We start from the raw sequence: 53,351 nt of genomic DNA, 5'->3' as shown, positions 1-53,351 counted from the left end.
CGCGCCGCCCCCCCCCCCCCCCCGCCCCCCCCCCCCCGCCCGCCCCCCCCCCCCCCCCCCCCCCCCCCCCCCCCCCCCCCCCCCCCCCCCCCCCCCCCCCCCCCCCCCCCCCCCCCCGACTCATTGAATGACCCGGTCCGGTGGACGGAGGGGTCATGAGCAAGGAGAGAGAACGGGATGGGACTTCGCGCACAGGTACGGACGCGGGACGGCTGGGCCGTGCAGCACGCGGTCGTGACGGTCACCGACATGACCGGCACCCAGGTGCTGCGCGCCGCCGCCGACGAGTCCGGGGCGGTACGGGCCGACACCCCGCTGTCCGCGGGCGCGTACACGGTGATCGTGACGGCGGTCGGGTACGCCCCCGCCGCCTCCACCGCCCTCGTCACGGCGAGCGGCACGGTCGAGGCGGGCACGGTGGTGCTCAACCGCCAGGGCGGCGTGGAGCTGCCGCCGCCGGGCGCCTGGTCGCTGGACCCGGCGCACTCCTCGGTGGGCGCGGTCGCGCAGCACCTGGGGATCTCCAGCGTGCACGGCCGGTTCACCGAGTTCGGCGGGCGCATCGAGATCTCCGAGGACCTCCAGAGCTCCCGCGTGGAGGCGGTCATCGACGCGGCGAGCATCGACACCGGCAACGGCATGCGCGACAAGCACCTGCGCTCCCCCGACTTCCTGGACACCGACCGGTTCCCCGAGATCACCTACCGCTCCAGCGGGCTGACCCCGGCCGGGCCCGACCGCTGGACCGTGCACGGCGAGCTGGCGATGCGCGGCGTGCGGCGGCCCGTCGACCTCGACCTGAGCTACCTCGGCACCGGCCCCGACCCGTGGGGCGGGGTGCGCGCGGCGTTCAACGCGACGGCCGAACTCCGCCGCGAGGACTTCGCCATGAACTACAACCAGGTGGTCCAGGCGGGCATCGCGGCGATCGGCACCACGCTCCGCGTCGAGCTCGACATCCAGGCCGTGCAGGGCGATTCCCTGCCCGCGGTCTGACAGTCCTCCGCCGTAGGGTCGGTTCCATGGCACCCAACATCGCAACGAACACCGCCGTGGAACTCGACGCACTGCTGGACTTCGTACGGCCCCGGCACCGGGCGATCCTGCTGACCACCCGGGCCGACGGCCGCCCCCAGGGCTCCCCGCTCACCTGCGGCGTGGACGACGCGGGCCGGATCGTGGTCTCCACGTACCCCGAGCGCGCCAAGACCCGTAACGCCAAGCGCGACGCGCAGGTCAGCGTGATCGTCCTCTCCGACGACTGGAACGGGCCCTGGGTCCAGATCGACGGCTCCGCCGAGGTCATCGACACGCCGGACTCGGTGGAGCCGCTCGTCGAGTACTTCCGGAACATCTCCGGCGAGCACCCCGACTGGGACGAGTACCGGGCGGCGATGGTGAAGCAGGGGAAGTCGATCATCCGGATCACCCCGGAGCGCTGGGGCCCCGTCGCCACCGGCGGCTTCCCGGCCCACCTCGCCCCGTGATCTCCCCCGCCCTGCTCGACCGGGCCCGGATCGTCGCCGGGCCCGAGGTCGGCGAGGCCGCCGTGCGCGGACTGGCGGCGGCCACCGGGCGCACCGTCGAACGCGGCCCCGTCGAGGGCCCCTTCGTGTACGTGGGTGCCTCGCTGCCCGACGCGGTGCGCGGGGCGGACCTGGTCTGGTTCCACAGCGTCAACGCGGGCACGGACGCCCTGCTGCGCTCCGGGCCCTGGCCGGAGGGCGTGCCGCTGACCCGGACCGTGGGGCGGATGGGTGAGCGGATCGCGCAGTACGTGCTGGGCTGGGTGCTCGCGGAGTGCCAGTCGGTCTCGGAGTTCGCCGCCCAGCACGCCCGCGCCGAGTGGCGCCGCATCGACTCCGAACTCGTCGCCGGGCAGACCGCCGTGGTGCACGGCATCGGCCGCATCGGCTCCGCCGTCGCCACGCTGCTCCGGGCCTGCGGCATCCGGACCGTGGCCGCCGCCCGCACCCCGCGCCCGGTGCCGCCCGGCTTCGACGCGGTGGTCCCGGCGGACGAACCGGTGGCCGCCCGCTGGGTGGTCGCCGCGCTGCCGCTGACCGGGGCGACCACCGGGTACTTCGGGGCGGACCGGTTCGCGGCGATGGGCGGGGCGACGTTCCTCAATGTGGGGCGGGGGGCGACGGTGGATCCGGTGGCGCTGGAGGGCGCGTTGCGCTCCGGGGCGGTGGGGCGGGCGGTGCTCGATGTGCTGGCCGACGAGCCGGCGGCGCCCGGGGACGCGTGCTGGCTGCTGCCGCGTACGGTCGTCACCTCGCACTCCGCGGGGATCACGGCGGACGAGGACATCGTCACGGACTTCGCGGCGTGCCTGCGGGAGCTGTCGGCGGGGCGGGTCCCGGTGCTCACGGTGGATACGGGGCGGGGCTACTGAACCCTCAGCGAGTGCGCTCCCGCATCGCCTCGATCCCCGCGATCAGCAGGTCCAGCGCGAAGGTGAAGTCGCCCTCGCGGGTCTCCTCCACGGTGGCCCCGCCGCGCGCCGCCGGCAGGCCGGGCGAGTCCTCCACGAGGCCGTCGAGCCGGGGCTGCTCCTGGATCGCCGCCCTCGCCTGCCGGACGTACTCGTCCTGGCTGAGCCCCGCCTCCGCGCTGCGCCGGGCGAACCGGCCCTCGGCCGTGCCGAATCCGTACACGAACTGGAAGACCGCGGACAGCGCCCCGCCCCGGCTCTCCGGCGGCAGCCCGGTCGCCCGGATGACGTCCCGCACGGTGCGGGTCACCAGCAGCGCGTGCGGACCGAGGTTGAGGAAGCGGCCCGCGAGCGGCGAGACCCAGACGTGCCGCACCAACAGCCCCCGGTACGCGGCCGCGACCGCCCGCAGCCGGTCCGGCCAGGGGGCGTCGGCGGGCGGGGGCGCGATCTCGCTGTAGACCGCGTCGAGGGCCAGTTCCAGCAGGTCGTCCTTGGTGTCCACGTACCAGTACAGGGACATCGCGGTGACGTTCAGCTCGGCGGCCAGCCGGCGCATGGAGAACTTCGCCAGGCCCTCGGCGTCCAGCAGGCGCACCGAGGCCGCGGTGATCCGCTCCCGGTCGAGCCCGGCAGGCTGGTCCGTGCGGCGGGAGCTCGAGGGCTGCCGGGTCTTCAGCCACACGCTGGACCGGACAGGGTTCTCCACGCGGTCGGCCGCGGACACCATGGCGCACTCCCTCGTCTCGCCGGTGGGACGGACGGACCGGCGGCACACCGCGTACCCCTGAAACGGAGGCGTACGGTCCGGCAGGTCCCGCCCGATGCTATGCCGCTGTCGCGGCCGGATCAGCCGAGCGTCGGGGTGGTTGGGGCGTACAAGTGTCTTCTCGTGGGTACGGTGCCGGTCGCCGCATCGGATACGACCTGCCCCGGAAGCTGGAGTGATATGTCACTGCGTCGTCGTACGGTGGAAGTCCTGGTGGCCGCAGGCTTGTTGGGGGCCGCGCTCGCGCCTCCCGCGACGGCGGCGGGGCACGGGCGGGCGCCCGGTCAGTCGGTGCCGCTGCGCGTCGCCACGTACAACATCCATGCCGGGGCCGGCATGGACAACGTCTTCGATCTGGACCGGCAGGTCGCCGCGCTGCGCGCCCTGGACGCGGATGTGATCGGGCTCCAGGAGGTGGACGTCCGCTGGGGCGACCGCAGCGAGTGGCGTGACCTGGCGGCCGAGCTGGGCCGGCGGCTGCGGATGCATGTCTCCTTCGCGCCGATCTACAGCCTCGACCCGGTGGAGGAGGGCGGGCCCCAGCGGGAGTTCGGCGTCGCCGTGCTGTCCCGGTACCGGATCGTGAGCGCCGAGAACCACGATCTGACCCGGCTCTCCACGCAGGACCCGAACCCGGTCCCGGCGCCCGCGCCCGGCTTCGGCGAGGTGGTGCTGAAGGTGCGCGGGCTGCCCGTCCATGTGTACGCGACGCATCTCGACTACCGGGCCGACCCCTCCGTCCGGGTCGCCCAGGTCGCGGACACCCGGCGGATCATGGCGGAGGACCAGGCGCACGAGCGGCGGCCGGTGCGGCAGATCCTGCTCGGCGACTTCAACGCTCCGCCGACCGCGCCGGAGCTTGCGCCGCTGTGGAAGGAGCTCACCGACATCGAACCCGGCGGGCCGACGTACCCGGCGCTGAATCCGGTGCAGCGGATCGACTATGTGGCGGTTTCGAAGGACACCGTGCGGGTACGCGGCGCGGCGGTGGCCGAGGAGACGGTCGCCTCGGACCACCGCCCTGTCGTGGCCGATCTGTTGCTGCGGCGCTGAGTTCTGCGGTTCAGCTGTCTGTCGTCGGTTCGGTGAGGTCGTAGAAGGTGGCGCTGCCCGCCGTCACCTCCTTGAAGTTCTTCTCCACCCAGGAGGAGATCTGCGAGGCGGTGCCACTGCCGCTGCCACCCATGCCGCCGCCTCCGCCCATGCCGCCGCCCGAGACGAAGTAGTGGATGCGGCCGTCCTCGACGTACTTCTTGAACTGCGCGAGGGTCGGGGACGGGTCGCTTCCGTTGAAGCCGCCGATCGCCATGACGGGCTCCTCGGTGGCGAGTTGGTAGCTCGCGGCGTTCTGGGAGCCGATGGCCGCTGCGGCCCAGGTGTAGTCGTCGGCGTTCTTCTCCAGGAGCGCCTCGGCCTCGGAGCCGACGGACGCGCCGTTGAGGAGACCGCCCATGCCGCCGGCTCCGCGTTCGCCCATGGTGGGCGGGGTGCCGCGTCGGCCGTTCTGGGTGGATCCGCCGTTCTGGGTGGGGGGTTGGCCCTGGGTCCGGCCTTGGTTGGGCGGGGTGCCGGTGGGGGGTTGGCCCATGCCCGTGCCCTGTTGACCGGTGCCCTGCTGGTTGGTGCCCTGCTGGTTGGTGCCGGCCTGGCCCGGGGGCATGCCACCGCCCGGTCCGCCACCCCGGCCGCCGCCACCGCCACCGGGGCCGCCGGGGCCGCCGCCCATGCCGCCCATGCCGCCCGAGGACGGGCCCGCCGTGACGATGGAGCCCTGGTGGCCCGTGTTCAGGGTGCTCACGGTGTACGCGGCCGGCCCGGCAAGCGACGCGGCGATGCCCAGGACCACTGCGACAACTGCCAGTTGACGGCCCAACCGGGCCACGAGCAGCAGGCCCACCGCCGCCACGAGGCCGGTGACGAGCACGGCCGTCCGCAGCCACGGCTGGTAGTCCGGGGTACGGCCGAGGAGCACGTACGCCCAGTACGCCGTCACCGCGACGGTCGCGGCCAGCGCGGCGCCCGCCCACCAGCGGGCCCGCTCCTCCCACAGGACCGTGACGCCCATGCCGATCAGCGCGGCCAGATAGGGGGCCAGGGCGACCGTGTAGTACTGGTGGAAGATCCCGGCCATGAAGCTGAACACGGCGGCAGTCATCAGCAGCGAACTGCCCCACGCGAGGAACGCCGCCCGCGCGGTGTCCGTACGCTTCGCGCGCCAGGTCAGCCAGATTCCGGCGACGAGCAGGATCAGGGCGGCGGGCAGCAGCCAGGAGATCTGGGCGCCCACCTCGGAGTTGAACATCCGGCCGATGCCGGTCTCGCCCCACTGACCGCCGCCGCCCCGGCCGCCTCCGCCGCCGACGCTGCCGGTCTCCTCGCCGTTGATCCGGCCGAGCCCGTTGTAGCCGAAGGTCAGCTCAAGGAACGAGTTGTTCTGCGAACCGCCGATGTACGGGCGTGAGGAGGCGGGCCACAGTTCGACGGCCGCCACCCACCAGCCGCCCGCGACGACCATGGCGAGCGCGGACAGACCGAGCTGCCCGAACCTCTTCCGTACGGGGACCGGCGCGAACACCGCGTACAGCACGGCCAGCGGCGGCAGGATCAGGAACGCCTGGAGGGTCTTCGACAGGAACGCGATGCCCACCGCGACGCCCGCCCACACCAGCCACTTCGTGCGGCCCTTCTCCATCGCGCGCAGCACGCAGTAGACGGTGACCGTCATCAGCAGCGCGAGCAGCGCGTCCGGGTTGTTGAAGCGGAACATCAGCGCGGCGACGGGCGTCAGCGCGAATACCGCCATGGTGAGGAGCCCGGCGGCGGCGCTGAACCGGCGGCGCACGGCCGCGTACAGCACCCCGGCCGTCGCGGCCGCCATTACCACCTGCGGGGCGAGGATCGCCCAGGAGCTGAGCCCGAAGACCCGCACCGACAGGGCCATGGGCCACAGGGTGGCCGGCGGCTTGTCCACGGTGATCGCGTTGGCCGCGTCCAGCGAGCCGAAGAAGAACGCCTTCCAACTGCGGCTGCCGGCCTGCACGGCGGCGGAGTAGAAGGAGTTGGCGTAGCCGGAGGCGCTGAGGTTCCAGAGGTACGCCAGTGTGATGGCGAGCAGGAGGGCCAGGAAGGCGGGGCGCACCCAGGGGGCGTCCTCGGCCCGGCCGCGCCAGATCCGGCGGGGCAGGGAGGCACCGGCCCGTGCGTGCCCCGGGGGCGTGTCCGGCCGGGCGGCCGGAGCGTATGCGGGGTCGAGCGTGGTCATCGGGCGTTCCTCAGGTCGTGGGTGGTTTCGGCGGCGGGCGGTGCGGGAACGGCGGCTTCGGGTACGGGGTTTGCCGGGTGGGCGGCCGGGAAGGGCGGGGCCACGGCGGGAGTCGGCGCGTGGTTTGCCGGGTCGGCGCCGGGGAACGTCGCGGCCGGCTCAGGACCCGTCACCGCGTTTCCCCGCTCCCGGTCCGGGAAGACCCACGCGCGGAACAGCAGGAAGCGCAGCACCGTCGCCGCGAGGTTCGCCGCGATGAGCACCGCGAGTTCGGTGCTGTGGGAGGGCGAGCCGGAGGCCGCGCCCAGGGCCGCCAGCGAACCGCTGGTCAGGGCGAGGCCGATGGCGAAGACCACGAGGCCCTGTGCCTGGTGACGGACCGCGCCGCCCCGGCCGCGTACCCCGAAGGTGAGCCTCCGGTTGGCGGCGGTGTTCGCGACGGCCGAGACCAGCAGCGCGGCCCCGTTGGCGAGCTGGGGCCCGGCGCCGAGCCGGAAGAGGGAGTACAGCGCCAGGTAGAACAGCGTGGACAGGGCGCCCACGACGCAGAACCCGACGAGCTGCCGGGCCAGCCCGCCCGGCACCCCGCCGATCGCCCGGTCGCGCGGATCGTCCCCGAAGGGCCGCGCCAGCCGGTCCAGCGGCAGCGCGCCGACGGCCAGCGCCCGCCCCACCCGCCACACGCCCTTCAGGTCATCGGTGGCGGTCCGGACGATGTGGACCGTGGAGTCGGGGTCGTCCACCCAGTCGACGGGCACCTCGTGGATGCGCAGCCCGGCCCGTTCGGCCAGCACCAGCATCTCGGTGTCGAAGAACCAGCCGGTGTCCTCCACCATCGGCAGCAGCCGCTGCGCGACCTCGCGCCGGATCGCCTTGAACCCGCACTGCGCGTCACTGAACCGCGCGGCCAGCGACGAACGCAGGATGATGTTGTAGGCCCGCGAGATGAACTCCCGCTTCGTCCCCCGCACCACCCGCGAACTCCGCGCGAGCCGCGAACCGATGGCGAGGTCGGAGTGCCCGGAGATCAGCGGCGCCACCAGCGGAAGCAGCGCGTTGAGGTCGGTGGACAGATCGACGTCCATGTACGCGAGGACCGGCGCGTCCGAGTGGGTCCAGACGGTACGGAGCGCACGGCCGCGCCCCTTCTCCTCCAGCCGGAAGGACCGCACCCCCGGCAGCGACCGCGCCAGCCGCTCCGCCACCTCCGGCGTCCGGTCGGTGCTGGCGTTGTCGGCGACGGTGATCCGGAAGGCGTACGGGAAGGTGCGGGCCAGGTGCTCGTGCAGCCGCAGCACGCACGGTTCAAGGTCCTTCTCCTCGTTGTAGACGGGTACCACCACGTCGAGCACGGGCGCACCCGCCGCACCGCCCACGCCGGCGAGGAGGTGGTCCCGGGCCGGCAAGGTGCTCCAAGGAGTCTCTGTTCGCATGCCACCGACAGTCGCCAACCCCGCTGTCACGGCCATGTGCTGAGGCTGTGGGCCAGATGTGAGTGACCCCGGGCGCCCGCGCTCAGAGCTCGGCGTCGCCCCACTCCGTGACGGCCACCTCGTCGCCGGCCGACAGCTTCCCCGACGCGACCACGGCAAACTTCGCGCCGAACACGACGCCCCCGCTCGCCGCCCTTCGATAGCCGGCGAGCGTGCGCAAGGGCTCAGGACCCCGCCGCACCCCGGCCTCCTGCGCGACCAGGGTGACGGCACAGCGCACCGCGAGCTTGGCGTAACCCAGCTCGGCGCCGCCGATGACGACGCGGCGGGCGCGGTCCTCGGCGTGCGGTTCGTCCGCCCAGCCCCCGTCGACGACGATGTTCGGGCGGAAGCGGTCCATCGGCAGGGGCGGGGCGCCCTGCTCGGCCATCCGCCGGTTGAGGAGGTCGAGGGAGGCGACGGAGAGCAGGTGCACGGCGCTGCTGTCGGCGTAGCCGGACGGGCCGGGGACCAGCCCGTCGGCGATCCGATCGTGCTCCGGCGGCACCCGCACGAGACGGCTGGGAGTGCCGAGGACCTCCGAGAGCCAGGCGGCGGCCTCTTCCCCCTGGTCGATCCCCCGAAACGTGTCGCCGAACAGATCGACGTCACGACGCGGCGCGGACGTCGTCACGTCGAGGCACACCGTGCCGTGACCGTCCGTACCGAGGGCGAGGCGGGCCCCATCGGCGCTGACGACGGGCCGGATCAGGGCGAGGCGGGGATGCCGGCGCTGTGTGCGGAAGACGCCGTCCTCGCTGATGACCATGAAGCTGCGGTCATGCGCGAGGCCCGCCGGCGTCAGGAACGCCTCGCTCACCGACGTACCCGCACATCCCTTGACGGGATAGCAGACCAGTTCCGTCACCCTTGCCATGCGCCGCTCCCCTTCGGTCTGCGACCACTAGGTCAGGACAGACAGAATTCGTTGCCCTCGGAATCGGCCAGAACGACGTTGTCCGCGTGCCGTTCCAGGACAGTAGCCCCGAGAGCGGTCAGCCGCCGGATCTCCGCCCAGAAGCGGGCTGTGGACGCCGGGTGGGCACAGTCGAAGACGATGTCGTGAAGTCGCGCCATCCGCTCATGATCGAGGCGCCCGACCGGCCGTGTCACGCGGCCTTCCGGTCGCGGCGCGCTCCGCCGGCAGCCGCACCGCGAACACCGTCTCGCCCGGCACCGACCGCACCTCCACCCCGCCGCCGTGGGCCGTCACCACCGCCTGGACGATCGCCAGGCCGAGGCCCGTCGAACCGGCGTTGCGGGAACGGGAGGCGTCACCCCGGGCGAACCGTTCGAAGACGTGGGGGAGGAGGTCCGGGGGGATGCCGGGGCCGTCGTCCCGGACCTCAACGGTGACCCAGGGGTCGCCGGGTCCGGCCAGGACACGGGCGGTGACCGTGGTGCCGGGCGGGGTGTGGGTACGGGCGTTGGCCAGGAGGTTGACCAGGACCTGGTGGATACGGGTCGGGTCGGCGCGGACCGTCGCCGGGGCGTCCGGCAGGTCCAGGCGCCACTGGCGGGCGGGCTCGGCCCGGTCCGCCGCGCGGGCGTCGCTCACCGCGTCCACGACGAGCGGCGAGAGATCGGTGCTCTCGTACGAGAGCGGGCGGCCCGCGTCCAGGCGGGCGAGCAGGAGCAGGTCCTCGACCATGCCCGTCATCCGCTGGGCCTCCGACTCGATGCGGCCGAGCGCGTGCCGGGTGTCCGGACCGGGGTCCTCCCGGCCGCGCCGGGTCAGTTCGGCGTAGCCGCGTATCGAGGCGAGCGGGGTCCGCAGCTCGTGGCTGGCGTCCGCGACGAACTGGCGCACCCGCGTCTCGCTGCGCTGCCGGGCATCCAGGGCCGAACCGACGTGCCCCAGCATCCGGTTCAGCGCCGCGCCGACCTGGCCGACCTCGGTGCGCGGGTCCGCCTCGGCGTCCGGGACGCGTTCCAGGAGGGCCACCTCGCCGCTGTGCAGCGGAAGTTCGGAGACCCGGGTCGCCGTCGCCGCCACCCGGCGCAACGGCCGCAGCGCCACACCGACCATCGCCGCGCCCGCGATCCCCGCCGCGACGAGCCCCGCGCCGGTCACGCAGACCTCCACCAGGATCAAGGTGTTGAGCGCACGGCTCACCTCACTGGTGGGGATGCCGACGAGGACCGTGCCGCCGTCGTCCGTCGGCACCGCCCGCACCCGGTAGCCGCCCAGGCCGGGCAGTTCGACGTCGTGCGCGCGGTCGTCCGCCCTGACACCGGCCTCCGTCACCGCGTCCCGCTGCGCGTCGGTCAGCGGTTCGGTGTTCTCACCGGCGTCGAACCCGCCGTCCTTCACGACGGCCGAGTCCGTGATCTCCCCCCGCTCGACCAGCGCGCCGAAGGTCTCCAGCGGCTGGCCGCCCATGCCGATGAAACCGAGCGGATCATGCGCCGGGGACGTTTTGGGACCCCCGGGGGTGGGAACGCCCGGCGCCCGCTGCGCCCGAACCGCGATGTCCCGCAGCTGGTCGTCGAGTTTCCCGTACATGTAGCTGTGGAAGGCGATCGCGGTCACCGAGCCGATCACGGCGGCGACCACGGCGATCAGCGTCACCGCCGAGACCACGAGGCGGGTGCGCAGGGTCCACGGCCGCCGCACTCCGCTACTCACCGGGCTTGATCAGATATCCCGCCCCGCGCCGGGTGTGGATCATGGGCGTACGGCCCGCGTCGATCTTCTTGCGCAGGTAGGAGATGTACAGCTCGACCACGTTGGCCTGGCCGCCGAAGTCGTAGTTCCAGACCCGGTCCAGGATCTGCGCCTTGCTGAGCACCCGGCGCGGGTTGCGCATCAGGAACCGCAGCAGCTCGAACTCGGTCGCCGTCAGGTGGATGTTCTTCCCGTCCCGGCTCACCTCGTGGCTGTCCTCGTCCAGCATCAGGTCGCCCACGACGAGCTGCGACTCGCCGCGCGCCGCCGCCGCCGTCCCCGACCGCCGGATCAGTCCGCGCAGCCGGGCCACGACCTCCTCCAGGCTGAACGGCTTGGTGACGTAGTCGTCGCCGCCCGCCGTGAGCCCGGCGATCCGGTCCTCCACGGAGTCCCGCGCGGTCAGGAACAGCACCGGCACGTCGGACAGTTCGCGCCGCAGCCTGCCGAGGACGGCGAGCCCGTCCATGTCGGGCAGCATCACGTCGAGGATCACCACATCGGGCCGGAACGCACGCGCCGCGCGCACGGCGGCCGCGCCGTCCCCGGCACTGCGCACCTCCCAGCCCTCGTAACGAAGCGCCATCGACAGCAGCTCCGTGAGCGAAGCCTCGTCGTCCACGACCAGCACCCGCACAGGGGTACGGTCCGGCCTGAGCAGTTCGGTACGCCCCTGGGGCGAGGTCGTCGTCGTCATGACGCCAGCCTGTGAGACGGCTCTGAGAGAGTTCTTTTCCGTTTCTGTGAATTCCCTGAGAAAGCCGCGCCGGGGATCTCAGACGCCGAACAGCGCCTTCGCGTTGTCGTGACAGACGGCCCGGAGCCAGTCGTCGCCCAGGCCGAGCCGTTCCAGGGCGTGCAGTTGATGGGCGTACGGGTACGGGATGTTCGGGAAGTCCGTGCCCAGCAGCACGCGGTCGCCGAGGTCCGCGAGGCGGCCGAGCTCCGCCGGCGGGAACGGGCTGAACTCCTCGACGAAGTCCGTGAACGCCATCGTCGTGTCGAGCCGCACCTCCGGATACGTCTCCGCCAGCGTCAGGAACTCCGTGTACTCCGGCATCCCCATGTGCGCCACGATCAGCGGCAGCCGGGGATGCCGGGCGAGGACGCGGCCGATGGGGCCGGGCCCGGTGTGCTTGCCGGGGGCCGGGCCCGAACCGCAATGTGCCACGACCGGGATGCCCGCCTCCGCGAGCAGACCCCACACCGGGTCTAGCAGGGGGTCGTTCGGGTCGTACGCGCCGACCTGGAGGTGCGCCTTGAAGACCCGGGCCCCCGCCTCGACGGCCTCCCGCACATAGCGCCCTGCGTCCGGTTCGGGGAAGAACGTCGCCGTGTGCAGGCAGTCCGGCGTGCGTGCGGCGAAATCGGCCGCCCAGCCGTTCAGCCAGGCCGCCATCCCCGGCTTGTGCGGATACAGCATCGACGTGAAGCGGAGCACCCCGAACGAGCGGAGCACGGCGAGCCGTTCCGCCTCCTCGTGCCGGTAGGCGATCGGCCACTCCAAGCCGGTCAGCGGGCCCACCGAGTCGAAGTACGCCCACACCTTGCGCAGGACCCGCTCCGGCATGAAATGCGTGTGTACGTCGATGAGCCCGGGCAGCCCGAGCCGCTGCCGGAACCGCACCACGTCGTCGTGATCGTCACCCATACGGGCGACCCTCTCAGAACAGCCCGTCCTGCGCCGCCCCACCCCCCACCACGACGGTCGGCACGCTCACCCCGGCCGCGCCCGCCCCGGCCGCCGCCAGCGTCCAGCCGGGCATCAGCCGGGTGTCCACGATGACGAGACCCTGCGGACCCGCGTCCAGATGGAGGTCGGGTCCGGCCGCCGCGACGAGCCTTCCCGCCACCGCGCCCCCGTCCACCAGGCCGGCCACCGCCCGGACGGGCCCGGGCCTCGCCATTGTCCGGCCCTCCCCCACCCCCAGCCGGAACACCCCCGCGTGGTCCACCGCCGCGAACGGCAGCCGCTCCAGCGCCTCCGGCCAGCCGGCGCCCTCCAGGGCCGCCGCCTTCCCGTACAGCTCCGCGAGCTCGCCCGCCCGCTCCGCCGGGTCCGGGAGCCCCGCCCGCACCTCCCGCTTGCGGGCGTACGGAATGCGGTCCGGGACCCCGAGGGCCGCCCGCAGCACCTCCTCGGCCCGGCGCGCCGCCATCAGCGGCCCCCGGCCCAGCCAGCTGAAGACCACCGCCCCCTGCTCCCGCAGCCGCGCCGCGCCCCGCTCCTCCCCGGTGATCCCGACCTTCACCAGGCCGGGCCCGAACCACGCGAGATACACCCGGTACGTGCGGGGGTCGTCCGGGATCGTGTCGGCGGCCACCGAATGCGCCCGGTCGAGCCGCCCGCACTCCGGGCAGCGGCCGCCCGTGCTCGTCGCCGGCACCACGGCACCCAGCGGGCACGCGTTGCCCCGGGCCCCGGAGCAGCGCCGCTCGCCGGACGCCCGGAAGCCGAACTCCGTTCCGTACACCAGAACGCTCGCCCGCGTCCGCGCCCCCTTGCGCCAGCCCAGCGCGGGGCCGTCGGAGCCCTCGGGCCAACGGAGGCCGGTGCACTGCCAGTCCATGTCCGCAGCGTACGGGCGAGCACTGACAACGGGCCCGGGGCTACGATTCCGGGCATGACGACCGTGCAGGACGTGGACCGGTTCGAGGCGGCCAGGCCCCGGCTGGAGGCCATCGCCTACCGCCTCCTGGGCTCGGCGAGCGAGGCCGAGGACGCCGTGCAGGACACCTACCTGCGCTGGCAGGCCGCCGACACCGGGCGGATCGAGGTCCCCGAGGCGTGGCTGACGAAGGTCCTCACCAACCTCTGTCTCAACCAGCTCACCTCCGCCCGCGCCCGCCGCGAGACGTACGTGGGCGCCTGGCTGCCCGAACCGCTGCTCGCCGGGGACCCGATGCTCGGCCCCGCCGACACGGTGGAACAGCGCGAGTCGGTCTCGTACGCCGTGCTCACGCTCATGGAGCGGCTGACGCCGGGCGAGCGGGCGGTGTACGTGCTGCGGGAGGCGTTCGGCCATCCGCACCGGGAGATCGCGGAGATCCTGGACCTGAGCGAATCCGCCGTGCAGCAGGTGTACCACCGGGCGAAGAAGCACATCGCCGACGGCCGGACGCGCACCGAGGTGGACGAGGCCGCCGCCCGCCGCGTCATCGAGGAGTTCCTGCTCGCCGCCGCAGGCGGCCGTACCGAACCTCTCGTGGAGCTGCTGACCTCCGACGCGATCTCCCTCGGCGACGGCGGCGGAAAGGTGCCCGCCCGCGCCAAGGCGTTCGAGGGCGCGAAGGCCGTCGCCACGTTCATGCGCGGGCTGCTCAAGCCGGGCAAGGCGAAGACCGCGATGACCGGCGGTTCCGTCGAGCTGCACATGACCTACGCGAACGGCTCCAGCGCCGTTCTGGCGGTCGTCGGCGAACGGGTCATCGGCGTCATGAGTGTGGAAGTCACTCCGGAGGGGATCGCCTCGTTCCGCAACCAGGTCAACCCGGACAAACTGGAACGCGCGACCCGGCGGTGGGCGGCCATGGAACACGGAAAGCCGCTGCTCACAGCCTTCTAATTACTTAGTGACGCAGGTCACACCGCTCTCCTGTCAGGAAAGCGCGGGCTACCCGGTTCAAGGGGCGAGAAACCACCCCGCAGGGGCGAACCCGCGCGAGACAGGAGCAGGCACATGCAGCAGCACCGCATCATCGTCCTCGGAGCCGGATACGCCGGAGCCATCGCGGCGGGCCGCGTCGCCAAGCGGCTGCGCCGCGAGGACGTCAGCGTCACCCTCGTCAACGCGGAGCCCGACTTCGTGGAGCGCGTCCGCATGCACCAGCTCGCGGCCGGCCAGGACCTCAAGCCCCGCCCCTTCACCGAGATGTTCGCCGGGACGGGCGTGGAGCTGAAGGTCGGCCGGGTCACCGCCGTGGACGTCGACCGCAAGGCGGTCACCGTCGAGAGCGCGGACGGCGAGGAGGAGCTGACGTACGACTCCCTCGTCTACGCCCTCGGCAGCGCCTGGAACACCCAGGGCGTCCCCGGGACCGCCGAGCACGCCCACGAGATCGCGAGCCGCCCCGGAGCGCTCCGGCTGCGCGAACGGCTGGCCGCCCTCGCGCCCGGCCAGTCCGTGCTGATCGTCGGCGGCGGGCTGACCGGCCTCGAAGCGGCGACCGAGTTCGCGGAGGCCCGCCCGGACCTCGACATCGCCCTCGCCGCACGCGGCGGACTCGGCGACTGGCTCTCGCCCAGCGGCCGCGCGCACGTCCGCAAGGTCTTCGACCGGCTCGGGATCACCGTCCACGAGAACACCGCCGTCGCGGAGGTCGGCGCCGGTTACGCCACCACGGCCGAGGGCACCTCGTTCCAGGCGGCGGTCACCGTCTGGACGACCGGCTTCGCGGTCCACCCGCTCGCGGCGGCCACCGCCCTGGAGACCTCGGAGACCGGCCAGATCGTGGTCGACGCGACCATGCGCTCGGTCTCGCACCCCGACGTGTACGCGATCGGGGACGCGGCCCTCGTCGCGGGCCCCGGCGACAAGCCGCTGCGGATGTCCTGCGCCTCGGGCGTCCCCACCGCCTGGCAGGCCGCCGACGCCCTAGCGGCCCGCCTCGCCGGCACCAAGATCCCGTCCACCCCGCTGCGCTACTTCAACCAGTGCGTCTCACTGGGCCGCAAGGACGGCCTCATCCAGTACGTCACCGCCGACGACCACGCGGTCAAGGCAGCGCTGACGGGCCGTATCGCCGCGCTCTACAAGGAACTGGTCTGCAAGGGCGCGGCCTGGGGCGTAGCCAACCCGACAGCCGGCATGCCGACCCGCCGCCACCCGGTGGCGGTGTCCACCCCGGTCGCGCCGGTGGAGACCGCTGGGCGGTGAGGGGGACCCGGGCCGCCGCCTCCCTTCCCGCGCCCGCCTGAACTACTCCTCCTCGGCAGCCTCACTTGCGGCCTCCGGTGCAGGTTCAGACACCACGTTGACCCTCAAGCACCCGTCCACGCCGAACATGTCGATCAACTGAGAAAGATGGGCACGGGCCGCGCTGCTGCCAAGGCTCTCGTCGGTGCTCATCCGCGCCCCTCCAGCTCAGCCCAGACAACCTTGCCCCAACGGCGCTCGTGCGTACCCCAGTCGGATGCCAGAGCCGCCACAAGTAACAGGCCCCGCCCACCTTCGTCGCTGTCTCCCACCTGACGTTCGACGGGCAGCGCGCGGCTGAAGTCGGTGACGGCCACGCGTACCGCCCGAGGAGCGGTCCGCTCCACGACTACGCGGATGGAGTCCCGGCGGGCGTACCTCACGGAGTTGGCGACGAGTTCGCTCACAATCAGGGCGCAGTCGTCGGCCAACTCCTCCAAGCCCCAACAGGACAGGGCGGTATCGGTGAAACGTCTGGCGGAAGCGGCGCTCTCCGGCTTGCGCGGCATCGTCTGGCTGTACCCGGGAGGCCCGATGGGGCGGGCTTGCGCTGTAGCTTGCGGCATGTCGGTCTGCTCTTTCAGATCGGCCGAGCCCCGGGGCCGGTCGCACGGCCGCCGGGGCACTGTCCGCTCATGTAAGCGACATGCGAGAACGGGTCACAGGGGCGCTGCGTCCTACTTTCAGGACGCTAAGCGCAGACCCCGAGAAACTCGGCCAACGGCCGCAGCCCTGCCGGGTGGTTGGGCAGGGACCAAAGGTCCCGCACGATGGCCACGGCCAAGGTGTGGTGCTGCATCCACGTAGGTGCCACCCGGCGCAGCGATTCCAGAGTCGTTACGGCTCCGGCCGCGTCCCCCGTGTCCGTGTGCGCCCGTGCCACGTCCAGAAGCAGCCACGTGCGCCACGACGGCGGTGTGTCCTTGCTCAGCCGCATCCCCTTGGCCAGGGCCAGGGCATCCTGCGGGTGCCCGTACTGAACGGCCAGCCGAACGCGCTCAATCCGCACGGAGGACGGGCTGAAGACGCTGACCATCCGGTTGTCACCGCCGTCAGGCAGCTTGGCGACGCGTGCGGCCTCCTTCTCCGCCGCCCCCATCATCGCCGCCGCACGCTCGTAGTCCCCGCTCCGCGCGGCGGACGTGGCAGCACTCATGGTCAGTGCTCCCCACACCTTCAGCCCGTCCACGGTGTCGAGGCGCCCTGCGCTGACCATCTCGTCAGCGGTACGCAGCGCGATGCCCAGTGCGTCCTCCAGACGGCCCTGCCGCTGATACGTCCAGGCCGTGGAGTTGACGATCATCGGCACGAGCAGCGGATCGGCCGACTGGCCGGCCGCCTCTATCGCGCGCTCCAAACTGATGAGAGCGAGATCGGTCTTCCCCATCCGCACAGCAACATGCCCGGCAAGCTGAAGCGCCTTGCCCAGTGCACCGAATCCGGCCCGCCGCACATCCCCCTCGGGTGAAGCGGTGGCCGCGCGCGCATCCGAAATGAGCTCCGGCAGGGCCGTCATGACGGCGTCGAACTCGGCGGAGTGGTAGTGCGTCCACCCCTCCGCGATCCGCTCACGCAGCCGACCCATCGAGAAGCCGTCCCCGGGCGGCTCCGGCTCCGGCCCCCACAGCGCGGGCATGATGGCGCGACGCACCGCCACGAAGCGCGGCCCATCGTTCTCCCCCGAGGCCGCGACAGCGGGCGGGTCCCCCAGGAGTGTGGTCAGCTCAACGCCGAGACCGTTCGCGAGCGCGTGCAACGTAGGAAGGCGTGCCGACTGCTTCCGCCCCTGCTCAAGCTGCCTGATCACATCGACGGACACATCCGCCCGCTCGGCCAGCTCTTCCTGCGTCAGAGAAGCCAACCGCCTCAACCGCCGCAGAGTCCGCCCCAGATCGTCGTTCGCCACGCAGCCCAAGGTACGCCCGTGATCAGGCACGGACAGGAGGACCAGCGCGACGGACCCGCTGCCCATCCAGCACAAACGCAAGAGGCCCCGGATTTCTCCGGGGCCTCTCACCTGCTGTGCACTCGGCAGGATTCGAACCTGCAACCTTCTGATCCGTAGTCAGATGCTCTATCCGTTAAGCTACGAGTGCTTGTGCTTCCGGGGTTTTTTCTGCCCCGTCTGCGTTGCGAGAACAACATTACATGACCTGCGCCGGGACGCGAAATCCATTAGGCGCACCCGGCCTGAGCTGGGCAGATGCCGGAGAACGAGCGAAGCCCCGGTCCTGGGGACCGGGGCTTCGGTGTGGTGCGGAGGCGGAGGGATTTGAACCCTCGATGGGGGGTAAGCCCCAAACCGCATTAGCAGTGCGGCGCCATAGACCGGACTAGGCGACGCCTCCATCCGCAACGCCCGCGCGAGCGCGAGTGGTGCGTGCAGATGATGACACAGCTGCACGCTGCGCCACCAATCGCGGCCTACGGTACTAGGCGGTCGGCCGCGAGGGCAAAGCGGTTGCCGTGCGCAACGCCGGGGCGCGTCGCGCGTTAGGCAGGGCGGGGGCGCCGCCCCCGCAGGTTCTTCCGCCACAGGAGTCCGCCATGATGCGCCGTCTCGCTCTCACCGCTGTCGCGTCCCTCGCCGCGCTGTCCGCCGCCGCGCCCGCCGCCACCGCCGCGTCCGGGCCCCTCCCGTTGCCGCTGTCCCTGCCGCTCCTCCAGGACGACGGCGACGGAACGCGGCTCACCGTGGTCGTCGCCGGGTCGGGGAACCCGGAGGCCGACGGCAGGTACGAGCTGGAGTGCGGGCCGGCCGGGGGGAACCACCCGGTCGCGGCACAGGCGTGCGAGCGGCTGGATCAGCTGGAGGGGGAGGGGGCGGACCCCTTCGCGCCGGTTCCCCGGGACGCGATGTGTACGCAGCAGTACGGCGGGGAATCCACCGCCCGCGTCACCGGCACTTGGCACGGCCGCCACGTGGACGCCTCGTTCCGGCGGACCAACGGGTGCGAGATCGCCCGGTGGAACGGTCTGCGGCCGGTCCTGCCGAACGTGCGGTGACCGGCCCCGGGGCCCGCGGGCGGGGCGCCGCGGGGCGCGATGCGACTCGGAGCCGTACAACGTACGCACCAAACCTTGGTGAGAGCTCCCCCTCATCCGCAGCCCCACGCCCCTCCCCTGCCTTTAGACTCCTTCAGTGACAGCCTGAGGCCCGAGGGGCAAGATGGGGCCCGCTGTCGGGCAAGGTGCAGTAATCAGGGAGGAAGCGTCGTCGTGAGCAGCAGGCCATCCCGAGGCGCTGCTCGCCTCGCAGCCATACTCGACGCCCTTCCGGACGGGCTTCTGCTCGTCAACTGCAACGGTACGGTCGTCAACGCCAACACCATCGCCCTCGAAATGTTCGAGACCCCGGGCACCGCGCTCGTCGGTCGCGGGCTGCTCGATCTGCTGCCGGAGTTCGACTCCAAGCTGATCCCGGGGTCGATGCGCCGGCCCGAGGCTGCGGACGAGCGGGGCCGTACCAAGCCCACGCGCATGATCGCGCGGCGTACCGACGGCAACGAGTACCCCGTCGAGGTGACCAGCGCCAGCCTGGAGGACGGGCAGGCGGCCTACAAGGACGTCCAGGGCTCGTACGGGGGCAGCTACACCGGTGACGAGCTGCTGATGCTCGTCGTGCGCGACCTCTCCGGCACCGTCGACACCGAGGCCGAGCTCGCCCGCTCGCAGCGCCAGACCGAGATGATCCTGCGCGCCGCCGCCGAGGGCGTCGTCGGTACGGACACGGACGGCCGGGTCGTCCTGGTCAACCCCGCCGCCGCGCAGATCCTCGGCTTCCGGGCCAGCGATCTCGGCGGCCAGGAGCTGCACCCCCTGATCCTGCACTCCCGCGCGGAGGGCGAGCCCTTCCCGTACGAGGAGTCCCCACTCGCCGACACGCTGAAGTCGGGACGCAAACACCGGGTGCGCGGGCAGGTTCTGTGGTCCAAGAGCGGGGAACAGGTGCCGGTCGACCTGACCACCGCACCCGTCCGCGACGGCGACCAGCTCGTCGGCGCCGTGATGACGTTCACCGACCGCCGCCCCTACGAGGAGCTGGACAAGCAGCGCAAGGACGAGATCGCCGAGCTGACCGCGAGCCGCACCGCCGCCGTCAGTGAGCTCACCGAGCGGCACACCGCCGAGCTCGCGGCCCTCAAGGAGGCGCACGCCTCCGAGCTGGCCGACCGCACCGAGCGTTACGCCTCCGAGCTGGAGGAGCAGTCCGAGCGGCTGACCGACCTCACCGCCCGGCACACCCAGCTCACCGCCGTGCTCGGCGAGTCGCTGCGCGGCCCCCTGGAGGAGCTGCGCGGTGAGCTCTCCGCCCTCGCCGCCGACCCCGCCGGCCAGCTGTGGCCCGAGGCGAACCAGATCCTGCACCACCTGGCCGCGGGCTACGCGCGCATGACGACGCTCATCGACAACGTGCTGGGCTACCAGCGCCTCGACGCCGGATCCGAGGCACTCGTCAAGACGCGTGTGCTGCTCGACGGTGTCGTCACGGCCGGTATCGACGCCTCGGTCGAGCTGATCGGTCCCGGCCGCGCCCAGTTCGCGGTGCACGCCCCGCCGATCGAGGCCGAGGTCGACGCCGGACGCCTGGTGACCGCCCTCGCGCACCTCGTCGCGGACGTCGCCGGCGTCGACTCGACCGGCAAGGCGCGGGTGGTGCCCGGTGGCGGTTACGTCGACTCGACCGTCGTGGTCGCCGCCGCTCAGCGCGGTGATGTCGTACGCATCGAGGTGCGCGGACCGTTCGCCGGGGGAGACCCGGTGCACGTGCCCATCGTGAGCGGCATCGTCCGTGCGCACGGCGGTGTGCTCCAGACGCACGAGATGCCGGGCATGAGCGGCAGTGCGTACGTGCTTGAGGTGCCGATCGGCGCGGGAGCGGGGACCGTGGCGCCCCCGGAGCCGACCGCCGTGCCGCAGGTGGAGGCGGCTCCTCCGGTGGCGCCCGAGTCCCTTCCCCCCGGGGAGGCCGATCATGCGGGTCCGGCGCCGGTGGTGTCGGACGCGCCCGAGGCGGGTAGGGGGCGGCGCCGTGCGCGGCGTTCCTCCACCGATGCCTTCCTGGACAGCCCCATGGGCGGCTCCGACGACAGCGGCGAGGTGGAGGCGGCCCCCGGGGACACCGGCGCGGCCGCGCCGACCGGGCGCCGGCGTGCGCGCCGTGCGGCCCCCGCTCCCGAGGCCCCGAACGAGCTGATCCCCGCCCAGCAGGTCACCGAGGGCTCCGGACGCCGTCGCGGGCGGCCCAGCCCCGCCGAGACGGGCACCCCGGGGCAGGCCCTCGCGCTGCCCGCGGCCGCCCCGTCGGAGGGGTCCGTGGTGACCGCCGCCGAGGGTGCGCAGGCCGGCCGCCCGCAGCTCGGGCAGACGGTGCCCCCGCAGGGCGTTCCGGCCGGGGCGCAGGTCCCGGTCGCGGCCGGCGGACACCGGGGGAACGCCGGTGACGAGGGCCGCCTCGCCCTTCCCCCCGTAGTGAACGCCGTCGAGTCCACGGCACCCGCCGCCTTCTCGAACCTCACCGACGCCGCCCGCCCTGCGCCCGCCCCGGGGGCCCCGGCGCAGGAGCTGCCCGTCCCGGCACCGCAGCCGACCGGGCGACGCCGCCGCGCCCTGGCCGCCGCCCAGGAACGGGCCGCCGCCGCCGAGGCCGGACCACGCGTCCCCTTCGCCCTCCCGCCCGCCGACGCGGACCGGGCGGCCCCTGCTGCCGTGGGGCCGGACGGGTCCCTGGGGGCAGAGGTCGGGGGTGCGGGTTCCGCCGACGCGCTTGAGGGCGCCGAGTCGGGTTCGCACGGCGCCGGTGTGGGTACGGGCGAGGCCGGGCCCGCCGCGTACCAGCCCGGGGCCGGGCTGCCCGGCGCTCCGGACGCCGACCCCGGCGCCCCCGCCGCCACCCCGTCCGACTCCCCGGCCGGCACTCCGGAGCCCGCCCCCGTGCCGCCGCAGGCCCAGCACGCCCCCACCGGCCGGCGCCGCGCCCGCCACGGGGACACGGGTGCGCAGGAGGTGCGGCCCGCACCGTTCGCGCTGCCCGCCCCGGCCGTACCGCCCGCGCAGACCGCACCGCCCGCCGAAACCGCGCCGCCGGCGTCCGCCGAAACCGTCGCGGACCCCAGGCTCGGCACCCCCGGCGCCCCCTTCGCGCCCCCCGCGCAGCCGGAGCCGCACCCCGGCGGCTGGGGCGACGACGACTCCTCCGGGCAGGGGCCCGCCGCACCCGCCGCCGCGCCGGAGACGCAGAGCACCGGGCGTACGGCCCACACCACGGGCACGGCCACCCCCGCCGGCCCCCCGGCCCGTCCCCGTACGCTGGCGCCCGCGCCCGACGCCCGGCGGCAGCCGCTGCCCGCCGAGGCGCCGATGCCGGGGGCGTCCGACTCGACGCAGGGGCGCGCGTTCAGCGTGCGCACGCTGGGGCAGGGCGTGCCGTTCGCCCAGCACATCGCCCACCAGCAGAACCAGACCCTGGGCGGCGGCAGCAGCGTCGGCCGGCGCCGCAAGCTGGCCGCGCCGCCGGAGCCCGAGCCCGGCAAGGACGAGCGCCCCGCACCGCCCACCCCTGCTCCGGCCCCCGCGCCCCCGCAGCCCGCGCCCTCGGCGCCCGCCGCCACACCCCCCGCCCCCACCGTGCACGGGCAGGGATCGGGCCGACTGATCTCCGCGCCCGCGGCGGAAGGACGCGCGTACGCCATCGGAGCGCCCGACGAGGGCGCGGCCGAGGGGCCGGAGCCGCTGGACGGTCCCGGCGGCGCGGTCGAGGTCGCCAACCGACCGTCCCCGCAGCCGGTCGACGACGAGCTGCCCCCCGAGCCGCTGGACAACCCGCGCCGGCTGCTCGTCTGGCCCGCGCCCGACGTCTCCACGCAGCAGGCGCTGAGCGACCGCGGTTACCGGCCGGTGATCGTGCACTCGCGCGAGGAGGTGGACGCGCAGATCGCGGCGTTCCCCGCCGCGCTCTTCGTAGACCCGCTGACCGGGCCCATCACCCGAAAGGCGCTCCAGTCCCTGCGGCAGGCGGCGGTCGCCGCCGAGGTGCCCGTACTGGTGACCGCAGGGCTGGGACAGGCGTCGCGGGAGGCGGCGTACGGTGCCGACCCGGCCGTACTCCTGAAGGCGCTCGCGCCGCGCGACAGCGAGCAGCACCCGCCGCGCGTCCTGTTGATCGAGGAGCACCAGGACATCGCGGCCGCGCTGACGGAGACGCTGGAACGGCGGGGCATGCAGGTCGCCTGCGCCGCGACGGACAGCGAGGCCGTGGCGCTGGCGACCCGGATGCGGCCGAATCTGGTGGTGATGGACCTGATGCAGGTGCGCCGCCGCCGGGCCGGGATCGTGGACTGGCTGCGCGCCAACGGCCAGCTGAACCGCACCCCGCTGGTCGTGTACACCTCGGCCGGCATCGACGAGGCGGAGCTGCCGCGCCTCGGCTCCGGCGAGACCGTGCTGTTCCTCGCGGAGCGCTCCACGAGCGACGAGGTGCAGTCCCGCATCGTCGACCTGCTCGCCAAGATCGGCACGAACTGACCGACGTACCGAGGCATACGGCGAGGGCGGTACGGGAACGCACCCGTACCGCCCTCGCCCTTTCAGTACAGGGACTCAGAGCTGCGTGATGTCCAGCTCGCCCTGCGCGTACTGCTTGCGGATGACCTTCTTGTCGAACTTCCCGACGCTCGTCTTCGGCACCGACGGGATGACCGACCACCGCTCCGGCAGCTGCCACTTCGCGATGCCGGACTCGGCGAGGAACGCCCGCAGCGCCTCGTAGTCGGCGGTGGCGCCCTCCTTGAGGACGACGGTGGCGAGCGGACGCTCACCCCACTTCTCGTCCGGGACGGCCACGACGGCGGCCTCCGCCACGTCCGGGTGGGCCATCAGCGCGTTCTCCAGCTCGACGCTGGAGATCCACTCGCCACCGGACTTGATGACGTCCTTCGCCCGGTCGGTGAGCGTGAGGAAGCCGTCCTCGCTGATCACACCGACGTCCCCGGTCTTCAGCCAGCCGTCCTCGCTGAACTTGTCCTCGGGCCGCAGCGCCTCGCCGTCCGCGCCGCCGTAGTACGCACCGGCGATCCAGGCGCCACGCACCTCCAGCTCACCGGCCGACTCGCCATCCCACGGCAGGTGCTCGCCGCCCGGGCCGACCAACCGCGCCTCGACACCGGCCGGGAAGCGGCCCTGGGTGACGCGGTAGGGCCACTCCTCCTCGGGGCTCAGTCCGGCGGGCGGGTTGGCCATGGTGCCCAGCGGCGAGGTCTCCGTCATGCCCCAGGCGTGACAGAGGCGGACGCCCAGCTTGTCGTACGCCTCCATGAGGGAGGGCGGACAGGCGGCGCCCCCGATCGTCACATTGGCCATGGAGGTGAGGTCGCGCGGGTTGGCGGTGACCTCGGCGAGCAGCCCCTGCCAGATGGTGGGAACGGCCGCGGCGTGCGTCGGGCGCTCGCGCTCGATCATGTCCGCGAGCGGGGCGGGCTGGAGGAAACGGTCCGGCATCAGCATGTTGACGCCCGACATGAACGTCGCGTGCGGCAGTCCCCAAGCGTTTACGTGAAACTGCGGGACTACGACAAGGGTGGTGTCCTTGTCGGTCAGGCCCATCGACTCGGACATGTTGACCTGCATGGAGTGCAGGTAGATCGAACGGTGCGAGTAGACGACGCCCTTCGGGTCCCCCGTCGTGCCGGAGGTGTAGCACATCGCGGCGGCCTGGCGCTCGTCCAGCTCCGGCCAGTCGTAGCTGGTGGGGCGGCCGGCGAGCAGCTCCTCGTAGTCGTGCACGCGCACCGTCGCACCGTCCAGGACGGAACGGTCGCCGGGACCCGAGACGATCAGGTGTTCCACCGACGTCAGCTGGGAAAGCAGCGGGGCGATGAGCGGCAGCAGGGAGCCGTTGACGATGACGACCTTGTCGTCTGCGTGCTTGACGACCCAGACCAGCTGCTCGGCGGGAAGGCGGAGGTTCAACGTGTGGAGGACGGCGCCCATGGACGGGATGGCGAGGTACGCCTCCACGTGCTCAGCGTTGTTCCACATGAGCGTGGCAACGCGCTGATCTGCGTCGATGCCGAGCTCGTCGCGCAGGGCGTTGGCGAGCTGGGTGGCGCGCCGGCCGATCTCCGCGAAGCTGCGCCGGTGCGGCTCCGGCTCTCCGGTCCAGGTCGTGACCTGTGACTTCCCATGAATCGTCATCCCATGCGTCAGGATGCGGGTGACAGTCAGCGGTACGTCCTGCATGGTGCTGAGCACGGCGTCCTCCCGGTGGGCGCTACGCGGCAGTAAGGTTCCGCTGATTCTGCGCACATACCGAGCGGTATGTCACTACTTCCGGGGGTACGAATCGGTGTCGCCCCGCAATGTCACACCGCCCGGGACCGGGCCGGACCACCCGGTGCCGCCGCTACGGAGGCCACCGCTCAGCAGTCCGAGATCAGTTCCGGGTCCTGGCGGAGCTTGCCGAGCGCCCGGGAGACCGCGCTCTTGACCGTGCCTACGGACACCCCGAGCACCTCGGCCGTCTGCGCCTCGCTCAGGTCCTCGTAGTACCGGAGGACGACCATCGCCCGCTGGCGGGCGGGCAGCTTCAGGACCGCGCGCCACATCGCGTCGTGCAGCGACTGCCGCTCCGCGGGGTCGGGGCCGGGAGCGGCCTCCTGCTCGGGCAGTTCGTCGCAGGCGAACTCGTCGACCTTGCGCTTGCGCCACTGCGAGGTCCTGGTGTTCAGCAGGGCCCGGCGGACATAGCCGTCGAGGGCACGGTGGTCCTCGATCCGGTCCCAGGCGACATAGGTCTTGGTGAGCGCGGTCTGCAGCAGGTCCTCGGCGTCGCTCGGATTGGCGGTGAGCGAACGCGCCGCCCGCAGCAGCACCGGACCGCGCGCCTGCACGAACGACGTGAAGGAGGGGTACGGGAGATGCGGCGCCGCCGACGTGCGCGCGGCGTGCCCGGCGCCGCCGGGGGCGCCCGGCGTGCGCGCCGACGCGTACGTGCGTACCGGTGCGGCTCCCCTGCGGGTGCTCGTGCGGACTGGCGTGGTCATGGCTCCACGCTAGGAGCGGGGCCCGCATCCCAAATCGCCCCCAGGTCCCGAAACCTCGTCCGCCTCAGGGTGTAGGAACGGGCCCCCCTCCACCTCCTGTAGGTGGAGGGGGGCGTACCCGGGGCCTCGGGGTCACCCCTGAGGCGGCGGGGCGGACGGCGGACGGCCCGCCCGCGCGCCTCGGTGGCGTACGGACGGGCCGTCGGGTGCGCCCGTCGCGGTCCGGCCCCCCGACCGGGCCGCGAACGGGGCGGGGCTCACCAGAGGTTCGTGAAGTTCACCGCCAGGTTGTGCGTGGACTGGTCGATGTTGGTGAAGGCGGACCCGTTCACCTGCGCGGAGGTGCTCTGGTTCGACGCTCCGGCGCCGGTCGCCTGCTGCTGTGAGGTCGAGGAGTTGCCCGCGTTGTCCCGGCCGACCCCGCTGCCGCTGATCGTGGCCACGCCCGCGTTCGATCCGCTGCTCGCGAACGAGCCGTTGTCCGCCTGCGCCACTCCGCCGAGGAGAACGGCGGCCAGCGGCAGCGCGGCAACAACGGCGAGGACACGAGCGGTACGGATGCTTGCCATGTCTGTTCCTCCAGGAACCGGAAGTAGGGCTGAGGCTGAACCCGGGCCGGCGGCCGACCGCCCGGTGCTGATCACGACGTCGCGGACCAAAGCTGCCCACCGCCGCCCCCGCGAACCACCCACAGCTTCCGGTTCCCCCGCAAGCGTGAGGAACCCGAACCAAACCCCTGACCTGGGGCGAACTATGCGCCCAGCGCCCGCATGAGCGACCTCGAACGAGGGAAAGGCGGGGGCGGACCCGACCGGATTCGAACCGGCGTCCTCACGGTTTTGGAGACCGCGCGCGACGACCTCTGCGCTACGACCCCGCCACCGCCGGCCATCCTAGGAGCCCCGCACCCATACGAACGGCCCCCGACCGATTCGCCCGGTCAGGGGCCGTTCACCGCGGTGGGTGTGGGATTTGAACCCACGGTGACTCGCGCCACGACGGTTTTCAAGACCGTTCCCTTAGGCCGCTCGGGCAACCCACCCCGCGTCGGTGCGGTCGGTGAGGACCGGTCCGGCGCGGGGACAGCCTAGCCGGTCAGCTGTCGCCCTTGCGCTCCCCCAGGGTGACTTCGGCGGTCGCCGTCTTGCCGTCGCGCTCGTAGGTCAGGGTGACCCGGTCGCCCGGCTTGTGGGTCCAGATCTCGCCGATCAGGGTGGGGCCGCTGTCGACGGGGGTGTCGTTGAACTTCGTGATGACGTCGCCCGCGCGCAGCCCCGCCTTGGCCGCCGGACCGTCCTTCGTGACCGCCTCCGTGCCGCCCGTGCCCTGGTCCGCGATGACGGCGCCGCCGCTCTGCTCGTCCATCGTCACCGTGGCGCCGATGACCGGGTAGACCGGCTGGCCGGTCTTGATGAGCTGCTGGGCGACGGTCTTCGCCTGGTTGATCGGGATCGCGAAGCCGAGGCCGATGGAGCCCGCCTGGCTCTGGCCGGAGCTGCCGCTCGACTGGATCGCCGAGTTGATGCCGATGACCGCGCCGCCCGAGCTGAGCAGCGGGCCGCCGGAGTTGCCCGGGTTGATCGAGGCGTCGGTCTGCAGGGCGCTCATGTACGAGTTGCTGCCGCCGCTGCCGTCACCGGAGGCGACCGGGCGGTTCTTCGCGCTGATGATGCCCGTGGTGACCGTGTTCGACAGGCCGAAGGGGGCGCCGATCGCGATCGTCGAGTCGCCGACCGCCACCTGCTCCGAGTTGCCCAGCGGCAGCGGGGTCAGGGACTGCGGCGGGTTCTTCAGCTTGATCACGGCGACGTCGTAGCCCTGGGCCCGGCCGACCACCTCGGCGTCGTACTTCTTGCCGTTGGAGAACGTCGCCGTGAGCTGGCCGCTGTCCGCCGCGGAGGCCACCACGTGGTTGTTCGTGAGGATGTGGCCCTCCTTGTCGTACACGAAGCCGGTGCCCGTGCCGCCCTCGCCGTCACCGCCCTGCGCCTCGATCGTCACGACGCTCGGCAGCGCCTTCGCGGCGACCCCGGCGACCGTGCCCGGGTCACGCTTGAGGTCCTGCGGGTTCGCCGATGCGGAGACCGTGGTCGAGCCGGCGTCGTCGTTGCGGTCCGCGGCCCAGTAGCCGAGGGCACCGCCGATGCCGCCCGCCACGAGCGCCGCCACCACCACGGCGGCCACCAGACCGCCCGCACCGCGCTTGCGCGGCGCCTCCGGCGTGTGCGTCCCGCCGGGCGGGCCCCACACCGGACCGCCGCCGCTGCCGTGCGCGCCCTGCGCGTACGCCGGGACGGCGGGCGGCGGCGGGGGCCAGCCCGCGTCGGCCGCGGACTGCGGCGGGGGCGGAGGCGCGTACTGCGGGTTCGTCGGATAGGCGGCCGTCTGCGCGGTCGCGGGGTCCGGCGCGGAGGGGACAGCGGGCGCGGGCTGCTTCTCCGGCGCGGAGGGGACGGGGGCGGGGTGCTGCTCCGGCGCGGACGGGGCGGGCGCGGGCTGCTGCTCCGGCGCCTGCGCGACCGGCTGCTGCCGTGTGACCGTCTCGTCCGGGTGGGAGGCGGCGGGGGGCGCGTCCTCGGGGTGCGCCTGGGGAGCGTCGGCCGGCACGGGAGGTACGGACGGGGCGGTCTCGGCCGCGTTGCCCTCGTTGCCCTCGTTCTCGGTGCTCACAGCTCTTTACTCCTCGGTTCCACATCAGTCATTCGGCAAGAGATCCGCTGTGTACGTGTCCGCAGTCAGCTTTTCCCACGACACGTCAGGCCACTGTAAGCAGGACCTGTGCATCTGCGCACGACCCTTACATCGGACAAAACGACCCTGCGTCGCAAGGTGTGCACGACCGTGTTCCCGCGGTGACACCATGAACCGGGTGAACCGAGCACGGCAGCAGGACCCCATGCAGCATCCCATTCAGGTCATCGCCCACCGGGGCGCGTCCGACGACGCCCCCGAGCACACCCTCGCCGCGTACCGGAAGGCGATCGAGGACGGTGCCGACGCCCTGGAGTGCGACGTACGCCTCACTGCCGACGGCCACCTCGTCTGCGTGCACGACCGCAGGGTGAACCGTACGTCCAACGGGCGCGGCGCGGTCTCCGCCCTGGAGCTCAACGCCCTCGCCGCCCTCGACTTCGGCTCCTGGAAGGACCGCGACGACACGGAGTCACCGGACTGGGACCCGGTGCCCGGCGAGCTCACCTCCGTACTCACCCTGGAACGGCTGCTGGAACTCCTCGTGGAGACGCGGGCGTCCGGGCGGCCGCTCCAGCTGGCCATCGAGACCAAGCACCCGACCCGCTGGGCGGGACAGGTCGAGGAACGCCTCCTGCAGCTGCTGAAACGCTTCGAGCTCGACGCGCCGCCGCCGGCCGGCACCCCCTCGCCGGTACGCGTCATGAGCTTCTCGGCCCGCTCGCTGCACCGCGTCCGGGCGGCCGTGCCCCATCTGCCCACCGTGTACCTGATGCAGTTCGTGTCGCCCCGGCTGCGCGACGGACGGCTGCCCGCCGGGGCGCGGGTAGCCGGACCCAGCGTCCGGATCGTGCGCAGCCATCCCGGCTACATCGAACGGCTCCACCGGGCCGGGCACCGGGCGCACGTCTGGACGGTCAACGAGCCGGAGGACGTCGAGCTCTGCGTACGGCTCGGTGTCGAGGCCATCATCACCAACCGGCCCAAGCAGGTCCTGGCCCAGCTCGGCCGTTCGTGACAGCGGCGCGCCCCGCCGCACCTATACGTATGAACGCATCAGCCCATCTGCTCATCACGAGATCAACTACAGGGAGTACACCGGCGCACTCGGACTGTGCCTGTTCGTGACGAGTACGTCACTGACAGCCCCTTGGCCGGTTTCCGGCACAGCTCAGGAGGGCATCCACACCGTGGCGTGGGGGCAAAGGAGGTCTCGGGGGTGGCGTTGGTGGTGGCACAGGAGGTGCCCACGTCGTCGAGCATGGCCGTTCCCCATGGTCCTGCGGGCGTGGGCCAGGCGCGGCACCGGATGCGCGAGCAGTTGCGCAGCCACGGGGTGTCGGATTCGGTCGTCGACGATGCGGTGCTGATTCTTTCCGAGCTGCTCAGCAACGCCTGCCGGCACGGCAGGCCGCTGGGCTGGCAGACCGAGACGGGAGACGGCGACGTGCGCGCCGCCTGGCGTGTCGACAGGACGGGCGGGCTGACCGTCGAGGTGACGGACGGCGGCGGCCCGACCCGGCCGATTCCGGCCACCCCCTCGGTGACCGCTCGCGGCGGCCGGGGGCTCAACATCATCAGCGCCCTGGCCCAGGAGTGGGGCGTACGGGACGACGCACCGGGCGAGGTCACCGTCTGGGTGCTGGTCGACGGGGGCCGCGGCTCCCACGGCGCACGGGGCAGCGGCCGGCCGGCCGGGATGACCGGACTGCCGGGCACACCGAAGGCCACCGTCGTGCCGGGGCTCGAAGGGCTGGATTTCAGCGGCGCCTTCGACGACGCGTTCGATGACGCGGGCTGAACACCCGGGCGGGCACCTGCGGGTCGCGTACGTGGACCGAGCGGCGGGCACGGCGGTGGTGCCCCGGTACGCGGCGGGGCGGCTAGGCTCGCGGGCCAGACCGCACTGTCGCAATCGGGAGTTAGCCCACCATGGCGAAGAAGCGCCCTCAGACCAAGGCCGGGAAGCAGCAGCTCAAGGACGGCGAGATCCCGGTGGTCGGGGCTCGTGAGCCCTGCCCGTGCGGTTCGGGCCGCCGTTACAAGGCGTGTCACGGCCGCGCCGCGGCCCAGGCGGTGACCGAGCTGGTCCAGCGTCCGTTCGAGGGCCTGGCCGGCGAGTGCGACTGGGTCGCGCTGCGCGAGCTGGTCCCGGCGGCCACGGCCGCGCTGACGCTCAAGGGCGGCCTGCCCGAGGGCGTGCCGTCGGTGACGCTCGCGACGGTCCTGCCGATGGCGTGGCCCTCGCTGCGCCGCGACGACGGCTCCGTCCTGCTCGCCCTGCAGAACGACACCTCCTCCGGCGACCTCAGCCGGGACCTCGCGGACACGTTGAGCCGTGCGCTGGAGGCCGAGCCCGGTTCGCCCGTGGCCGCCCGCCGTGTGCCGGCCGACGGGCCCCGGCTCCAGGACCTGCTGGACGACGAGGCGCCCTTCGAGCCGGTCGTCCACTCCGGCTTCGAGTTCTGGGTGCCGGACTCGGAGAACGCCACGGCCGAGGTGTCCGCCTCGCTCGAACGTGCGAACGAGGCGGCGATCCCGACCGCCCTGCTGTCGGGCGTGGACGCCGCCTACTGGTGCGAGACGCCGGAGAAGAACCACCTGCGCTGGGTCATGCCGCACGCCGAGGAGCAGCTCCTCGACGCGCTCGCCCGGCTGCACGCCGCGGGCGAGTCCTCGCTCGGCGAGGACACCCGGCTGGTCGGCTCGTTCCGGGCGCACGGGCTGATGGTCCCGGTCTGGGACCTCCCGAGCGCGATGGGCGCCGAGGACTGCGAGAAGCCCGCCGCCGCCTTCGCGGAACGGCTCGCGAAGGCGCTCGCGTCGGACGCGCCGCTCACCGCCGAGGAGCGGCGGGCGCGCGGCGGGCTCACCAACCGCCAGGTGACGCTCAGCTGACCGTGACCGCCGCTCGGCCCGGACGGTGACTCCCGTCACAACTCGCCGTACTGGCAGGTAAATCGCTGTCCGAATACGCGAGATCGAATTTGCGAACGGCAGATCTCTTGTTACGGTTCAAGAAGCCCGGTCGCTGGTGCATCCCCCGTCGCCAGCGACCGGGCATCCTCATTTCCGGGTACGGCGCGCTCCGCGCACCCGGGGCGAACAGGCCCGCGTACGAGCCCCTCCCGGACCACCCCACCCCTCACCCGTCCCAGCCCCTCCGCGCGATGGCCCGGCGTCAGCCCTGCGACCCGAGATGCCGGTTGGACCTGCGCCGGGACGGGAACAGCGCCCGAGGCGCCATCAGAAAGCTTCGCCCCTCCGGGTTTTGCCACGCCCGAATTCTCGCGGCATCACCGACACCTCCGGACAAACGGATGCGCCACAGGCACCCCGCCGTTTACCCGGAAATCGTGAAGCAAGACGGAAGGGAGGGGGAGGGAGTGAGGAAGAACGGAAGGGATTCACCGGAGACCGGACAGGGAAGCGCCAGAACTCCGTAATGAATGCCGCCTGAAAGAACACGCACGCATCAGAATCTGGCCAACCCTGTCCCCAACCGCTCAGTGCGTAAGTCTGCTACCGCCGTCCGGGGCACTCGTGCTCGCCTCGACCAGGGCGTCCAGCACGGCCTCGACGTCCGGCAGCCAGGGCGCTACGGCCGGCGCGGAGGCGGCGCCCTTGGGGCGTGAACCCGGAGCGCGCTCCGGCGCGCGCTCCCAGCGGACCTGCCCCGTGCCGATCTCCGACGGCGGCAGGACGACATAGCCGCCCTCCCCGTGGAACCGCAGCGAGCTGGGCACCCGGTCCTGTGCGTACAGCAGCTCCCCAAGCCGTTCCAGGGTGTACGGGGCGACCAGCAGCGCCCACCGGGTGGGCGTCGCCACCACGGGGCCCAGGCGCAGGCCCGCCCCGTCGAGCGCGGCCAGCGCGCGGGCACCGGCCGCCGCCGGCAGGCTCAGGGCGCACGGCGCCCGGCCGCCCGTGGCGAGCAGCACCGGCACGGTCGGCCGGTTCGTCCACCACCAGCGCACCATCCGGGCATCGGTGGTCGCGGCGAGCAGTCCGGGGTCGAAGGGGTGCGCGCCGGGCACCGCGCACTCGGGATCGGGGCACGCGCAGCGACGGCCGCGGTCACCGTCCCCGCGCAGCCCCGCTCCGGGGAGCACGGGCCACTGCCACTCCGTGGCGCAGGTCAGGGCCGCGTCGAGCCGGGCGGAGCCGCCCCTGCGGCCGGGCCTGCGTCGCCTTCCGAGGATCTCGCGCATGAGCGCTCGTTCCTTTCCGTTGAACGCCGAGGGTCCGCCTCGCATCGTGCGTGGTCACACCATGCCTGCGGATCTTCTGGGTGTACGTGCTCGTCGAGCCTGCGGTACGGGTCGTTCGTCGGTACCGAGCGTGAGCCGTGCTGAGCCGGATCGAGCTGCTTGCGGTCGGCATCGTGGCGAGGTGCGGGGCGCAGGGCGCTCCTGCGGTCCGTGCGTACGGCCTCGCCACTCGGGGGTGGGGCGCGGCCGTCACAAGAGAGGACGTCCGGACCGGCTGCCAGGTTCCGGGGGCGGGCGGGGCCACCCCTGGCCATCCAAAGAATTACGTACCCAGCATGCCCGGAATGACGCGCCCCTGGGACTTCACCTGGAGGTGCACCCCCGTTGGGCAGACCCAGTCGACCGCTAATGCACAGGGCGAGGTGCGTTTTTTGGCCAAGTTGATTAAGGCGTGGACACCGGGTTTTCCGGGGGGACAATGCTGGACATCGCGTCACTTGTGCGTGTACATGTGGATGCACTGGTAGCGGCGCAGAATGACATGGGGGTTTGCGATGCTATTCGACGGAACAGACCGCTCGGAAAGCTGGCGACCATGAGCGCTCCGCACCTGCCAAAAGTGGCTGGAATCGATCCCATGGTTCCGGTTTCGGATGAGACTTCCGGGCCGATCGAGGCACTGCCCGCCGCACCCGGCGCCTTCATCCAGGACCGGCTCGCCGGCTGGGTCTCCGACCTCACCACGCTCCACGAGCTCACCGAGCGCCTGGCCGGAACCAGCACCCTGGACGACGCACTGCACGAGTTCCTCGACGCCGGAGCCGCCCTGGTCGGCGCCCGCCGGGGCCTGGTCGCCTTCGAACCGTCCGACCGGCGCGGCCCCGTCAGCACCATCGGGCTAGGGCTGGCCCACGCCGAACTGGGCCAGATCGAGACCGTGCCGCGCAGCGCCACCTCGTACGGACGCGTCCTGGAGGGCCTGCCCAACCCGGACGGCCCGCTGACCACGCCCGATCTGCTCGGCGACACCGGTCTGGACCCCCGCAGACGCGAGGTCGCCGCCCGCCTCGGCTACGCCGCCAGCTACGCCCTGCCCCTCGCCACCACGACGACCGGACGGCTCGGCGCCGCCGTCTGGCTCTACGACGAACCCGCGGAACCCCTGGAACGCCAGCGCCACCTCGTCGGCCTGTACGCCGGATACGCCTCCGAGCACCTGGCCCGCCTGCTGGAACTGGAACGGGCCAGGACGGACGTCGCCACCGTGACCGAGGAGCTGCTGCCCACCCGGCTGCCCCGCATCCCCGGCGTCCAGCTCGCCGTGCGCCACGAAGCGGCCCCGCAGGGCGGCGGCGACTGGTACGACGCGCTCGCCCTGCCGGAGGGCGGCCTCGGTCTCGCGGTCGGATCGGTCGGCGGCTCGGGCCCCAGCGCGCTGGCCGCCACGGGGCGGCTGCGCGCCGGACTGCGCGCGTACGCGGTGATGGAGGGCGAGGACCCCGTCGCCGTGCTCTCCGACCTCGAACTGCTGCTCCGGCTGACCGAGCCGGCCCGTTCCGCGACCGCCCTCTTCGCGTACTGCGAACCGGCCCGCCGCAGGATGCTGCTCGCCGGGGCCGGACACACCCCGCCCCTGATCATCGGCGAGCGCCGCACCTCGTACGTGGAGACCACGCTCTCCGCCCCGCTGGGCATGCTGTCCTGTTGGGAGGCGCCCAGCGTGGAGATCACGCCCGCACCCGGCGAGACGGTTCTGCTGTACACCGACGGGCTCCTGCGCCGGACCGGCGACTCGATGGACCGGGCGTACGCGCGCCTCCACTCGGCGGCGGCGAGCGTCCCGAGGGCGCTGCGCGGGGACGCCGCCGCGGTGGCCGACCACGTGGTGCGCACCGTGCTGCCGGACGGGGCCGGGCAGGCGGACCTCGCCGAGGACGTAGTCGTACTCGCGGCCCGCTTCGACTGAGCGGGACCTTCCTGTGTAAGAGGTCTTCCGGCCCTGGGCCCCCTTCCGTACGCCCGTACGATGGAGGAGGTCCAGTGTCGTATCAAGGAGAACAGTCGTGTCTGAGGAGTTCCCGGAGACCCCGGAGACCGAAGAGACAGAGCCGGTCAAGCAGCGGAAGAACGGCCTGTACCCGGGCGTGTCCGACGAGCTCGCCGCCAGCATGCAGTCCGGCTGGGCCGACACCGAGCTGCACGGCCTGGAGCCGATCGCCCAGGCCGGTCACACCGCCGACCGCCGCGCCGCGCTGTCCGCGCGCTTCCCCGGCGAGCGGCTGGTCATTCCCGCCGGCCGGCTGAAGACCCGTTCCAATGACACCGAGTACGCCTTCCGCGCCTCCACCGAGTACGCGTACCTCACCGGCGACCAGACGCAGGACGGCGTCCTCGTCCTGGAGCCGACGGGCGACGGCCACGAGGCGACCCTCTACCTGCTGCCCCGCTCGAACCGGGAGAACGGCGAGTTCTGGCTCGACGGCCAGGGCGAGCTGTGGGTCGGCCGCCGCCACTCCCTCACCGAGGCCGAGCAGCTGCTGGGCATCCCCGCCAAGGACGTGCGCGAGCTGCCCGCCGCGCTGGCCGAGGCCACCGGCCCCGTCCGCAACGTCCGCGGCCACGACGCCGGCATCGAGGCCGCCCTCACCGACAAGGTCACCGCCGAGCGCGACGAGGAGCTGCGGGTCTACCTCTCCGAGGCGCGTCTGGTGAAGGACGCCTTCGAGATCGCCGAGCTGACCAAGGCGTGCGACATCACCGCGCGCGGCTTCGAGGACGTCGTGAAGGTCCTCGACAAGGCCGAGGCCACCAGCGAGCGCTACATCGAGGGAACCTTCTTCCTCCGCGCCCGCATCGAGGGCAACGACATCGGGTACGGCTCGATCTGCGCCGCCGGACCGCACGCCACCACCCTGCACTGGGTGCGCAACGACGGCGCCGTCCGCTCGGGCGAGCTGCTGCTGCTGGACGCCGGGGTGGAGACCAACGACCTCTACACGGCCGACGTGACCCGCACCCTTCCCATCAGCGGCACGTTCACACCGCTCCAGCGCAAGATCTACGACGCGGTGTACGAGGCGCAGGAGGCGGGTATCGCCGCGGTCAAGCCGGGCGCCGACTTCCGCGACTTCCACGACGCCGCACAGCGGGTGCTCACCGAGAAGCTCGTCGAGTGGGGCCTGCTCGGCGACCTGTCGGTGGAGAAGGTCCTGGAGCTGGGCCTCCAGCGCCGCTGGACCCTGCACGGCACCGGCCACATGCTCGGCATGGACGTCCACGACTGCGCCGCCGCGCGCACCGAGGCGTATGTGAACGGCACGCTGGAGCCGGGCGTCTGCCTCACCGTCGAGCCCGGTCTCTACTTCCAGGCCGACGACCTGACCGTGCCCGAGGAGTACCGCGGCATCGGCGTCCGGATCGAGGACGACATCCTCGTCACCGAGGACGGCAACCGGAACCTCTCGGACAAGCTGCCCCGGCAGGCCGACGAGGTCGAGGCGTGGATGGCCCGGCTCAAGGGCTGATCCGCCGCCTGCGCCACGTAAGGAGGGGCGCCCCGCTCAGGACACCATGAGCAGGGCGTCCTTCCGCCATTTCAGGATCTTGTCGAAGCTCACGACCGCGCCGGCGCACCCCGGGCGGTTGCCGAAGTGGACGTGGTCGGCGAGCTGTTCGATCAGGCACAGGCCGCGCCCCTCCTCGGCGGTGAGGGGCGGATGCGACGCGCACTGCGGGTCCGGCCGTCCGCTCCCGGGCTGCCGCTCCGACGTGTGGGGCCCGCCCCGGGTGGGAAAGCCGGGCCCCGAATCGGCGACTTCGATGCGGCACTTCTCGCCGTCCAGATATGCGGTGACCCGGTACTGGCCACTGGCCGTGGCCGACGGATCCTCCCAGCCGTCCCGGTCCCTTCCGGAGCCGTCGGAGGTGGCGTCGTACTCCCCGCCGTGCTCGACCGCGTTGGCACAGGCTTCGCTGAGCGCGAGAGACAGGTCGAAGGAGATGTCCGGGTCCACGCCCGCGGATTCCATCGTGCCGAGCAGGAACCGACGGGCGAGCGGGACGCTCGCAGCGTCGCGCCGCAAATGGAGTGACCACCAGATGCTCATGCTCCGGCCTCCTGGTTGCGGCTAGACATACCGCTACGTATTGCCGCACCGGGGCGGTCGTAAGCACACGCGTGCTGTGATGCCGCCCATTCGGCGGATAGCCGGATGCGGCCACACCGGTGTATCCCGGTCCCACACGCCTGTTACGCCCGGCCCGGGGGCCGCCGGAATCCGCGCGAACGGCCCTGCTCACACCCATTCCGTCCGGAAGACGACCTTCCGGACCTGCCGTACGGGGGCGGGGTGCCGGGTGCGATGATGGGCCCGCCATGTCTGTGTCTGTGGGACGCGCCGGAGCCGGTCTGCGGCTACTGAGGGCCGCGGTGTTCGCCGCGGTCTGCGTCGCGTTGTCCGCGGCCGGTCATGCGCTGGCCGCCTGTGCGACCGTCCCCTGGTGGACGCTGCTCGCCGGTTTCCTCGGCGTCCTCGCGGTGGCCGTCCCCCTCGCCGGACGCGAACGCTCACTGCCCTCCATCGCCGCGGCCCTGGCCGGCGGACAGCTCGCTCTGCACACCCTGTTCGGGCTGGGCACGCACACCACGGCCCCCGGGGCGGCGGGCGGCGACGACGCGCTGATCCGGTTCGCGGCGAGCCTCGTCTGCGGCGCCGGGCCCCAGCAGCTGAACGCCGCCGACGCGCGGCACATCGTCGGCACCGCGGGCATCGACCCGGCGGCGGTGACCGCTCAGGCGCACCAGCATCTGGCCGCCGCCCCTGCCGGTCCCGCCGGGGCCACCCCGGCCGGCCTCCTCCACACGCTTCCCAGCCTGCCCATGCTCCTCGGGCATCTGCTGGCCGCCCTGGCCACCGGCTGGCTGCTGCGGCGGGGCGAGATCGCCCTGTTCCGGCTCGCCCGGCTCTCGGCGCACGGGGCCCAGCAGGTCGCGGCCGGGGCCCGGCTCCGGGCGCTGCGGGACGCGTTCCGGCTCGTCGCCGCCCTGCGCAGCGGCCTGGCCGGCGAGCCCGCGACCGGGCCGCGCAGCCCTCGTACCGCCGTGGACGCACCGCGCCCGGCCACCGGGGATCCGTTGCAGCACCTGGTGATCAGGCGCGGACCGCCCCCCGCGCTCTCTCTCGCAGCCTGACGCGACGCCCTCCACGCGATGCGCACCGGCCCCTTCGGGCTTCGGCGCGCAGTCGGTCCGTACGGAAGTGGCGTCGCGATGCCGGTGCGCACCCGTGCGCCGGAGCACCTTCCCTTCGTGCCCTGTGGAGTGATCCCTGTCATGAACGTTTCCCGCATCGCCCTCGTCGGCGGAGTCGCCGCGTCCACCGTGCTGCTGCTCGCCGGTACGGCCTCCGCCCACGTCTCCGTCCAGCCGCAGGGCGAGGCCGCCAAGGGCGGCTACGCCGTCATCAACTTCAAGGTCCCCAACGAGCGTGACAACGCCTCGACGACCAAGCTCGAAGTGAACTTCCCGACCGACCACCCGCTGGCGTCCGTCATGCCGCAGCCGGTGCCCGGCTGGGACATCGAGGTGACGAAGAGCAAGCTGGCCAAGCCGCTGGAGATGCACGGCAAGACGATCGACGAGGCCGTCTCCAAGGTCACCTGGACCGGCGGCAAGATCGAGCCCGGCCGCTTCCAGCAGTTCCCGCTCTCCGTCGGCCAGCTCCCGGAGAACGCCGACCAGATGGTGTTCAAGGCGATCCAGACGTACTCCAACAAGGAGGTCGTGCGCTGGATCGAGGAGTCCAAGGAAGGCGCCGAGGAGCCCGAGTCCCCCGCGCCCGTCCTCAAGCTGACGGCTGCGACCGATGACGCGCACGGGGCGGCCGGTGCGGATTCGAAGTCCTCGGACCCCGCCGCGGGCTCCGCCGAGAAGGGCGGCGAGACCACCGCCGCTTCGGCGTCCTCCTCCGACTCCTCGGACAACACGGCCCGGGTGCTCGGCATCATCGGCATCGTCATCGGCGTCGCCGGCGTGGGCTTCGGTGTTCTGGCCGGGCGCCGTCGCACGGCCTGACAGGCCTCACGGGGGCCAGGCTCTTCCTGGCCCCCACCCCGCTCCACCGAACCCCCAGGAACAGTGCTCCATGGTTAAGAAGATCTTTCCTGCCGCGGCGCTCGTCGTCGCGGCCGCGCTCACCCTGTCCGCCTGCGGCGGCAGCGACAACGACAGCAAGAAGCCCGTGTCCGACGTGTCGATGCAGACGAAGACGCAGGCCGCGACGGTGCTCGACCAGCCGTTCACCAAGCCGGACCTCGTCCTGACCGACACGCACGGCAAGAAGTACGACCTGCGCAAGGAGACCAAGGGCAAGCCGACGCTCATCTACTTCGGCTACACCAACTGCCCCGACGTCTGCCCGCTCATCATGAGCAACATCGCCATCGCCAAGAAGGCCCTGCCCAAGGCGGACCAGGACAACCTCCGCGTCGTCTTCGTCACCACCGACCCGGAACGCGACACCCCGGCCTCCCTCGGCAGCTGGCTCAAGGCGCAGGACCCCTCCTTCATCGGACTCACCGGAGACTTCCCGGCCATCCAGGCGGGCGCCCGGCAGATCGGCATCGGCATCTCCGCGCCGAAGAAGGAGAAGGACGGCACGGTCGTCTCGATGCACGGCTCGCAGGTCATCGCCTTCTCCCCGAAGACCGACAAGGGCTACGTGCTGTACAGCGAGGACACCACGCCCGACGACTACACCAAGGACCTCCCCAAGATCGTCAAGGGGGAGAACCCGTGAACCACCGCACCACCCTCGCCGCCGTCCTGGCCGTGACCGCGGGCCTGACGCTGGCGGGGTGCTCGACCTCCTCGGACAAGCCTGAGCTCAAGGTTGTCGGCGGGTTCATGCCGCAGCCCGTCAACGACATGGCGGCCGGCTTCCTCGTCGTGCAGAACAGCGGCACCGGCGACGACCGCCTCACCTCGGTCACCAGCCCGCTCTCGGACGACGTCACGATCCACGAGACGAAGAACGACGTCATGCGGAAGGTGACGTCCTTCGACGTGCCCGCGGGCGGTGAGCTGGACCTCGAACGTGGTGGCAGCCACATCATGTTCATGAAGCTCAAGAAGCAGCCCAAGCAGGGCCAGAAGGTGTCCGTGGAACTGCACTTCGAGAAGGCCGGCGCGATCGAGGTCGACCTTCCCGTGAAGGAGACCACCCACAACCCGAAGAAGCAGTGAGGGACTGACACGCCATGACAGCCACCGCCCCGCCCTTCGGGCCGCCCCCGTCCGCCCTGCGCCGGCCGTTCGCCGCCGCCGGACTGCTCACCGCGCTGCTCGGCGCGGTGCTCGGCCTGCTGCTGGCCGTCGCGGCCCCCGCGTCGGCCCACGCCGCGCTCACCGGGAGCGATCCGCAGGACGGGGCGGTGGTCGCCACGGCACCCACGCAGGTCACCCTCACCTTCTCCGAGCAGGTCGCCCTCGGCGCGGACTCCATCCGCGTCCTGGACCCCTCGGGCAAGCGCGCCGACACCAAGGCCGCCCCGCGCGACCTGCACAGCGGGTCCACCGTGAAGTACGGCGTCGCCCTGCGCGGCGGCCTCGGCGACGGCACGTACACCGTGGCCTGGCAGGCGGTCTCCGCCGACAGCCACCCGGTCTCCGGCGCCTTCACCTTCTCCATCGGGGCGCCCTCCAAGACCAGCGTCGCCCTCCCCGACAGCGAGGCCGGCGGCGGACTCGTCGGCACGCTCTACGACATCGCGCGCTACGCCGCGTACGCCGGCTTCATCGTGCTCGCGGGCGGCGCCGCCTTCGTCCTGGCCTGCTGGCAGCGCGGTGCGGGTGCGCGACCGCTGCAACGTCTCGTCGTACGCGGCTGGATGACGCTCACCGCGGCGACGATCGCGATGCTGCTCCTGCGCAGCTCGTACACCGGCTCCGGGAAGCTCGGCGACGTCCTCGACCTCGACGGCCTGAAGGCGGTCCTCGACACCAAGCCCGGGGCCGCCCTGGTCTCGCGACTCCTGCTGCTCGGCGCCAGCGCGCTGTTCGTGGCGGTGCTCTTCGGCACGTACGCCAAGCGCGAGGACCCGCGCGAGAAGAGGGACCTCACCTTCGGACTCGCCATCGGCGGCGCGGTCATCGCCGCCGGTATCGCCGGCACCTGGGCGCTCGCCGAGCACGCGTCGACCGGTATCCAGCCCGGCATCGCCATGCCCGTGGACGTGCTCCACCTGCTGGCCGTCGCCGCCTGGCTGGGCGGGCTCGTGGCGCTGCTGACCGCGCTTTACCGCACGCCCGACCTGACCTCGGCGGCCGTACGCCGCTTCTCCACGATCGCCTTCGTCAGCGTGGTCGTCCTCGTCGCGACGGGGGTCTACCAGTCGTGGCGGCAGGTCGGCACGTGGTCGGCGCTGACCGGTACGGGTTACGGGCAGCTGCTGCTGGTCAAGGTGGGGCTCGTCGCCGTCCTGGTGGGGATCGCGTCGATGTCGCGCCGGTGGACGGGGAAGCTCGCGGAGGGCGACGCCCCGGCCGCGGTGACGGCCGAAGCCGACGAGGAGCCCGAGGCCGAACCCGAGCCCGAGGCCGAGCCGGAGACCGCCGAGGACCCGGCCCGGGCCGCCCAGCTCGCCCGGCAGCGGGCCGCCGTGGCCACCGCCGAGAAGAAGCGGATACGCGACGCCGACCCCGGCCGGTCGGGGCTGCGCCGCTCCGTACTCGCCGAGGTCGGCGTCGCCGTGGCCCTGCTCGCGGTCACCACCGTCCTTACGTCGACCGAGCCGGGCCGTACGCAGGAAGAGGCGGCACGCTCCTCGTCCGCGGCGGCCGGCCCCGTGGACAGCGGCCCCGTCAACCTCGCGCTGCCCTTCGACACGGGCGGCGCGAACGGCAAGGGCACGGTACGGATGGACATCGACCCGGGACGCACCGGCGCCAACGTGATCCACCTGTGGATCGAGGACCCCGCCAAGAAGCCCATGGACGTCCCCGAGGTGAAGATCGCCTTCACCCTGGAGTCCAAGGACATCGGCCCCCTGCCGGCCGTCCCGGTCCGGCTGACCGAGGGGCACTGGACCGCCACCGGCCTCCAGCTCCCCATCGCGGGCGACTGGAAGGTCGCGGTGACGGTGCGGACCTCCGACATCGACCAGACGACGGTCGACAAGAACGTGAAGATCGGCTGAGCAGGACCGTGAGCGGAAAAAGCAAGAACAGCGTCACCAGCAACACCCCTGCCCTCTCCCGGCGGCGGCTGCTCGGCACCGCGGGCGCCGCCGGGGCGACCGGGCTGGTCCTCGGCGCGGCCGGCGGCGCCACCGGCTATGCGGCGACCCGTGACGAGGCACCGGCAGCGCTGACCACGGTCGGCTCCACCGAGGTGATGTTTCACGGGAAACATCAACCGGGGATCACCACTCCGCTTCAGGCATCCGGTCATCTGATCGCCTTCGACCTCGCCCCCGGGGCCGGGCGCAAGCAGGCCGCCGCCCTGATGCGCCGGTGGTCCGCGGTGGCACAGCGGCTGATGGCCGGCGAACCCACCGCGGGCGCGGCGGACGGCCCCGGCCACGACACCGGGGTCGCGCGGGACGCGGGCCCGTCCTCGCTCACCGTCACCTTCGGCTTCGGCGCCACCTTCTTCGAACGCACGGGCCTCACCGCGCACCGCCCGCCGGGGCTCGACCCGCTGCCGCCGTTCTCCTCCGACCACCTCGACGCCGACCGGTCCAACGGGGACCTGTGGGTCCAGATCGGCGCCGATGACGCGCTCGTGGCCTTCCACGCGCTGCGGGCCGTACAGAAGGAGGCCGCCTCGACGGCCACCGTGCGCTGGCAGATGAACGGCTTCAACCGCACGCCCGGCGCGACCGCGAAGCCGATGACTGCCCGCAACCTGATGGGCCAGATCGACGGCACCGGCAACCCGAAGCCCACGGACGACGACTTCGACAAGCGCGTGTTCGTCCCCGGCGGCCAGGACCCGGCGTACGACTGGCTCACGGGCGGCTCGTACGCGGTGGTCCGGCGGATCCGGATGCTCCTGGACGACTGGGAGAAGCTTCCGGTGGAGCGTCAGGAACGGGTCATCGGCCGGCGCAAGGCGGACGGCGCCCCGCTCAGCGGCGGCACCGAGACCACTGCGATGGACCTCGACAAGGCGGGCCCGGACGGCAAGCTGCTGATCCCGGACAACGCGCACGCCCGGATCTCGTCGCCCGAGCGCAACAGCGGTGCGGCGATGCTGCGCCGGCCGTTCTCGTACCACGACGGGATCGCCCCGGACGGCACCCCGGACGCCGGGCTGCTGTTCATCTGCTGGCAGGCCGACCCGCTGCGCGGCTTCGTCCCGGTGCAGCGCAAGCTGGACCGGGGGGACGCGCTCTCCCCCTTCATCCGCCACGAGGCGAGCGGGCTGTTCGCGGTGCCGGGCGGGGCGGCGGCCGGTGAATACGTGGGGCAGCGGCTTCTGGAGTCCTGAGCCTCGGAGGGCCGCCCGCACGGGCCTTGCGGGCCGCCACCGCGCATTAGGGTGACGGTATGTCCGCCACGCGCTACGCCTATCTCGGCCCCGAAGGCACCTTCACCGAGGTGGCCCTCCGTACGCTCCCGGAAGCCGCCACCCGCGAACTCGTCCCGATGGTCTCCGTACCGGCGGCTCTGGACGCGGTGCGCAACGGAACGGCCGCCGCGGCACTCGTACCGATCGAGAACTCCGTCGAGGGCGGCATCACCACCACCCTCGACCAGCTCACCAGTGGCGAACCGCTGATGATCTACCGCGAGGTGCTGCTCTCCATCACCTTCGCGCTGCTGGTACGGCCCGGCACCAAGCTGTCCGACATCAAGACGGTCACCGCTCACCCGGCCGCGCAGCCGCAGGTGCGCAACTGGATGGCCGCCCATCTCCCGCAGGCGGTATGGGAGTCGGCGGCATCCAACGCGGACGGCGCGCGGCTCGTGCAGGAGGGCCGCTACGACGCCGCCTTCGCGGGGGAGTTCGCGGCGGAGCGGTACGGACTCGAACCGCTGGTGACCGAGATCCACGACGCGGAGAACGCGCAGACCCGCTTCGTGCTTGTGGGGCGTCCGGCCCGGCCCTCCGCGCCGACCGGTGCGGACAAGACCTCCGTGGTGATCTGGCTGGGCGACGACCACCCCGGCGCCCTGCTCGAACTGCTCCAGGAGTTCGCGGTACGCGGCGTGAACCTGATGCTGATCCAGTCCCGGCCGACGGGGGCCGGCATCGGCAACTACTGCTTCGCGGTGGACGCGGAGGGCCATATCTCCGACCGCCGGGTCGGCGAGGCGCTGATGGGGCTCAAGCGCATCTGCCCGAATGTGCGCTTCCTCGGCTCCTATCCGCGGGCCGGTGTGGCTCCGGAGGAGGTACGCCCGCTGCGGGCGGGCACGTCCGACGCGGAGTTCACCGAGGCGTCCGACTGGCTGGCACGCAACCAGGACGGGCGGGCCTGACCGAGCCCTGGGCCGGGCGGCCCAGGGCTGCTTTGTGTCCACAGGGCCGGTGGGATCAAAGGATTGTCCACGTCGGGAAAAGTTATCCACAGGCGAGGGGTTGCACCTGGGGACAAGTCGACACCGCAATCCGACATGGTCGACAAACCGACACACCCCACTCACACCCATCCACAGGGCATCTGTTCGCCCCGTGTCAGCCCAATTCCGTTGATCAACTCTTTAGGGCTAGCAATTCCCACCCGAACGAGAGCGTGAAACGGGTTTGAACCTTGAATCCACGCGTTTTCACCAACCCCTCGGAATGATCTCTTCCACGTCCACAGACTTCCCCCACAGCCTGTGGATAACTTTGACGGGCCGGTCACTCCTGTGGAAAAGCTTCGCCCAACTACCCCACCGCGCAAGCCTCGTGACCCACTCGCTCCACAATGCCGAATACCGGCAATTCGGGCAAAGCGCCACGCTTGTTCCTATCGGTTCAAGTGGGCGAAGCCGACACCGGTAGCCTGGAGGAGTGATTGACCTTCGCCTGATTCGTGAGGACCCCGACCGTGTTCGCGCCTCCCAGCGCAACCGGGGAGAGGACGTCGCACTCGTCGATGCCCTGCTCTCCGCCGACGAACGGCGCAGGTCGTCCGGGACCGCTTTCGATGAACTCCGTTCCGAGCAGAAATCGCTCGGCAAACTCATCCCCAAGGCTTCTCCCGAGGAGCGCGCCGAACTCCTGACCCGCGCCGAGCAGCTCAAGGCCGACGTCAAGGCGGCCGACGCCGCCCAGGACGAAGCCGACGCGGAGACCAGGAATCTGCTGCTGCGGCTCGGCAACATCGTCCACCCGGACGTGCCGGTGGGCGGCGAGGAGGACTTCGTCGTCCTGGAGACGCACGGGACGATCCGCGACTTCGGCGCCGAGGGATTCGAGCCCAAGGACCACCTGGAGCTCGGCGAGGCGCTCGGCGCGATCGACATGGAGCGCGGCGCCAAGGTGTCCGGCTCGCGCTTCTACTACCTGACGGGCGTCGGCGCGCTGCTGGAGCTCGCCCTCGTCAACGCCGCGATCGCCCAGGCCACCGAGGCCGGCTTCACCCCGATGCTGACCCCGACCCTGGTCCGCCCCCGCGCCATGGAGGGCACCGGCTTCCTCGGCCAGGCCGCGGAGGACGTCTACCACCTGGACAAGGACGACCAGTACCTGGTCGGCACCTCCGAGGTACCGCTCGCCGCGTACCACATGGACGAGATCATCGACGCCGAGAAGCTGCCGCTGCGCTACGCCGGCTACTCCTCCTGCTACCGCCGCGAGGCCGGCACGTACGGCAAGGACACCCGCGGCATCTTCCGGGTGCACCAGTTCACCAAGGTCGAGATGTTCTCGTACGTCGACCCGGCGGACGCGGAGGCCGAGCACCTTCGCCTCCTGGACTGGGAGAAGCAGTGGCTCACCGGCCTCGAACTGCCCTTCCAGGTCATCGACGTCGCCAGCGGCGACCTGGGGGCCTCGGCCACCAGGAAGTACGACTGCGAGGCGTGGATCCCGACCCAGGGCAAGTACCGCGAGCTCACCTCGGCGTCCAACTGCGGCGAGTTCCAGGCGCGCAGGCTCTCGGTCCGGATGCGGGACAACCGCGACGGCAAGAAGACCATGCGTCCCCTGGCCACGCTGAACGGCACGCTTTGCGCCGTCCCGCGCACCATCGTGGCGATCCTGGAGAACCACCAGCTGGCCGATGGTTCGGTGCGGGTGCCCGAGGTGCTCCGCCCCTACCTGGGCGGGCGCGAGATTCTGGAGCCGGTCGCCAAGTGACCTTCCCGTACAAGCTTGTCGCCACCGACCTCGACGGCACCCTGCTGCGCGACGACGAGACCGTCTCCGCGCGGACCCGCGAGGCACTGAAGGCCGCCGCCGGTGCCGGCGCGGCGCACATCGTCGTCACCGGCCGCGCCGTCCCCTGGACCCGGCACATCCTGGACGACCTCGGCTACGAGGGCCTGGCCGTCTGCGCGCAGGGCGCTCAAGTCTACCACGCGGGTGAGCGCAGGCTGCTCACGTCGCTCACACTGGACCGGCAGCTCGCCGGGCTCGCCCTCTCCAAGGTCGAGGCGGAAGTCGGTCCGCTGGCGCTGGCCGCGAGCCGCGACGGGCTCGACGGCGAGGTGCTGGTCGGGCCGGGCTACCGCGTGCAGGAGGGGCCGCGTCCGGCCCTCTTCGTGCAGGACCCGGCCGAGATGTGGGCCGCTCCGCTGAACAAGGTGTACATACAGCATCCGGATCTGGACGACGACGCACTGGCGAAGGCCGCGCGGGCGGCGGTCGGCAATCTGGTGGACGTGGTCATGGCGGGCCCGGGGGTCGTGGAGATCCTGCCGCTGGGGCTGAGCAAGGCCACCGGCCTCTCGCTGGCCGCGCGCCGACTGGGCGTGAAGGCGGCAGACACGATCGCCTTCGGCGACATGCCCAACGACATCCCCATGTTCGCCTGGGCCCGGCACGGCGTGGCCATGGCCAACGCCCACGCCGATCTGAAGGCCGTCGCTCAGGAGACGACCACGTCGAACGACGACGACGGGATCGCGGTGGTGCTGGAACGGCTGCTGCGGGAGTCGTAGGCGGTCGCTCTCTTCGCGCGGCTCAGGGACCGGGGCACTCGACCTCGGTCCCTGAGCCTTTTTCTACGCCGTCGCGCCTTCTTTGTGGACCTCGTGGTCCGGATCAGCGCTTGTTGCGGCGGTTCAGCTCCTTCAGATTGCGCGCCAGGGCGTCCATGCGGTCGTCGAGCCGGACCACGTCCTCAGAGACCCCGCTGAGCCTCACGCTCATGGCGCCGACGACCTGGTGAGTCGCCTCCAGCCTGCGGTCGAGGCTGTCCAGCCGGTGCGACATCCGGCTGAGGACCGGGCCCAGCTCCTGGAGCGCGGTGCCCACGCCGGCCAGGTGGCTTTCGACCCGGGTGACGCGGTGTTCGAGCGACGCGTATCCCGCCCGCAGGTCCTGTTCGGCGTCGAGCAGATACGTACGCACGCACCGGGCGACGTCGCTGTCGCGAAGAAGCATGGCGACGTTGAGGACGGTCCGCCGGGTGTAGAGGCGGAGCTGGGTGGCTGCCTGTGGATAACTTCCCCCTTCCTCGCCACCCCATAGCGACAGCATGTCGCTATGGAAGTCTCGCAGGTCAGAGCCACGCAGTACCCGCATCCCATTCTCTGAAAGCTCGCCCTGATGCCGGTCGGTCAGCCTCCTGACCGCCCTTGTGGATACTTCGAAGTAACGAGCCACATCCTCTGTGCGGACGTGAATCCCATCCGGGAGCATGACAAGGCACTTCACCTTGTCCAGGGCGTCGACACGCCCCATCTGTTCGACGCGCAGCGCGCGCGATTCGAGTAGAGCGACTTCCGTCGGCATGAGCTGCCTTCCGTTCGTGAAAGCTTCGCGGAAATGGACAGCCCTCTCCCCGGGCTTCAGGGGCGGAGGACGCTCACGGTTGCCACTCACTCAAGGAACCGACCGGCGGGTGCTCCCTCGCCGTATCGGCCATCTGCACTTTTCACGAACGCTACGACGCCACGGATTCCAGTTGCCTCCACGCACCGTGAACAACGCACCGATAACCGTACAGTTACGCGTAAGACTGTCCGACATGTGACAACCCCCGGCCGATGACCGGGGGTTGTCACATGTCGGACGGCGGTCCGCTCACTCCTCGCCGGCCAGCTTCAGCGTGCGCAGCTTCTGGCCCGCGTACCAGGTCGCCGCGATGGTGACCACCGCCAGCAGGACCGTGGCGAGCGGCAGACCGACGTCCGAGGTGATGGCGCCGTTGCCGCCGGTCTTCTCCGCCAGCGCGAGCGACCACTGCTGCACGCTGAGCGTGCGCGCACCCGGCACCAGGCTGCCGAACAGGGCCTCCCACACCAGCGCGTAGACGAGGCCCAGCACGACCGCGTGCCGGCTGACCGTGCCCAGCAGCAGGAACAGCGCGCTGTAGGCGATCGAGGCGACCAGGGCGGCGATGGTGTACGCCACCGCGATCTGCTGGCCGTTGCCGTTGAGGATCAGCCCCGCGAGCAGCGTCGGCACCGCCGAAAAGACCATGGTCACCGCGATCGCGACGATCAGCTTGGTGAAGATGATCGTCGGCCGGCTCACCGGCTTGGACAGCAGGTAGACGATCGAGCCGTCGTCGATCTCCGGCCCGATGGCGCCCGTGCCGGCGATCACGCCGATCAGCGGCACCATGGTGGCGATGGCGAATCCGCCCAGGACGTCCGAGGCCACCTGGTCGTCGGCCCCCGCGAACATCCGTACCGCCACCGCGATGACGATCAGCAGTGCGGGCAGCACGAAGAGGATGGCGGCCCGGCGCCGGCCGAGCAGCGCCCGGTAGGTGAGCCGGGCGACTGTGGGGTCGTACATGACGTCACAGCTCCTTGTCGGCCTCAGGCCGCTACGAGATAGGAAAAGACCGATTCGAGGGACTCGTCGGACGGTGAAACGGTCAGCAGACGAATGCCCTGCTCGCGTGCGACCTTGGGCAACAGTGTGGTGAAGCGCGCAAAATCGATCGCCTGGATACGCAAAGCGTTCTCGCTCAGGTCCACTTCGATCCCGGCCGTCGACGGATCGGCGATGAGCGCGGCGGCCAGGGCCCGGTCGTCGCTGGACCGTACGAGATAGCGGTGCGGACGGTCCGTCATCAGCCGGCGGATGCGGCGGAAGTCACCGGAGGCCGCGTGCCGGCCCGCGACGATCACTTCGATGTGCGAGGCGAGCTGCTCGACCTCTTCGAGGATGTGCGAAGAGAAGAGGACCGTCCGGCCCTCCGCGCCCATCCGGCGCAGCAGGTCCATCAGCTGCATGCGCTGGCGCGGGTCCATCCCGTTGAACGGCTCGTCGAGCAGCAGCACGGACGGGTTGTGGACGAGAGCGGACGCCATCTTCACCCGCTGGCGCATGCCCTTGCTGTACGTCGAGATCTTGCGGTCCTGCGCGTACTCCATCTCGACCGTGGCCAGCGCGGCGGCCGCCTCGGCGTCGCCGAGTCCGTGCAGTTCGGCGTTGGCCACCACGAATTCGCGGCCGGTCAGGAAGTCGTACATCCCCTCCCGCTCGGGCACGATGCCGATCTCCCGGTACACCGCCTCGTTGCGCCAGATCGGCTTTCCGTCGAGCGTGACCGTGCCCGTCGAAGGGGCGAGGAATCCGGCCATCATGTTGATCAGCGTGGACTTGCCGGCGCCGTTGGGGCCGAGCAGACCGGTGACCCCGGGGCCCACGGTCATGCTCACGTCGTTGACGGCGACCACGTTGCCGAACCAGCGGGAGGTGTGGTCGATCTCGATGGTGGTCACAGCCCGACCCTCCGGTAGCGGCGCATCAGCACGGCGTACGAGCCGGCGATCAGCGCGAGAACAACGAGCAGATAGACGACACCGATACCGGCGTCCGGACCGTTGCCGCCGGGGAAGGCGGAGGTCGCTCCGAGGAACGCGGTCTGCACCCCGTCGATCAGCGTGATGGGGGAGAACAACCCGAGCCACGGCACCGCGCCCTCGGAACCCGTGGACCAGGCGATGCCCTGGACGGTCGAGACCGCCCCGTACGTGATCATCAGCAGCGCGATGACGGCTGCCACGCCAAAGCCGCGGCGCGGGGTCAGCGCGGCCATCACGAGGCCGAGTCCGGCGAACAGCACGGAGAGCAGCAGCACGGAAACCATCCCCTGGGCGAACCACTCGGTCTGGTCGCCGAAGTCGAACTTCCCCAGCAGCGCGCCGATGTAGAGGATCACGACCGGCGCACCCGTGAGCACGAAGACAGCGGATGCCATGGCGGCGAACTTGGCGAGGACGTAGTCCCCGTGCTCGATCGGCCGTGAGAAGTACAGCGGTACGGTCTTGAACCGGAGATCCCTGGAGACCGCCTGCGGTGCCTGCGCGGCGATGAACAGGCCGATGACGGCCTGCAGATAGATCGCGAACGATGTGTACTTGATCGGAAGTTTCGTCGTCCCCGGTGTGGCAATGGCGACGGCGACGATGATCGCGGCCACGAGGCACATCACGCCGAACAGCAGCATGGGCAGCACCTTGGACTTGGCCGACCGGCCGAGACCGAAGGAGCCGCGCAGGGTCTGCGAGTACAGCGAGCGGCGGGCGTACGCGCGCCCGAGCCGAGGGCCGTCGTAGGCGCGGTAGCCGATGTTGTGGATCCGGGAGGTCTCGTTCCCGGTCGCGGCGCCGGTCTCAGTGCTCATCGCGTCCGCTCCCCTTCTGCAGTACGGCTCCGGCCGGCACGGCCGCGGGCTGCGCCTCGTCGCTGCGGAACACCTCGGCGATGTGGTGACGGCGCTGTTCCATCCGTACGAGGCCGAGTCCGAGCCCCGCGACGCTGTCGCGCACGAGGTCGTACGTCTCCTCGCCGGTCGCCTCGACCAGCAGGATGTGACCGGCACCGGGCAGCCCCTGAGTGTCCAGTCCGTCGGGGCCGACGAGTTTGACGCCCTCCTCGGTGAGGGAACGGCGCAGGGCGCCCGTTCCGTCCGGGTGGGTGTCGCTGTCGGTGACCTCGACCGCGAGCGTCGTCGTGGTCTGGGTGAAGTCGCTGGTGGAGCTGGAGCGCAGCAGCTTCCCGCCGTCGACGACGACGACGTGGTCGCAGGTGCGCTCCAGCTCGCCGAGCAGATGCGAGGTGACCAGGACCGAGATGCCGAAATCGCTGTGGATCCGGCGGATCAGGCCGAGCATCTCGTCGCGGCCGACCGGGTCGAGCCCGTTCGTCGGCTCGTCGAGCAGGACCAGTTGGGGGTCGTGCACCAGCGCCTGGGCCAGCTTGACCCGCTGCTTCATGCCCGTCGAGTAGCCGCCGATGGGGCGGTAGCGCTCCTCGTACAGGCCGACATGGCGCAGGGTGTCCGCCGTGCGTTCACGAGCGGCGGTGGGTGGCAGACCGGACATGCGCGCCATGTGCACGACGAACTCGGTGGCCGAGACGTCGGGCGGCAGGCAGTCGTGCTCCGGCATGTAGCCGACCCGCTCGCGGATGGCGGGACCGCTGGTCGAGACGTCGAGCCCGAGCACGGCGGCCCTGCCCTCGGTCGCGGGGGACAGCCCCAGCAGGATCTTGATCAGCGTGGACTTGCCGGCCCCGTTGGCGCCCACCAGCCCGGTCACACCCGGGCCGATGTCCAGGGTGAGCCGGTCAAGTGCGGTCACCCGGGGGAACCGTTTACTCAGACCTTCGGCAGCGATGACATTCACGGAAACGACGGTAGTGGCGCGGACCACAGCGGTCGTCAGACCTGACGGTTGGATCGGCGTCAGCCTCGAGTTGTAGGGGACCCGTAAGGGGACCCCATTGAGGACCACGGCAGCCCCGGCCGAAAGCCGTCATGGCCTGCACAGAGAGTTATCCACAGGCCGCGCACACCCCTTGACGTAGCCGCCGGTCATTGTCACATTCATCAGTGTCACGTTACGAGCACGTACCGCACACAGCAGCGAACGGACGGTGGCATGGCGTCACGAGGGAAGAGCGAACGGCCCGTGGGCACGGGGCAGTCCGGTGGGACCGGCGGCCCGCGTCTGCTCGATCTGCCGGGCGCGCGCGAGCGCCGGGTGGCCACGGGCGGCATCGAGCTGTGCGTGGTCGAGCTGGGGGCCCCGGAGCGGCCGACGATCGTGCTGGTGCACGGCTATCCGGACAGCAAGGAGGTCTGGACGCAGGTCGCCGCCCGGCTGGCCGACGAGTGGCACGTCGTCCTGTACGACGTGCGCGGACACGGCAGTTCGACGGCGCCGAAGCCCCTGCGCGGGGGCTTCACGCTGGAGAAGCTGACCGATGACTTCCTGGCCGTGGCCGACACGGTGAGTCCGGACCGTCCTGTGCATGTGGTGGGCCACGACTGGGGTTCGGTCCAGTCCTGGGAGTTCGCCACGGTGGGCCGTACGGAGGGCCGGATCGCGTCCTTCACCTCGATGTCCGGCCCTTCCCTGGACCACTTCGGGCACTGGATCAAACGCCGGGTGAACCGGCCCACTCCGCGCCGCGTCGGTCAGCTCCTCGGGCAGGGCGCCAAGTCCTGGTACGTGTACATGCTGCACACCCCGGTCCTGCCGGAGCTGGCCTGGCGCGGGCCGCTCGGCAAGCGGTGGCCGGGCATCCTGGAGCGGCTGGAGAAGGTGCCCCCGGGCGACTACCCGACGTCCTCGCTGCCCAGTGACGCGGCGCACGGGGCCTGGCTCTACCGGGACAACGTCCGCTCACGGCTGCGCAGGCCGCGTAACGACGCTTACGCGCATGTGCCGGTGCAGCTGATCACGCCGACCGGGGACGTGTTCCTCTCGGAGCAGCTCTACGACGACCTCGATTCCTGGGTCCCGCAGTTGACCCGTCGCTCGCTTCCGGCCAAGCACTGGGTGCCGCGCACCCGCCCGGACCAGCTGGCTTCGTGGGTCGGTGAGTTCGTGACGGCCATCGAGTCGGCCCGGACGACCGGCGATCCGGTGGAGACCCGGGCGAGTGGGCCCTACGCGGAGTGGTTCGGCGGCCGGCTCGTGCTGGTGACGGGTGCGGCGGGCGGGATAGGGCGCGCCACGGCACTGGCCTTCGCGGAGGCGGGGGCCCGGGTGGTGGCCGTCGACCGGGATGCCGAAGGGGCCGAGCGGACGGCGGAGTCGGCCCGGCTGGCCGGGGCTCCGGAAGCCTGGGCCGAGGCGGTGGACGTGAGCGACGAGCAGGCGATGGAGAAGCTGGCCGCCCGGGTGGCCGATGAGTACGGCATCGTCGATGTGCTGGTCAACAACGCGGGCATCGGGCTGTCGGGCCCGTTCCTGGAGACGACGTCCGAGGACTGGCGGACCGTCCTCGACGTGAACCTGTGGGGGGTCATCCACGGCTGCCGGCTCTTCGGGCGCCAGATGGCGGAGCGCGGCCAGGGCGGCCATATCGTCAACACCGCTTCCGCGGCGGCCTTTCAGCCGTCCCGCGCCCTCCCCGCGTACAGCACGTCGAAGGCAGCCGTGCTGATGCTCAGCGAATGCCTGCGCGCCGAGCTCGCCGAGAAGTCGATCGGGGTCAGCGCGATCTGCCCGGGGATCGTCAACACCGGTATCACTGCCACGGCGCGGTTCGTCGGGACGGACGCGGCGGAGGAGCAGCGGCTGCGGAAGCGCGCCGGCAAGCTCTACGGAGCGCGCAACTACCCGCCGGAGAAGGTCGCGGAGGCGGTCCTCCGTGCGGTCGTGCGCAATCAGGCCGTCGTTCCGGTGACGCCCGAGTCCCACGCCGTACGCTTCCTGTCCCGCGTCGGCCCCGGCGTGCTGCGGGGCATCGCCCGGCTGAAGCCGCCGCTGTGAGCCCGGCCGGCGCTGAGGGCTCCGAAGGCGAACGGGGTTCGCT

The 53,351-nt window shown here is 71.9% G+C and carries 47 protein-coding genes and 3 tRNA genes (1 of these 50 only partly in view); 24 read left to right on the top strand and 26 right to left on the bottom strand.

The features are described 5' to 3' along the window. Positions 1–177 precede the first annotated feature (177 nt). Genes ACIQZN_RS27835 through ACIQZN_RS27825 form a run of 3 tightly spaced genes read left to right on the top strand, consistent with a single transcriptional unit; the run spans position 178 to position 2,398 of the window. Positions 178–996, top strand: a complete 819-nt coding sequence (locus ACIQZN_RS27835; protein ID WP_403999335.1) for a YceI family protein — start codon at positions 178–180, stop codon at positions 994–996. Positions 997–1,022: 26 nt separating this feature from the next. Then, positions 1,023–1,487, top strand: a complete 465-nt coding sequence (locus ACIQZN_RS27830) for a PPOX class F420-dependent oxidoreductase (RefSeq protein WP_403999332.1) — start codon at positions 1,023–1,025, stop codon at positions 1,485–1,487. Next, positions 1,484–2,398 (top strand): NAD(P)-dependent oxidoreductase, encoded by a 915-nt coding sequence (locus ACIQZN_RS27825; RefSeq protein ID WP_403999329.1) that lies wholly within the window; start codon positions 1,484–1,486, stop codon positions 2,396–2,398. Before ACIQZN_RS27830 ends, ACIQZN_RS27825 begins: the two co-directional genes overlap by 4 nt. A gap of 4 nt (positions 2,399–2,402) precedes the next feature. On the opposite strand, the gene ACIQZN_RS27820 is transcribed toward ACIQZN_RS27825, so the two are convergent. After that, positions 2,403–3,167 (bottom strand): TetR/AcrR family transcriptional regulator, encoded by a 765-nt coding sequence (locus ACIQZN_RS27820; RefSeq protein WP_403999326.1) that lies wholly within the window; start codon positions 3,165–3,167, stop codon positions 2,403–2,405. A 219-nt stretch (positions 3,168–3,386) separates the two neighbouring features. Here ACIQZN_RS27820 and ACIQZN_RS27815 point away from each other — a divergent pair, with 219 nt between their 5' ends. After that, positions 3,387–4,259, top strand: a complete 873-nt coding sequence (locus tag ACIQZN_RS27815) for an endonuclease/exonuclease/phosphatase family protein (RefSeq protein WP_403999324.1) — start codon at positions 3,387–3,389, stop codon at positions 4,257–4,259. 10 nt (positions 4,260–4,269) lie between these two features. Here ACIQZN_RS27815 and ACIQZN_RS27810 read toward each other — a convergent pair whose 3' ends face one another. The 8 genes from ACIQZN_RS27810 to ACIQZN_RS27775 all read right to left on the bottom strand — a co-directional run bounded on the left by ACIQZN_RS27810 (position 4,270) and on the right by ACIQZN_RS27775 (position 13,178). Further along, a complete protein-coding gene (locus tag ACIQZN_RS27810) occupies positions 4,270–6,468 on the bottom strand; it encodes an ArnT family glycosyltransferase (protein ID WP_403999322.1) in 2,199 nt (732 codons plus the stop codon). Next, a complete protein-coding gene (locus ACIQZN_RS27805; protein WP_403999320.1) occupies positions 6,465–7,901 on the bottom strand; it encodes a glycosyltransferase in 1,437 nt (478 codons plus the stop codon). The genes ACIQZN_RS27810 and ACIQZN_RS27805 overlap by 4 nt, the downstream gene beginning before the upstream one ends. Before the next feature lie 82 nt (positions 7,902–7,983). Further along, the gene (locus ACIQZN_RS27800; protein WP_403999318.1) at positions 7,984–8,817 is read right to left on the bottom strand and encodes an MOSC domain-containing protein; all 834 of its coding nucleotides are present in this window, start codon (positions 8,815–8,817) and stop codon (positions 7,984–7,986) included. Between the two features lie 32 nt (positions 8,818–8,849). Beyond that, the gene (locus ACIQZN_RS27795; protein WP_403999315.1) at positions 8,850–9,017 is read right to left on the bottom strand and encodes a VOC family protein; all 168 of its coding nucleotides are present in this window, start codon (positions 9,015–9,017) and stop codon (positions 8,850–8,852) included. A 4-nt stretch (positions 9,018–9,021) separates the two neighbouring features. After that, positions 9,022–10,557, bottom strand: coding sequence for a sensor histidine kinase (locus tag ACIQZN_RS27790; RefSeq protein WP_403999380.1), 1,536 nt, complete (start codon positions 10,555–10,557; stop codon positions 9,022–9,024). 4 nt (positions 10,558–10,561) lie between these two features. Further along, positions 10,562–11,305 carry a response regulator transcription factor gene (locus tag ACIQZN_RS27785; RefSeq protein ID WP_403999312.1) on the bottom strand — a complete coding sequence of 248 codons (744 nt, stop codon included), beginning with the start codon at positions 11,303–11,305 and terminating at the stop codon, positions 10,562–10,564. Between the two features lie 78 nt (positions 11,306–11,383). Next, complete coding sequence (locus ACIQZN_RS27780; protein WP_403999309.1) at positions 11,384–12,259, bottom strand: amidohydrolase family protein; 876 nt, start codon at positions 12,257–12,259, stop codon at positions 11,384–11,386. 13 nt (positions 12,260–12,272) lie between these two features. After that, the gene (locus tag ACIQZN_RS27775) at positions 12,273–13,178 is read right to left on the bottom strand and encodes a DUF2797 domain-containing protein (protein WP_403999306.1); all 906 of its coding nucleotides are present in this window, start codon (positions 13,176–13,178) and stop codon (positions 12,273–12,275) included. A gap of 54 nt (positions 13,179–13,232) precedes the next feature. Here ACIQZN_RS27775 and sigJ point away from each other — a divergent pair, with 54 nt between their 5' ends. Further along, positions 13,233–14,174, top strand: a complete 942-nt coding sequence (gene sigJ, locus ACIQZN_RS27770) for an RNA polymerase sigma factor SigJ (RefSeq protein WP_403999304.1) — start codon at positions 13,233–13,235, stop codon at positions 14,172–14,174. A 114-nt stretch (positions 14,175–14,288) separates the two neighbouring features. Continuing rightward, on the top strand, positions 14,289–15,485 hold the full coding sequence (locus ACIQZN_RS27765) for an NAD(P)/FAD-dependent oxidoreductase (RefSeq protein ID WP_403999301.1): 1,197 nt from the start codon (positions 14,289–14,291) through the stop codon (positions 15,483–15,485). A gap of 42 nt (positions 15,486–15,527) precedes the next feature. Here the strand turns inward: ACIQZN_RS27765 and ACIQZN_RS27760 are convergent, their stop codons facing one another. From ACIQZN_RS27760 to ACIQZN_RS27740, 5 genes are all read right to left on the bottom strand, one after another. After that, the gene (locus ACIQZN_RS27760) at positions 15,528–15,677 is read right to left on the bottom strand and encodes a hypothetical protein (RefSeq protein ID WP_403999299.1); all 150 of its coding nucleotides are present in this window, start codon (positions 15,675–15,677) and stop codon (positions 15,528–15,530) included. Then, complete coding sequence (locus ACIQZN_RS27755; protein WP_403999296.1) at positions 15,674–16,090, bottom strand: ATP-binding protein; 417 nt, start codon at positions 16,088–16,090, stop codon at positions 15,674–15,676. The genes ACIQZN_RS27760 and ACIQZN_RS27755 overlap by 4 nt, the downstream gene beginning before the upstream one ends. 125 nt (positions 16,091–16,215) lie before the next feature. Continuing rightward, a complete protein-coding gene (locus tag ACIQZN_RS27750) occupies positions 16,216–17,430 on the bottom strand; it encodes a helix-turn-helix domain-containing protein (protein WP_403999293.1) in 1,215 nt (404 codons plus the stop codon). A 117-nt stretch (positions 17,431–17,547) separates the two neighbouring features. Continuing rightward, positions 17,548–17,620, bottom strand: a tRNA-Arg gene (locus ACIQZN_RS27745). A gap of 161 nt (positions 17,621–17,781) precedes the next feature. Continuing rightward, positions 17,782–17,872, bottom strand: a tRNA-Ser gene (locus tag ACIQZN_RS27740). A gap of 199 nt (positions 17,873–18,071) precedes the next feature. On the opposite strand from ACIQZN_RS27740, the gene ACIQZN_RS27735 reads away from it, so the two are divergent. Then, positions 18,072–18,530, top strand: coding sequence for an SSI family serine proteinase inhibitor (locus ACIQZN_RS27735; RefSeq protein ID WP_403999290.1), 459 nt, complete (start codon positions 18,072–18,074; stop codon positions 18,528–18,530). Positions 18,531–18,743: 213 nt separating this feature from the next. Continuing rightward, complete coding sequence (locus ACIQZN_RS27730) at positions 18,744–23,048, top strand: PAS domain-containing protein (protein WP_403999287.1); 4,305 nt, start codon at positions 18,744–18,746, stop codon at positions 23,046–23,048. A 75-nt stretch (positions 23,049–23,123) separates the two neighbouring features. On the opposite strand, the gene ACIQZN_RS27725 is transcribed toward ACIQZN_RS27730, so the two are convergent. The 5 genes from ACIQZN_RS27725 to ACIQZN_RS27705 form a co-directional block, all read right to left on the bottom strand. Further along, complete coding sequence (locus ACIQZN_RS27725; protein WP_403999284.1) at positions 23,124–24,773, bottom strand: long-chain fatty acid--CoA ligase; 1,650 nt, start codon at positions 24,771–24,773, stop codon at positions 23,124–23,126. Between the two features lie 167 nt (positions 24,774–24,940). Then, positions 24,941–25,564 carry a SigE family RNA polymerase sigma factor gene (locus ACIQZN_RS27720; protein WP_403999281.1) on the bottom strand — a complete coding sequence of 208 codons (624 nt, stop codon included), beginning with the start codon at positions 25,562–25,564 and terminating at the stop codon, positions 24,941–24,943. A 257-nt stretch (positions 25,565–25,821) separates the two neighbouring features. After that, on the bottom strand, positions 25,822–26,133 hold the full coding sequence (locus ACIQZN_RS27715) for a hypothetical protein (protein ID WP_403999278.1): 312 nt from the start codon (positions 26,131–26,133) through the stop codon (positions 25,822–25,824). A gap of 388 nt (positions 26,134–26,521) precedes the next feature. Continuing rightward, a tRNA-Ser gene (locus tag ACIQZN_RS27710) sits at positions 26,522–26,606 on the bottom strand. 53 nt (positions 26,607–26,659) lie between these two features. Beyond that, entirely contained in the window at positions 26,660–28,234 is a 1,575-nt protein-coding gene (locus ACIQZN_RS27705; RefSeq protein WP_403999275.1) for a trypsin-like peptidase domain-containing protein, read from the bottom strand. A gap of 190 nt (positions 28,235–28,424) precedes the next feature. Between ACIQZN_RS27705 and ACIQZN_RS27700 the strand changes: the two genes are divergently transcribed. The 3 genes from ACIQZN_RS27700 (at position 28,425) to ACIQZN_RS27690 (ending at position 31,153) form a co-directional block, all read left to right on the top strand. Further along, on the top strand, positions 28,425–29,273 hold the full coding sequence (locus tag ACIQZN_RS27700; protein ID WP_403999273.1) for a glycerophosphodiester phosphodiesterase family protein: 849 nt from the start codon (positions 28,425–28,427) through the stop codon (positions 29,271–29,273). Between the two features lie 243 nt (positions 29,274–29,516). Beyond that, on the top strand, positions 29,517–30,056 hold the full coding sequence (locus ACIQZN_RS27695) for an ATP-binding protein (RefSeq protein ID WP_403999270.1): 540 nt from the start codon (positions 29,517–29,519) through the stop codon (positions 30,054–30,056). Between the two features lie 131 nt (positions 30,057–30,187). After that, a complete protein-coding gene (locus ACIQZN_RS27690; protein ID WP_403999267.1) occupies positions 30,188–31,153 on the top strand; it encodes a DUF5926 family protein in 966 nt (321 codons plus the stop codon). A gap of 608 nt (positions 31,154–31,761) precedes the next feature. Here the strand turns inward: ACIQZN_RS27690 and ACIQZN_RS27685 are convergent. Further along, positions 31,762–32,466 (bottom strand): bifunctional DNA primase/polymerase, encoded by a 705-nt coding sequence (locus ACIQZN_RS27685; RefSeq protein WP_403999264.1) that lies wholly within the window; start codon positions 32,464–32,466, stop codon positions 31,762–31,764. 637 nt (positions 32,467–33,103) lie between these two features. Between ACIQZN_RS27685 and ACIQZN_RS27680 the strand changes: the two genes are divergently transcribed. Continuing rightward, positions 33,104–34,432, top strand: coding sequence for a PP2C family protein-serine/threonine phosphatase (locus ACIQZN_RS27680; RefSeq protein ID WP_403999261.1), 1,329 nt, complete (start codon positions 33,104–33,106; stop codon positions 34,430–34,432). 97 nt (positions 34,433–34,529) lie between these two features. After that, entirely contained in the window at positions 34,530–35,990 is a 1,461-nt protein-coding gene (locus tag ACIQZN_RS27675; protein WP_403999258.1) for an aminopeptidase P family protein, read from the top strand. 36 nt (positions 35,991–36,026) lie between these two features. Here the strand turns inward: ACIQZN_RS27675 and ACIQZN_RS27670 are convergent, their stop codons facing one another. Further along, positions 36,027–36,572 carry an ATP-binding protein gene (locus ACIQZN_RS27670; protein WP_403999255.1) on the bottom strand — a complete coding sequence of 182 codons (546 nt, stop codon included), beginning with the start codon at positions 36,570–36,572 and terminating at the stop codon, positions 36,027–36,029. A 269-nt stretch (positions 36,573–36,841) separates the two neighbouring features. Here ACIQZN_RS27670 and ACIQZN_RS27665 point away from each other — a divergent pair, with 269 nt between their 5' ends. From ACIQZN_RS27665 to ACIQZN_RS27625, 9 genes are all read left to right on the top strand, one after another. Continuing rightward, positions 36,842–37,657, top strand: a complete 816-nt coding sequence (locus ACIQZN_RS27665; protein ID WP_403999253.1) for a hypothetical protein — start codon at positions 36,842–36,844, stop codon at positions 37,655–37,657. A gap of 141 nt (positions 37,658–37,798) precedes the next feature. Further along, a complete protein-coding gene (locus tag ACIQZN_RS27660) occupies positions 37,799–38,539 on the top strand; it encodes a YcnI family protein (protein WP_403999250.1) in 741 nt (246 codons plus the stop codon). Positions 38,540–38,609: 70 nt separating this feature from the next. Continuing rightward, the gene (locus ACIQZN_RS27655) at positions 38,610–39,263 is read left to right on the top strand and encodes an SCO family protein (protein WP_403999247.1); all 654 of its coding nucleotides are present in this window, start codon (positions 38,610–38,612) and stop codon (positions 39,261–39,263) included. Beyond that, the gene (locus tag ACIQZN_RS27650; RefSeq protein WP_403999244.1) at positions 39,260–39,709 is read left to right on the top strand and encodes a copper chaperone PCu(A)C; all 450 of its coding nucleotides are present in this window, start codon (positions 39,260–39,262) and stop codon (positions 39,707–39,709) included. Before ACIQZN_RS27655 ends, ACIQZN_RS27650 begins: the two co-directional genes overlap by 4 nt. 14 nt (positions 39,710–39,723) lie before the next feature. Continuing rightward, on the top strand, positions 39,724–41,661 hold the full coding sequence (locus ACIQZN_RS27645) for a copper resistance protein CopC (protein ID WP_403999241.1): 1,938 nt from the start codon (positions 39,724–39,726) through the stop codon (positions 41,659–41,661). Positions 41,662–41,669: 8 nt separating this feature from the next. Continuing rightward, positions 41,670–42,956 (top strand): iron uptake transporter deferrochelatase/peroxidase subunit, encoded by a 1,287-nt coding sequence (gene efeB / locus ACIQZN_RS27640; protein WP_403999239.1) that lies wholly within the window; start codon positions 41,670–41,672, stop codon positions 42,954–42,956. A 59-nt stretch (positions 42,957–43,015) separates the two neighbouring features. Beyond that, positions 43,016–43,951 carry a prephenate dehydratase gene (gene pheA / locus ACIQZN_RS27635; protein ID WP_403999236.1) on the top strand — a complete coding sequence of 312 codons (936 nt, stop codon included), beginning with the start codon at positions 43,016–43,018 and terminating at the stop codon, positions 43,949–43,951. A gap of 517 nt (positions 43,952–44,468) precedes the next feature. After that, a complete protein-coding gene (serS, locus tag ACIQZN_RS27630) occupies positions 44,469–45,758 on the top strand; it encodes a serine--tRNA ligase (protein WP_403999233.1) in 1,290 nt (429 codons plus the stop codon). Next, positions 45,755–46,561, top strand: a complete 807-nt coding sequence (locus tag ACIQZN_RS27625) for an HAD family hydrolase (RefSeq protein WP_403999230.1) — start codon at positions 45,755–45,757, stop codon at positions 46,559–46,561. The genes serS and ACIQZN_RS27625 overlap by 4 nt, the downstream gene beginning before the upstream one ends. Positions 46,562–46,664: 103 nt before the next feature. Here ACIQZN_RS27625 and ACIQZN_RS27620 read toward each other — a convergent pair whose 3' ends face one another. From ACIQZN_RS27620 to ACIQZN_RS27600, 5 genes are all read right to left on the bottom strand, one after another. Further along, positions 46,665–47,357 carry a hypothetical protein gene (locus ACIQZN_RS27620; protein WP_403999227.1) on the bottom strand — a complete coding sequence of 231 codons (693 nt, stop codon included), beginning with the start codon at positions 47,355–47,357 and terminating at the stop codon, positions 46,665–46,667. A gap of 291 nt (positions 47,358–47,648) precedes the next feature. Beyond that, positions 47,649–48,368 (bottom strand): ABC transporter permease, encoded by a 720-nt coding sequence (locus tag ACIQZN_RS27615; RefSeq protein ID WP_403999224.1) that lies wholly within the window; start codon positions 48,366–48,368, stop codon positions 47,649–47,651. A gap of 23 nt (positions 48,369–48,391) precedes the next feature. Next, entirely contained in the window at positions 48,392–49,303 is a 912-nt protein-coding gene (locus ACIQZN_RS27610; RefSeq protein ID WP_403999221.1) for an ABC transporter ATP-binding protein, read from the bottom strand. Further along, a complete protein-coding gene (locus ACIQZN_RS27605; protein WP_403999218.1) occupies positions 49,300–50,208 on the bottom strand; it encodes an ABC transporter permease in 909 nt (302 codons plus the stop codon). The genes ACIQZN_RS27610 and ACIQZN_RS27605 overlap by 4 nt, the downstream gene beginning before the upstream one ends. Beyond that, entirely contained in the window at positions 50,198–51,166 is a 969-nt protein-coding gene (locus ACIQZN_RS27600; RefSeq protein ID WP_403999215.1) for an ABC transporter ATP-binding protein, read from the bottom strand. The genes ACIQZN_RS27605 and ACIQZN_RS27600 overlap by 11 nt, the downstream gene beginning before the upstream one ends. 369 nt (positions 51,167–51,535) lie before the next feature. Between ACIQZN_RS27600 and ACIQZN_RS27595 the strand changes: the two genes are divergently transcribed. Beyond that, positions 51,536–53,308 (top strand): SDR family oxidoreductase, encoded by a 1,773-nt coding sequence (locus tag ACIQZN_RS27595; protein ID WP_403999377.1) that lies wholly within the window; start codon positions 51,536–51,538, stop codon positions 53,306–53,308. A gap of 41 nt (positions 53,309–53,349) precedes the next feature. After that, positions 53,350–53,351: a 2-nt sliver of a MerR family transcriptional regulator gene (locus ACIQZN_RS27590; RefSeq protein ID WP_403999374.1), read on the top strand. Its footprint extends 928 nt past the window's final position; only 2 of the gene's 930 nt are visible here; only part of the start codon is in view: it crosses the right edge, with 2 bases visible at positions 53,350–53,351; its stop codon lies beyond the right edge, outside the window.

Origin of the sequence: Streptomyces sp. NPDC097595 (genome assembly GCF_044761525.1) — a bacterium.
Taxonomy (GTDB): Bacteria; Actinomycetota; Actinomycetes; order Streptomycetales; family Streptomycetaceae; genus Streptomyces; species Streptomyces drozdowiczii_A.
Note: the sequence above shows the minus strand (reverse complement) of the source record. Positions and strands in the feature narration are given on the sequence as shown.

What these genes read in the sequence shown, in the direction of transcription:
- ACIQZN_RS27835 (WP_403999335.1), top strand. Translation starts at nt 178, where the DNA reads ATGGGACTTCGCGCACAGGTACGGACGCGGGACGGCTGGGCCGTGCAG.
- ACIQZN_RS27830 (WP_403999332.1), top strand. Translation starts at nt 1,023, where the DNA reads ATGGCACCCAACATCGCAACGAACACCGCCGTGGAACTCGACGCACTG.
- ACIQZN_RS27820 (WP_403999326.1), bottom strand. Translation starts at nt 3,167, where the DNA reads ATGGTGTCCGCGGCCGACCGCGTGGAGAACCCTGTCCGGTCCAGCGTG.
- ACIQZN_RS27815 (WP_403999324.1), top strand. Translation starts at nt 3,387, where the DNA reads ATGTCACTGCGTCGTCGTACGGTGGAAGTCCTGGTGGCCGCAGGCTTG.
- ACIQZN_RS27810 (WP_403999322.1), bottom strand. Translation starts at nt 6,468, where the DNA reads ATGACCACGCTCGACCCCGCATACGCTCCGGCCGCCCGGCCGGACACG.
- ACIQZN_RS27805 (WP_403999320.1), bottom strand. Translation starts at nt 7,901, where the DNA reads ATGCGAACAGAGACTCCTTGGAGCACCTTGCCGGCCCGGGACCACCTC.
- ACIQZN_RS27800 (WP_403999318.1), bottom strand. Translation starts at nt 8,817, where the DNA reads ATGGCAAGGGTGACGGAACTGGTCTGCTATCCCGTCAAGGGATGTGCG.
- ACIQZN_RS27795 (WP_403999315.1), bottom strand. Translation starts at nt 9,017, where the DNA reads ATGGCGCGACTTCACGACATCGTCTTCGACTGTGCCCACCCGGCGTCC.
- ACIQZN_RS27785 (WP_403999312.1), bottom strand. Translation starts at nt 11,305, where the DNA reads ATGACGACGACGACCTCGCCCCAGGGGCGTACCGAACTGCTCAGGCCG.
- ACIQZN_RS27780 (WP_403999309.1), bottom strand. Translation starts at nt 12,259, where the DNA reads ATGGGTGACGATCACGACGACGTGGTGCGGTTCCGGCAGCGGCTCGGG.
- ACIQZN_RS27775 (WP_403999306.1), bottom strand. Translation starts at nt 13,178, where the DNA reads ATGGACTGGCAGTGCACCGGCCTCCGTTGGCCCGAGGGCTCCGACGGC.
- sigJ (WP_403999304.1), top strand. Translation starts at nt 13,233, where the DNA reads ATGACGACCGTGCAGGACGTGGACCGGTTCGAGGCGGCCAGGCCCCGG.
- ACIQZN_RS27765 (WP_403999301.1), top strand. Translation starts at nt 14,289, where the DNA reads ATGCAGCAGCACCGCATCATCGTCCTCGGAGCCGGATACGCCGGAGCC.
- ACIQZN_RS27760 (WP_403999299.1), bottom strand. Translation starts at nt 15,677, where the DNA reads ATGAGCACCGACGAGAGCCTTGGCAGCAGCGCGGCCCGTGCCCATCTT.
- ACIQZN_RS27755 (WP_403999296.1), bottom strand. Translation starts at nt 16,090, where the DNA reads ATGCCGCAAGCTACAGCGCAAGCCCGCCCCATCGGGCCTCCCGGGTAC.
- ACIQZN_RS27735 (WP_403999290.1), top strand. Translation starts at nt 18,072, where the DNA reads ATGATGCGCCGTCTCGCTCTCACCGCTGTCGCGTCCCTCGCCGCGCTG.
- ACIQZN_RS27720 (WP_403999281.1), bottom strand. Translation starts at nt 25,564, where the DNA reads ATGACCACGCCAGTCCGCACGAGCACCCGCAGGGGAGCCGCACCGGTA.
- ACIQZN_RS27715 (WP_403999278.1), bottom strand. Translation starts at nt 26,133, where the DNA reads ATGGCAAGCATCCGTACCGCTCGTGTCCTCGCCGTTGTTGCCGCGCTG.
- ACIQZN_RS27700 (WP_403999273.1), top strand. Translation starts at nt 28,425, where the DNA reads ATGAACCGGGTGAACCGAGCACGGCAGCAGGACCCCATGCAGCATCCC.
- ACIQZN_RS27695 (WP_403999270.1), top strand. Translation starts at nt 29,517, where the DNA reads ATGGCCGTTCCCCATGGTCCTGCGGGCGTGGGCCAGGCGCGGCACCGG.
- ACIQZN_RS27690 (WP_403999267.1), top strand. Translation starts at nt 30,188, where the DNA reads ATGGCGAAGAAGCGCCCTCAGACCAAGGCCGGGAAGCAGCAGCTCAAG.
- ACIQZN_RS27685 (WP_403999264.1), bottom strand. Translation starts at nt 32,466, where the DNA reads ATGCGCGAGATCCTCGGAAGGCGACGCAGGCCCGGCCGCAGGGGCGGC.
- ACIQZN_RS27680 (WP_403999261.1), top strand. Translation starts at nt 33,104, where the DNA reads ATGGTTCCGGTTTCGGATGAGACTTCCGGGCCGATCGAGGCACTGCCC.
- ACIQZN_RS27670 (WP_403999255.1), bottom strand. Translation starts at nt 36,572, where the DNA reads ATGAGCATCTGGTGGTCACTCCATTTGCGGCGCGACGCTGCGAGCGTC.
- ACIQZN_RS27665 (WP_403999253.1), top strand. Translation starts at nt 36,842, where the DNA reads ATGTCTGTGTCTGTGGGACGCGCCGGAGCCGGTCTGCGGCTACTGAGG.
- ACIQZN_RS27660 (WP_403999250.1), top strand. Translation starts at nt 37,799, where the DNA reads ATGAACGTTTCCCGCATCGCCCTCGTCGGCGGAGTCGCCGCGTCCACC.
- ACIQZN_RS27655 (WP_403999247.1), top strand. Translation starts at nt 38,610, where the DNA reads ATGGTTAAGAAGATCTTTCCTGCCGCGGCGCTCGTCGTCGCGGCCGCG.
- ACIQZN_RS27645 (WP_403999241.1), top strand. Translation starts at nt 39,724, where the DNA reads ATGACAGCCACCGCCCCGCCCTTCGGGCCGCCCCCGTCCGCCCTGCGC.
- pheA (WP_403999236.1), top strand. Translation starts at nt 43,016, where the DNA reads ATGTCCGCCACGCGCTACGCCTATCTCGGCCCCGAAGGCACCTTCACC.
- ACIQZN_RS27620 (WP_403999227.1), bottom strand. Translation starts at nt 47,357, where the DNA reads ATGCCGACGGAAGTCGCTCTACTCGAATCGCGCGCGCTGCGCGTCGAA.
- ACIQZN_RS27615 (WP_403999224.1), bottom strand. Translation starts at nt 48,368, where the DNA reads ATGTACGACCCCACAGTCGCCCGGCTCACCTACCGGGCGCTGCTCGGC.
- ACIQZN_RS27605 (WP_403999218.1), bottom strand. Translation starts at nt 50,208, where the DNA reads ATGAGCACTGAGACCGGCGCCGCGACCGGGAACGAGACCTCCCGGATC.